56 protein-coding genes and 1 pseudogene (2 of these 57 only partly in view) are annotated in these 55543 nt (G+C 72.4%); 27 read left to right on the top strand and 30 right to left on the bottom strand.

Annotation, left to right across the window (positions count from 1 at the left end):
• From ABC270_RS03485 to ABC270_RS03470, 4 genes are all read left to right on the top strand, one after another.
• A protein-coding gene (locus ABC270_RS03485; protein ID WP_412879527.1) for a response regulator crosses the window boundary here: on the top strand, positions 1-216 show its end. It extends 417 nt beyond the left edge of the window; 216 of the gene's 633 nt are visible here — the last part of the coding sequence; its start codon lies off the left edge, out of view; it ends in the stop codon at positions 214-216.
• The gene (locus ABC270_RS03480; protein ID WP_412879526.1) at positions 209-1405 is read left to right on the top strand and encodes a sensor histidine kinase; all 1197 of its coding nucleotides are present in this window, start codon (positions 209-211) and stop codon (positions 1403-1405) included. Before ABC270_RS03485 ends, ABC270_RS03480 begins: the two co-directional genes overlap by 8 nt.
• An 81-nt stretch (positions 1406-1486) precedes the next feature.
• Entirely contained in the window at positions 1487-3535 is a 2049-nt protein-coding gene (locus ABC270_RS03475; protein WP_412879525.1) for a bifunctional lysylphosphatidylglycerol flippase/synthetase MprF, read from the top strand.
• Positions 3532-4818: an alpha/beta hydrolase gene (locus ABC270_RS03470; protein WP_412879524.1), complete on the top strand. Its 1287-nt coding sequence runs from the start codon at positions 3532-3534 to the stop codon at positions 4816-4818. Before ABC270_RS03475 ends, ABC270_RS03470 begins: the two co-directional genes overlap by 4 nt.
• A 191-nt stretch (positions 4819-5009) precedes the next feature.
• Here ABC270_RS03470 and ABC270_RS03465 read toward each other — a convergent pair whose 3' ends face one another.
• The 5 genes from ABC270_RS03465 to ABC270_RS03445 form a co-directional block, all read right to left on the bottom strand.
• Positions 5010-5585: a GNAT family N-acetyltransferase gene (locus ABC270_RS03465; RefSeq protein ID WP_412879523.1), complete on the bottom strand. Its 576-nt coding sequence runs from the start codon at positions 5583-5585 to the stop codon at positions 5010-5012.
• Positions 5586-5681: 96 nt separating this feature from the next.
• Positions 5682-7289 carry a dihydrolipoamide acetyltransferase family protein gene (locus ABC270_RS03460; protein ID WP_412879522.1) on the bottom strand — a complete coding sequence of 536 codons (1608 nt, stop codon included), beginning with the start codon at positions 7287-7289 and terminating at the stop codon, positions 5682-5684.
• Between the two features lie 38 nt (positions 7290-7327).
• Positions 7328-8287 carry an alpha-ketoacid dehydrogenase subunit beta gene (locus ABC270_RS03455; protein WP_412882027.1) on the bottom strand — a complete coding sequence of 320 codons (960 nt, stop codon included), beginning with the start codon at positions 8285-8287 and terminating at the stop codon, positions 7328-7330.
• Positions 8288-8376: 89 nt separating this feature from the next.
• Positions 8377-9510, bottom strand: coding sequence for a thiamine pyrophosphate-dependent dehydrogenase E1 component subunit alpha (locus ABC270_RS03450; RefSeq protein ID WP_412879521.1), 1134 nt, complete (start codon positions 9508-9510; stop codon positions 8377-8379).
• Positions 9511-9533: 23 nt separating this feature from the next.
• Complete coding sequence (locus tag ABC270_RS03445; RefSeq protein ID WP_412879520.1) at positions 9534-10613, bottom strand: histidinol-phosphate transaminase; 1080 nt, start codon at positions 10611-10613, stop codon at positions 9534-9536.
• A gap of 79 nt (positions 10614-10692) precedes the next feature.
• Here ABC270_RS03445 and ABC270_RS03440 point away from each other — a divergent pair, with 79 nt between their 5' ends.
• The 3 genes from ABC270_RS03440 to purB all read left to right on the top strand — a co-directional run bounded on the left by ABC270_RS03440 (position 10693) and on the right by purB (position 13105).
• Positions 10693-11091: a phage holin family protein gene (locus ABC270_RS03440; protein WP_412879519.1), complete on the top strand. Its 399-nt coding sequence runs from the start codon at positions 10693-10695 to the stop codon at positions 11089-11091.
• A gap of 119 nt (positions 11092-11210) precedes the next feature.
• Entirely contained in the window at positions 11211-11723 is a 513-nt protein-coding gene (locus ABC270_RS03435; protein WP_412879518.1) for a low molecular weight protein-tyrosine-phosphatase, read from the top strand.
• Entirely contained in the window at positions 11720-13105 is a 1386-nt protein-coding gene (gene purB / locus ABC270_RS03430) for an adenylosuccinate lyase (RefSeq protein WP_412879517.1), read from the top strand. Before ABC270_RS03435 ends, purB begins: the two co-directional genes overlap by 4 nt.
• A gap of 122 nt (positions 13106-13227) precedes the next feature.
• On the opposite strand, the gene ABC270_RS03425 is transcribed toward purB, so the two are convergent.
• Positions 13228-14142 (bottom strand): LysR family transcriptional regulator, encoded by a 915-nt coding sequence (locus ABC270_RS03425; RefSeq protein ID WP_412879516.1) that lies wholly within the window; start codon positions 14140-14142, stop codon positions 13228-13230.
• A gap of 71 nt (positions 14143-14213) precedes the next feature.
• On the opposite strand from ABC270_RS03425, the gene ABC270_RS03420 reads away from it, so the two are divergent.
• Positions 14214-15227: an EamA family transporter gene (locus ABC270_RS03420; protein WP_412879515.1), complete on the top strand. Its 1014-nt coding sequence runs from the start codon at positions 14214-14216 to the stop codon at positions 15225-15227.
• Here ABC270_RS03420 and ABC270_RS03415 read toward each other — a convergent pair.
• Positions 15196-16185, bottom strand: a complete 990-nt coding sequence (locus ABC270_RS03415; protein ID WP_412879514.1) for an epimerase — start codon at positions 16183-16185, stop codon at positions 15196-15198. The genes ABC270_RS03420 and ABC270_RS03415 overlap by 32 nt on opposite strands.
• Positions 16185-16844, bottom strand: coding sequence for a DUF4166 domain-containing protein (locus ABC270_RS03410; protein ID WP_412879513.1), 660 nt, complete (start codon positions 16842-16844; stop codon positions 16185-16187). The genes ABC270_RS03415 and ABC270_RS03410 overlap by 1 nt, the downstream gene beginning before the upstream one ends.
• Positions 16845-16890: 46 nt before the next feature.
• On the opposite strand from ABC270_RS03410, the gene ABC270_RS03405 reads away from it, so the two are divergent.
• Positions 16891-17805 (top strand): cation diffusion facilitator family transporter, encoded by a 915-nt coding sequence (locus tag ABC270_RS03405; protein ID WP_412879512.1) that lies wholly within the window; start codon positions 16891-16893, stop codon positions 17803-17805.
• A 307-nt stretch (positions 17806-18112) separates the two neighbouring features.
• Here the strand turns inward: ABC270_RS03405 and ABC270_RS03400 are convergent, their stop codons facing one another.
• Positions 18113-18721, bottom strand: a complete 609-nt coding sequence (locus tag ABC270_RS03400) for a hypothetical protein (protein WP_412879511.1) — start codon at positions 18719-18721, stop codon at positions 18113-18115.
• A gap of 209 nt (positions 18722-18930) precedes the next feature.
• A complete protein-coding gene (locus ABC270_RS03395; RefSeq protein WP_412879510.1) occupies positions 18931-20193 on the bottom strand; it encodes an MFS transporter in 1263 nt (420 codons plus the stop codon).
• Between the two features lie 48 nt (positions 20194-20241).
• On the opposite strand from ABC270_RS03395, the gene ABC270_RS03390 reads away from it, so the two are divergent.
• Positions 20242-21153, top strand: a complete 912-nt coding sequence (locus ABC270_RS03390; RefSeq protein ID WP_412879509.1) for a LysR family transcriptional regulator — start codon at positions 20242-20244, stop codon at positions 21151-21153.
• 55 nt (positions 21154-21208) lie between these two features.
• Here the strand turns inward: ABC270_RS03390 and ABC270_RS03385 are convergent, their stop codons facing one another.
• From ABC270_RS03385 to ABC270_RS03355, 7 genes are all read right to left on the bottom strand, one after another.
• Positions 21209-21997, bottom strand: coding sequence for a hypothetical protein (locus ABC270_RS03385; protein ID WP_412879508.1), 789 nt, complete (start codon positions 21995-21997; stop codon positions 21209-21211).
• A complete protein-coding gene (locus ABC270_RS03380) occupies positions 21987-22526 on the bottom strand; it encodes an RNA polymerase sigma factor (protein WP_412879507.1) in 540 nt (179 codons plus the stop codon). The genes ABC270_RS03385 and ABC270_RS03380 overlap by 11 nt, the downstream gene beginning before the upstream one ends.
• 219 nt (positions 22527-22745) lie before the next feature.
• A complete protein-coding gene (locus tag ABC270_RS03375) occupies positions 22746-24128 on the bottom strand; it encodes a DHA2 family efflux MFS transporter permease subunit (protein WP_459562657.1) in 1383 nt (460 codons plus the stop codon).
• An 82-nt stretch (positions 24129-24210) separates the two neighbouring features.
• The gene (locus ABC270_RS03370) at positions 24211-24474 is read right to left on the bottom strand and encodes a hypothetical protein (protein WP_412879506.1); all 264 of its coding nucleotides are present in this window, start codon (positions 24472-24474) and stop codon (positions 24211-24213) included.
• Entirely contained in the window at positions 24471-25127 is a 657-nt protein-coding gene (locus ABC270_RS03365; RefSeq protein ID WP_412879505.1) for a hypothetical protein, read from the bottom strand. The genes ABC270_RS03370 and ABC270_RS03365 overlap by 4 nt, the downstream gene beginning before the upstream one ends.
• A gap of 115 nt (positions 25128-25242) precedes the next feature.
• The gene (locus ABC270_RS03360; protein WP_412879504.1) at positions 25243-27192 is read right to left on the bottom strand and encodes a lectin-like domain-containing protein; all 1950 of its coding nucleotides are present in this window, start codon (positions 27190-27192) and stop codon (positions 25243-25245) included.
• 114 nt (positions 27193-27306) lie between these two features.
• On the bottom strand, positions 27307-28956 hold the full coding sequence (locus ABC270_RS03355) for a glycoside hydrolase family 13 protein (RefSeq protein ID WP_412879503.1): 1650 nt from the start codon (positions 28954-28956) through the stop codon (positions 27307-27309).
• A 101-nt stretch (positions 28957-29057) separates the two neighbouring features.
• Between ABC270_RS03355 and ABC270_RS03350 the strand changes: the two genes are divergently transcribed.
• From ABC270_RS03350 to ABC270_RS03330, 5 genes are all read left to right on the top strand, one after another.
• On the top strand, positions 29058-29615 hold the full coding sequence (locus tag ABC270_RS03350; RefSeq protein ID WP_412879502.1) for an NADPH-dependent FMN reductase: 558 nt from the start codon (positions 29058-29060) through the stop codon (positions 29613-29615).
• A gap of 185 nt (positions 29616-29800) precedes the next feature.
• Complete coding sequence (locus ABC270_RS03345) at positions 29801-30313, top strand: MarR family winged helix-turn-helix transcriptional regulator (protein ID WP_412879501.1); 513 nt, start codon at positions 29801-29803, stop codon at positions 30311-30313.
• Positions 30314-30445: 132 nt separating this feature from the next.
• Positions 30446-30952 (top strand): Dps family protein, encoded by a 507-nt coding sequence (locus ABC270_RS03340; protein ID WP_022902634.1) that lies wholly within the window; start codon positions 30446-30448, stop codon positions 30950-30952.
• A gap of 7 nt (positions 30953-30959) precedes the next feature.
• On the top strand, positions 30960-31760 hold the full coding sequence (locus ABC270_RS03335; protein WP_412879500.1) for an SDR family NAD(P)-dependent oxidoreductase: 801 nt from the start codon (positions 30960-30962) through the stop codon (positions 31758-31760).
• A 9-nt stretch (positions 31761-31769) separates the two neighbouring features.
• Positions 31770-32963: an NAD(P)/FAD-dependent oxidoreductase gene (locus tag ABC270_RS03330; RefSeq protein WP_412879499.1), complete on the top strand. Its 1194-nt coding sequence runs from the start codon at positions 31770-31772 to the stop codon at positions 32961-32963.
• Positions 32964-33064: 101 nt separating this feature from the next.
• Here the strand turns inward: ABC270_RS03330 and ABC270_RS03325 are convergent, their stop codons facing one another.
• The 4 genes from ABC270_RS03325 to ABC270_RS03310 all read right to left on the bottom strand — a co-directional run bounded on the left by ABC270_RS03325 (position 33065) and on the right by ABC270_RS03310 (position 36697).
• The gene (locus tag ABC270_RS03325; RefSeq protein WP_412879498.1) at positions 33065-34198 is read right to left on the bottom strand and encodes an alpha/beta fold hydrolase; all 1134 of its coding nucleotides are present in this window, start codon (positions 34196-34198) and stop codon (positions 33065-33067) included.
• Positions 34199-34268: 70 nt separating this feature from the next.
• Positions 34269-35141 carry an SMP-30/gluconolactonase/LRE family protein gene (locus ABC270_RS03320; protein WP_412879497.1) on the bottom strand — a complete coding sequence of 291 codons (873 nt, stop codon included), beginning with the start codon at positions 35139-35141 and terminating at the stop codon, positions 34269-34271.
• Positions 35142-35269: 128 nt separating this feature from the next.
• Positions 35270-36103: a DUF1206 domain-containing protein gene (locus ABC270_RS03315; protein ID WP_412879496.1), complete on the bottom strand. Its 834-nt coding sequence runs from the start codon at positions 36101-36103 to the stop codon at positions 35270-35272.
• 114 nt (positions 36104-36217) lie between these two features.
• The gene (locus ABC270_RS03310; RefSeq protein WP_412879495.1) at positions 36218-36697 is read right to left on the bottom strand and encodes a MarR family winged helix-turn-helix transcriptional regulator; all 480 of its coding nucleotides are present in this window, start codon (positions 36695-36697) and stop codon (positions 36218-36220) included.
• A 64-nt stretch (positions 36698-36761) separates the two neighbouring features.
• Between ABC270_RS03310 and ABC270_RS03305 the strand changes: the two genes are divergently transcribed.
• The 4 genes from ABC270_RS03305 (at position 36762) to ABC270_RS03290 (ending at position 40619) form a co-directional block, all read left to right on the top strand.
• Positions 36762-37289 (top strand): phenolic acid decarboxylase, encoded by a 528-nt coding sequence (locus ABC270_RS03305; protein WP_412879494.1) that lies wholly within the window; start codon positions 36762-36764, stop codon positions 37287-37289.
• On the top strand, positions 37289-38050 hold the full coding sequence (locus tag ABC270_RS03300; protein ID WP_412879493.1) for an alpha/beta hydrolase: 762 nt from the start codon (positions 37289-37291) through the stop codon (positions 38048-38050). The genes ABC270_RS03305 and ABC270_RS03300 overlap by 1 nt, the downstream gene beginning before the upstream one ends.
• 93 nt (positions 38051-38143) lie before the next feature.
• The gene (locus ABC270_RS03295; protein WP_412879492.1) at positions 38144-40003 is read left to right on the top strand and encodes a glycoside hydrolase family 15 protein; all 1860 of its coding nucleotides are present in this window, start codon (positions 38144-38146) and stop codon (positions 40001-40003) included.
• Between the two features lie 13 nt (positions 40004-40016).
• Positions 40017-40619, top strand: coding sequence for a DnaJ family domain-containing protein (locus ABC270_RS03290; RefSeq protein ID WP_412879491.1), 603 nt, complete (start codon positions 40017-40019; stop codon positions 40617-40619).
• A 116-nt stretch (positions 40620-40735) separates the two neighbouring features.
• Here the strand turns inward: ABC270_RS03290 and ABC270_RS03285 are convergent, their stop codons facing one another.
• Entirely contained in the window at positions 40736-41416 is a 681-nt protein-coding gene (locus tag ABC270_RS03285; RefSeq protein WP_412879278.1) for a hypothetical protein, read from the bottom strand.
• Between the two features lie 199 nt (positions 41417-41615).
• On the opposite strand from ABC270_RS03285, the gene ABC270_RS03280 reads away from it, so the two are divergent.
• The 6 genes from ABC270_RS03280 to ABC270_RS03255 all read left to right on the top strand — a co-directional run bounded on the left by ABC270_RS03280 (position 41616) and on the right by ABC270_RS03255 (position 46777).
• The gene (locus ABC270_RS03280) at positions 41616-43997 is read left to right on the top strand and encodes a phosphoketolase family protein (protein ID WP_412879490.1); all 2382 of its coding nucleotides are present in this window, start codon (positions 41616-41618) and stop codon (positions 43995-43997) included.
• Positions 43998-44147: 150 nt separating this feature from the next.
• Positions 44148-44480 carry a hypothetical protein gene (locus ABC270_RS03275; RefSeq protein WP_412879489.1) on the top strand — a complete coding sequence of 111 codons (333 nt, stop codon included), beginning with the start codon at positions 44148-44150 and terminating at the stop codon, positions 44478-44480.
• Positions 44470-44685 carry a hypothetical protein gene (locus tag ABC270_RS03270; RefSeq protein WP_412879488.1) on the top strand — a complete coding sequence of 72 codons (216 nt, stop codon included), beginning with the start codon at positions 44470-44472 and terminating at the stop codon, positions 44683-44685. The genes ABC270_RS03275 and ABC270_RS03270 overlap by 11 nt, the downstream gene beginning before the upstream one ends.
• Before the next feature lie 42 nt (positions 44686-44727).
• Positions 44728-45411, top strand: coding sequence for a fumarylacetoacetate hydrolase family protein (locus ABC270_RS03265; protein WP_412879487.1), 684 nt, complete (start codon positions 44728-44730; stop codon positions 45409-45411).
• A 213-nt stretch (positions 45412-45624) separates the two neighbouring features.
• Positions 45625-46599: a sugar phosphate isomerase/epimerase family protein gene (locus ABC270_RS03260; protein WP_412879486.1), complete on the top strand. Its 975-nt coding sequence runs from the start codon at positions 45625-45627 to the stop codon at positions 46597-46599.
• Between the two features lie 10 nt (positions 46600-46609).
• Complete coding sequence (locus ABC270_RS03255; protein ID WP_412879485.1) at positions 46610-46777, top strand: hypothetical protein; 168 nt, start codon at positions 46610-46612, stop codon at positions 46775-46777.
• A gap of 245 nt (positions 46778-47022) precedes the next feature.
• Here the strand turns inward: ABC270_RS03255 and ABC270_RS03250 are convergent, their stop codons facing one another.
• The 3 genes from ABC270_RS03250 to ABC270_RS03240 form a co-directional block, all read right to left on the bottom strand.
• Positions 47023-47187 carry a hypothetical protein gene (locus ABC270_RS03250; RefSeq protein WP_412879484.1) on the bottom strand — a complete coding sequence of 55 codons (165 nt, stop codon included), beginning with the start codon at positions 47185-47187 and terminating at the stop codon, positions 47023-47025.
• A gap of 141 nt (positions 47188-47328) precedes the next feature.
• Entirely contained in the window at positions 47329-49827 is a 2499-nt protein-coding gene (locus ABC270_RS03245) for an ATP-dependent DNA ligase (RefSeq protein WP_412879483.1), read from the bottom strand.
• Between the two features lie 31 nt (positions 49828-49858).
• Positions 49859-50749, bottom strand: a complete 891-nt coding sequence (locus tag ABC270_RS03240; RefSeq protein ID WP_412879482.1) for an SDR family oxidoreductase — start codon at positions 50747-50749, stop codon at positions 49859-49861.
• Between ABC270_RS03240 and ku the strand changes: the two are divergent.
• A pseudogene (gene ku, locus ABC270_RS03235) lies at positions 50748-51620 on the top strand (non-homologous end joining protein Ku); the annotation flags it as partial. The gene ABC270_RS03240 and the pseudogene ku overlap by 2 nt on opposite strands.
• A gap of 57 nt (positions 51621-51677) precedes the next feature.
• On the opposite strand, the gene ABC270_RS03230 reads toward ku, so the two are convergent.
• Positions 51678-52034 carry a pentapeptide repeat-containing protein gene (locus ABC270_RS03230; protein ID WP_412882025.1) on the bottom strand — a complete coding sequence of 119 codons (357 nt, stop codon included), beginning with the start codon at positions 52032-52034 and terminating at the stop codon, positions 51678-51680.
• Complete coding sequence (locus ABC270_RS03225; RefSeq protein WP_412879481.1) at positions 51980-52465, bottom strand: DUF6328 family protein; 486 nt, start codon at positions 52463-52465, stop codon at positions 51980-51982. Before ABC270_RS03225 ends, ABC270_RS03230 begins: the two co-directional genes overlap by 55 nt.
• 95 nt (positions 52466-52560) lie before the next feature.
• Here ABC270_RS03225 and ABC270_RS03220 point away from each other — a divergent pair, with 95 nt between their 5' ends.
• A complete protein-coding gene (locus tag ABC270_RS03220) occupies positions 52561-53190 on the top strand; it encodes a putative antibiotic biosynthesis monooxygenase (protein ID WP_412879480.1) in 630 nt (209 codons plus the stop codon).
• Here ABC270_RS03220 and ABC270_RS03215 read toward each other — a convergent pair.
• The 3 genes in view from ABC270_RS03215 to uriT are tightly spaced (at most 31 nt apart) and all read right to left on the bottom strand, a layout consistent with a single transcriptional unit that may run on beyond the window.
• Positions 53187-54122: a Ppx/GppA family phosphatase gene (locus ABC270_RS03215; RefSeq protein ID WP_412879479.1), complete on the bottom strand. Its 936-nt coding sequence runs from the start codon at positions 54120-54122 to the stop codon at positions 53187-53189. The genes ABC270_RS03220 and ABC270_RS03215 overlap by 4 nt on opposite strands.
• Before the next feature lie 31 nt (positions 54123-54153).
• Positions 54154-55011, bottom strand: coding sequence for a ribokinase (locus ABC270_RS03210; RefSeq protein WP_412879478.1), 858 nt, complete (start codon positions 55009-55011; stop codon positions 54154-54156).
• Positions 55008-55543, bottom strand: partial view of a uridine transporter UriT gene (gene uriT / locus ABC270_RS03205; protein WP_412879477.1) — the end only. 892 nt of this gene lie beyond the right edge of the window; only the last 536 of its 1428 coding nucleotides appear in the window; its start codon lies beyond the right edge, outside the window; the stop codon is at positions 55008-55010. The genes ABC270_RS03210 and uriT overlap by 4 nt, the downstream gene beginning before the upstream one ends.

Genomic DNA, 55543 nt, shown 5'->3' with positions numbered 1-55543 from the left:
CGGACCCCGGTCACCGTCCCGCCGCTGACCGACCGCGAGCGCCAGGTCCTCCGATGCATCGCGGACGGCGCGAGCAACCCGGACATCGGCCGACGACTCGGGGTGAGCACCGGCACCGTCAAGGAGGACGTCCGCGCGCTCCTCGTCGCCTTCGGCGTCCCGACGCGGGTCCAGCTGGCGCTGCGCGCGGCCGAGGCGGGACTGCTCGATGGCTGAGCACCGGGACCGGTCGCGGCTCACGCAGCTCCTGCGGGCGACGGACGGGAGGCTCGACCGCCTCGTCGACGTCGGCCTGCGCTGGGTGCGCACCCACCGGCCGCCGTGGTGGCTGGTCGACGCCCTGTTCGTCGTGGCCGCCGTCGCGGACGCCGTGCTCGACATCTCCGGGGCGACCCGCGTGGAGACCGGGCTGTCGCTCCTCGCCGCGGCCGCCCTCCTCCTGCGCCGACGGCTGCCGGTCCTCGCGTTCGCGCTCACCATGCCGGGGCTGTTCGTCGGGTCGGCCGTGGTCGCCGCCAGCATCGCGCTGTTCACGCTCGGGGAGCGCACCGACCGGCGCTGGCTCATGCTCGTCGCCGCAGCCGTCCAGTTCGTCGGGTTCAGTGGCTTCGTCGGACCACCACAGAGCCTGGACGAGCTCGTCGTGTCCATCCTGTACGCCGTGATCTTCGCCCTCGGGCCCCTCGCGATCGGGCTGCTCGTCCGGACCCGCGCGCGGTTGACCGAGCAGCTCACCGAGGTCCGGCTCGCCCGCGAGGACGAACGACGGCAGGCGGCCGAGGTCGCGCTCTCCCGCGAACGGGCCCTGCTCGCTCGCGAGATGCACGACGTCGTCTCGCACCAGGTGACCCTCATCGCGGTGCAGGCCGGCGCGGTCCAGGTCGCCGGACGGGACGAGGCCGAGCGCGGCTTCGCCCGGACGATCCGGCAGCTGTGCGTCGTGACGCTGCAGGAGCTCCGCGAGATGGTGCAGGTGCTGCGCGCCTCGGGCGGGACCGCGCGGGAGATCGCCCCGCAGCCGGTGCTCGCCGACCTCCCGCGGCTCATCGCCGACAGCGGCCTCGAGACGACCGCGACCGTGGACCTGCCGGAGTCGCTCGGCCAGCCCGTGCAGCGCGCGGTGTACCGGTTCGTGCAGGAGGGGCTGACGAACGTCCGGAAGCACGCACCCGACGCCGCCGTGCGGGTGAGTGCCCGGATGCACGACGGCGTGGTCCTCGTCGACCTCGTGAACGGCCCCGCGCGTGCCGAACGGCTCGAACTGCCCGGCTCGGGGCTCGGCCTCATCGGACTCGGCGAACGCGCGTCGCTGCTCGGCGGGTCGCTCGAGGCCGGCCCGCAGCCCGGCGACGGGTACGCGCTGCACCTCCGCATCCCCGCCGACCACACACCGTCGGGCGGATGAGGTCCGGATGGCCGATCGGCCACCCGAGGATCACGCCCCGGAGCGATGTGCCGGCACCCCGCCCGCCGCTTCGATGAGAACGTGGCACTCCCTCCCGTCCTCTCCCGGCTCCGCTCGTTCCCGGTGACCGTCGTCGTCGCGGTCGTCGCGACGGCACTGATCGTCTCGGCGCGGATGATGCACTCCGAGCCGGACTTCCCGCACCACCCGCCGGTGGCGTGCCTCGCCCTCGTCGCCGTGGTCCTCGCGACACTCGTCGCGGAGCGTCGCCTGGGGTCCGTGCGGACCGTCGTCGTCGGGCTCGCTGCGCCGCTGCTCGCCGCGGGCGCCACGCTCGCCGTCGTGAGCCTCGGATCGGCGCTCGGCGAAGCGCACGCGGAGGCCGCCGTCGGACAGCCCCTCACCGCGCCGTCCACGGTCGCGGTGGCGCTGCTCGGCGCGGCGTCCGCCACGATGCCGACGCAGTCGCGGTGGCGCGTCCGCGCGGTCCTCTGGACCGTCGTGCTCACGCTCGTGCTGTTCGCTGGCCACGGGTCGGACCTGGCCCGTGCCCTGGCGACCCTCCTCGGGACCGCAGCCGGCGTGCTCGTCGCGCCCCGTGCCTCCCGGCCGGTGGAGCGCACCGGACGCGCGGTGCCGCCACCGCGGACGCTCGTCGTCGCGACCCTGAGCGCCTTCGGCGCCGGCACCCTGGTGACCCTCGTCGTCCCGCAGGCCGACGGCGTCCTGTCGCCGTTCGCGGACGCGATGAGCGACCGGTCGGTCGCCGCCGTGGGCGTCCTCCTGCTGATCGCGGCCTGGCTCGTCCAGCACGGCCGGCGGCTGGGCGTGACGATCGCCGTCGGCGTCCTCGTGACGCTGACCGCGGTGCTCGCCGATGCGTTCCTCATCGAGCCGATGCAGGAGGGCGGCGTGCAGTGGCAGGGGCTGGGCCTCGACGCCCTCGAGTGGCAGGTCACGCTCCTCGGCGCGTGGCTGGTGCCCGCCACGGTCGTCGTCGTGGTGCTGGGGCTGCACGGCCGCCTCGTCCGCGCACGCTTCCGCGCCGTCGACGGGTCGCAGGCCGCGCTCGTCGAGATGCTCCGCGACGGGGACGCCGGCAGCCTCGGGCACATGGGCACCTGGCACGGCAACGCCACCTGGGTGCACCCGGACGGCCTCGGCGCGGTCGCGTACCGCGTGCACGGCGACGTCGCGCTGACCGTCTCGGACCCGGTGTGCGCCGCCGCGGACCGGCCAGCCGTGCTCCGCGCCTTCGCAGACGCCTGCGAACGCAACGGCTGGGTCCCGGCGTTCACGAGCGTGCACGAGCCCGTGCGGGAGATCCTCTCCGCCGACGGCTGGACCTCCGTGCCGGTCGGTGTCGAGGCGGTGCTCGACGTCACCGCGTTCAGCCTGAGCGGGAAGAAGCGCCAGGACCTCCGGACGGCCTCGAACCGTGCCGACCGTGAGGGTGTCCGTGACGAGTGGACCACGTTCGGGGCGCTGTCGCCCGCACACCGCAGCGAGGTCGAGGCGATCTGCACGCGGTGGGCTGCGGACCGACGACTGCCGGAGATGGGCTTCACGCTCGGCGGACTCCGGGAGCTCGACGACCCGGACGTGCGGCTCATGCTCGCGATCGACGCCGAGGACCGCGTCGTCGGGGTCACCAGCTGGCTGCCCGTGCACGAACGCGGCGCCCTCACGGGGTGGACGCTCGACGTGATGCGCCGCGGCGAGGACGGCATGCCCGGCGTGATGGAGTTCCTCATCGCCCGCACCGCCCTCCGCGCGCGGGAGGCCGGGCTCACCACGATCAGCCTCTCCGGGACGCCGCTCGCCGTGCACCCCGGAGCCGGCGCGCTCGTGACCCGCGGGTCCGCGGTGCTCGCCCGCGTCCTCGAGCCGGTGTACGGCTTCCGGTCGCTCCAGCGCTTCAAGGAGAAGTTCGGCGCCCGGCACGATCCGCTCTGGCTCGTGGTCCCGACGCCGCTGCACGTGCCCCGGGTGGCCCGCGCGCTGGCCGCCGCGTACGTGCCGGGGCTCCGGCCGAAGCACCTGTGGGCACTCCGCCAGGCGCACCGGCGATCGCACACGCAGTCGCAGCAGCCGGCCGTCGTGCCGTCCGCTCCCGCCGGGCGCCCGTGACCGTCACCGAGTGGCTCCTCGCCACCCAGCTGCAGGCGCCGTCGAAGCTCGTCCCGATCGACCTCGCGTTCGTCGTCGTCGCCCTGCTCGTGCTGCTCCCCGCGGTGAGGGGGCGTGCGGCTGCGTGGCGCTCCCCCGCTGCCTGGCGCGGTGTCGGGCTGCGAGCGGGCACCGCGGCCGCCGCGGCCGTGGTCGTGCTCGTCGTCTGCTGGGTGACGAGCGACGTGCTGAACCTGTTCGGGGTGGCGCTCAGCCCGGTGACCCGCATGTGGTGCGCGCTCGCCGCCGCGGCCCTCGCGCTCGCGGTGACGGCCCTGGTGCAGGGCGGACGCTGGCGTCGGGCCACCGCGGTCGTCCTCGTGCCCGCCGCGCTCCTGGTACCGGCGCTCGGGGTGAACGTCGAGTTCGCCAAGTACCCGACGCTCGGCACCGTCGTGCAGAGCGACCCGTACCCGGCGTTCGACCCGCACGCGGCGCCGGCGGCCACGATGCCCGCCGTCGGCGAGGTCCGCACGGTCACGATCCCCGGACGCCGGTCGCACTTCGACGCCCGGCCCGCGATCGTCTACCTCCCGCCGGCCGCGCTCGTCCGCGACCCCCGGCCGCTGCCCGTCGTCCTCGCGTTCGCCGGGCAGCCGGGGGCACCGAGCGACATGTTCACCGCCGGGCAGATGGGCACCGTGCTCGACGCCTACGCCCGGGCACACCACGGCCGGGCACCGATCGTGCTGTCCGTCGACCAGCTCTCCGCTCCCGGTCGGAACACGATGTGCGTGGACTCACGGCTCGGCGACGTCGACACCTACGTCACCCGGGACGTCCCCGCGTGGGCGGAGGCGCACCTGCCCGTGACGCGGGACCGGGTGCGCTGGGGGCTCGTCGGGTTCTCGCAGGGGGCGACCTGTGCGGTGCAGTTCCTCACCGGGCACCCGTCGGACTTCGCGGCGGCGCTGGCGATCTCGAGCGAGCTCCAGCCGATCGACCAGTCGCCGCAGCACAGCGCGGACCAGGCGTTCGGCGGCTCCGTCGCACGGTGGAAGGCCGCCGCGCCGCGGGCGCTCATGGCCGAGCACGCGCCCTACCGCGGGCACGACCTGTGGCTCACGGCGGGGTCGAGCGACCGGGAGTTCACCGAGAACGCCCGACTGCTCGGTGCCGCGGCCGCCCGTGCCGGCATCCGGACGCGGTTCATGCCCGCACCGAAGAGCGGTCACGACTGGAACACCGTGCAGTGGTCGCTCCGCTCGCAGCTGCCGCAGCTCTGCGACGCACTGTCGGGCTGACCGGCAGCGCGCCGTCCGACTGACCGGCAGCGGGACCGGCAGCGGGAGCGGGACCGGCAGCGGGAGCGGGACCGGCAGTGGCGTCGAACCACGAACCCGACGACGAACCGACCGCCGCGCCTGGTTCGACGTCGGGTCCGTGGTTCGACGGCCGAGAGCGGCGCCACGGGGCGCTACCGGGCGCGCAGCGCTCAGGCGTGCGCGACGAGCCAGGCGTGCTGCTCGGCGGTGAGGGCCCGGTCGGACCACACCTGGCGTTCGACCCCGCGGGGCGCCGGCGCCGCGGTCGTGCCCTGCCACACCAGTGAGAGCCCCGACCGCCGGAGGACGACGGCCGACCCGGCGTTGTTCGTCAGCACCCGCCCGGTGACGGGGACGTCCGCCGCGGCGTCGTGCGCCGCTCGGACCGCGGCGGCAGCGACCTCGGTGGCGTAGCCGTTGCCCCAGGACTCGGGGACGAACCGGTAGCCGAGGTTCCACACGTGCCCGGCGGTCATGTCCACCCCGGCGACCCCGAGGAACGTGCCGTCCTGCACGGAGCGCACGACCCACGAGCCCAGGCCGTGTCGGATCCGCCCGCCGATCTTCGCCTGGACCAGCTCCACCGTCTGCGCGCGGGAGCGGTGCCGCCCGGCGGGCAGGTGCTGCCACGTGCGCGCGTCCGAGAAGAGCGCGTGCACGACGTCGACGTCGCCGGGTGTCAGCGGCGACAGGAGCAGTCGATCCGTTCGGATCTCCTGCGGGGGGACCAGGAGCTGGTGGACCATGGTCCGATCCTCACCCCGGCCACCGACATCCGCGTGAACACCACGCGACATCCGCGCGACTCGGCCTGTGTGGTGCGGCAACCCGCACGCGCCGCCTCAGTCGAGCAGGAGCGCCGGCTCCTCGAGCACCGAGGCGACGTCGTGCACGAAGCGGGATGCCACGTCGCCGTCGACGACCCGGTGGTCGAACGAGGCGCCGATGGTCGTCACCATGCGCGAGCGGACCTCGCCGTCGACGACCCACGGCTTCGGCTTGATCGTGCCCATCGCCACGATCGCGACCTCTCCCGGGTTGAGGATCGGCGTCCCGGTGTCCATGCCGAAGACACCGATGTTCGTGATGGACACCGTGCCGTTCGCCATCTGCGCCGGGGTCGTCTTGCCGTCACGCGCGGTGATCGTGAGCTGCTCGAGGGCCTGCGCGAGCTCGAGGAGCGACATGTCCTGCGCGTCCTTGATGTTCGGGACGATCAGCCCGCGCGGCGTCGCAGCGGCGATGCCGAGGTTGACGAAGTGGTGGACGATGATCTCGCTGTCGGTCCAGGTCGAGTTCACCGAGCGGTTGCGGCGGACCGCCCAGATGACGGCCTTCGCGACGATGAGCAGCGGCGAGACCTTGACACCCGCGAACGTCGGCGAGGCCTTGAGGCGCTTGACGAACTCCATCGTGTGCGTCGCGTCGACGTCCACGAACAGCGACACGTGCGGTGCGGTGAACGCCGAGGTGGTCATGGCGGTCGCGATGGCCTTGCGGACGCCCTTGACCGGGATCGTCTCGCTCCGGACCTCGCCCCACTCCGGCGTCTCGATGTTCCGGAAGACGCTGGCCTGCTTCGCGTGCCGGATGACGTCGTCACGGGTGATCTCCCCCGACAGCCCCGTCGCGACGATCTCGCTCAGCTCGACGCCGAGGTCACGGGCGAGCTTGCGGATCGGCGGCTTCGCGAGGACGTTGGTCGCGACGCTCTGCTTGCGTGGACGTGTGCCCTGGCTGGCGACCGCGTCGGCGGTCGAGTCCTCGCCGGGGTCCGCAGCGGCTTCCGCCCGAGCGGCGGCGTCCGCACTGGAGGCACGGCTCGCCTCGGCCGCGAGGGCTGCGGCCCGGCGGGCACCCGGCTTGCGACGCGACGGTGCGGAGGTCGCGGAGCCGTACCCGACGAGGACGGCACCGGAGGTCTCGTCGGTGCCGACGACGGCCGCGCCGTCGGCGACGGAGGTCGGTGCTGCGCCCTGCGCCGCCGCAGGGGCCGGCGCGACGGCAGCCTGCGCGGCGGGAGCGGCCACGGCCGGGGCCGCCGCGGGGGCGGGCGCTGCGGGAGCGACGACCGGGGTGGACGCGGCGGGAGCCGGCGCTGCCGGAGCGGGCGCCGCGGGGGCGGCCGACGAGGTGGGGGCGACCACCGGCGAGGCCGGGGCGGCCTCGGCGACGGGAGCCGAGCCTCCAGGCTGGCCGGCGGCGAGCGTGTCGGAGTCGACCCGGATGATCGGGCGGCCGACCTCGACCGTGTCGCCCTCGGCGACGAGCAGACCGGTGACGGTGCCGGAGAACGGCGACGGGAGCTCCACGAGCGACTTCGCCGTCTCGATCTCCACGAGGACCTGGTCGACGGCGATCTCGTCCCCGATGGCGACGCGCCACTGGACGATCTCGGCCTCGGTGAGGCCTTCGCCCACGTCGGGCAGGGGGAATTCGGCGGCGGCCACTACGGCTCCTTCGGCGTCGTTCGGGGTCGGACGGGTGGTCAGTACGCGAGGGCGCGGTCGACGGCCTCGAGGACGCGGTCGGCGTCCGGGAGGTGCAGGTGCTCGAGCTTCGACACCGGGAACGGCACGTCGAAGCCGGACACCCGGAGCGGCGGCGCCTGCAGCGTGTAGAACGCCCGCTCGGCGACCGTGGCGGCGATCTCGCTGCCGACGCTCACGAAACCGGAGGCCTCCTGTGCGATGACGAGGCGGCCGGTCTTCGCGACCGAGGCGAGCAGCGGTTCCCAGTCGATCGGGGAGATCGACCGGAGGTCCACGACCTCGCAGCTGGTGCCCTCGGACTCGGCGATCTCAGCGGCCTGCATGAGCGTCGCGACCATCGCGCCGTGGCCGACGAGGGTGACCTCGGTGCCGGTGCGCGCGACGCGGGTGGTGTGCATCGGCACGTGCCCGTCGACGAGGTCGACCTGGCCCTTCGGCCAGTAGCGGGACTTCGGCTCGAGGAAGACGACCGGGTCCTTCGAGGCGATCGCTTCCTGGATCATCCAGTAGGCGTCGTTCGGGGTGCTCGGGCTCACCACGCGGAGCCCCGCGGTGTGCGCGAAGTACGTCTCCGGGGACTCCTGGTGGTGCTCCACGGCGCCGATGTGACCGCCGTAGGGGATGCGGATGACGACCGGGAGCGACATGTGGTCCGGCAGCCGGTTCTGCATCTTCGCGAGCTGCGAGGTGATCTGGTCGAAGCCGGGCCACACGAAGCCGTCGAACTGGATCTCGACGACCGGCCGGTACCCGCGCAGGGCGAGCCCGATCGCGGTGCCGATGATGCCGGACTCGGCGAGCGGGGTGTCCCGCACGCGCTCGGGGCCGAACCGGTGCTGCAGGCCCTCGGTGATGCGGAAGACGCCGCCGAGCTGGCCGATGTCCTCGCCCATGAGCAGGACCTTCTCGTCGGCCTGCATCGCGGCGGCGAGTCCGGCGTTGAGCGCCTTGGCCATCGTCAGCGTGGGGGTGGGGTCGCTCGGGACCTCCCCGGCGCCGGGGTGGGCGCGGAGGGTGTAGTCGAAGAGCTGCTCGGTGGTGCTCATCAGTGGGCGCTCCCCTCGAAGCCGGCTTCGTACTGCTCGAGCCATGCCTTCTGCTCGGCGACGAGCGGGTGCGGCTCGCGGTAGACGTGGTCGAACATGGTGCCGAGGGGCGGCGGCGTCAGCTCGACGGTGCGGCGGCGGACGTCGGCGGCGAGGTCCTCGCCCTCGGCGTCGAACGCCGCGAACTGCTCGTCGGTCGCGCCCTTCGAGCGGAGGTACGCCTCGGAGCGGGCGATCGGGTCGCGGCGGACCCACTCCTCGAGCTCGCCGTCGGCGCGGTACCGGCTCGGGTCGTCCGAGCTGGTGTGGGCGCCGATGCGGTAGGTGTCGGCCTCGATGAAGGCGGGGCCCTGGCCGCTCCGCGCGTGCTCGGACGCGACGACCGAGGCCGTGTAGGAGGCGAGGACGTCGTTGCCGTCGATGAGGACGCTCGGGATGCCGAAGCCGCGCGGGCGGTCGACGAGCGGGGTCGGCGACTGCACCGTGACCGGGACCGAGATCGCCCAGTGGTTGTTCTGCAGGAAGAACACGACGGGCGCCTTGGTCGACGAGGCGAAGACGAACGCCTCGTTCACGTCGCCCTGGCTGGTCGCGCCGTCGCCGAAGTACACGATGGAGCATGCGTCGACGTCGGGGTCACCCGTCCCGACGACGCCGTCGAGCTTCTGTCCGAGCGCGTAGCCCGTCGCGTGCAGCGTCTGGGAGCCGATCACGAGCGTCGAGATGTGCGTGTTGCCGCGCTCGTCCGGGTCCCAGCCGCCGTGCGTCTGGCCGCGGTACATCGCGATGATCTCCATCGGCTCGACGCCACGCTCGGTGGTGACGGCGTGCTCGCGGTACGACGGGAAGACGTGGTCCTGGGCGCGGAGCGCGAAGACGGAGCCGGTCTGCGCGGCTTCCTGCCCGTGGCTCGGCACCCACAGGCCGAGCTGCCCGGTGCGCTGGAGGTTGTGACCGGCGTGGTCGAACCGACGCGTGAGCACCATGCGGCGGTGCATCGCCAGCAGGGTCTCGTCCGGGATCGCCCGCGCTGCGGCGGCGAACTCGGCGTTCTCGTCGGTCTCCACGAACCGGCCCTCTGGGTCGAGGAGCCGGACGGTGGTCGTCGCGGGAGCCGCGGCGCGGAATGACATGCGGGCCAGCGTAGCGGCAGCGCTCAACGCGCCGATGTGAGGTCCCCCACAAGTGACCGGGCCGTTTCGAGGAGCGTTTCCACAGCCTCGTGCTCGCCGATCGAGATGCGGATCCCCTCGGGCGGGAAGGCCCGGACGATGATGCCGGCGGCCTCGAACGCCTCGGCCGCGGCGGCGGTCCCGGGACCCGTCGGCAGCCACACGAAGTTGCCCTGCGCGTCCGGCACCGGCCAGCCCTGCTCCCGCAGCGCGGCGACGATGCGGTCACGGCTGGCAGCGAGTTCGGCGACGCGCTCGAGCAGCTCGTCCTCGCGTTCGAGGCTCGCGAGCGCCGCGGCCTGTCCCTGCGCCGTCACCGACAGCGGGATCGCACACGCGCGGACGGCGTCGAGGACGTACTGCGGACCGATCGCGTACCCGACCCGGAGGCCGGCGAGCCCGTACGCCTTGGAGAACGTGCGCAGGACGACGAGGTTCGGGAACCGGCCGATGAGCGCACCGCCACGCACCGCCCCCGCGTCGGTGACGAACTCGGCGTACGCCTCGTCGAGGACCACCAGCACGGTCGGGGGCACCGACGCCATGAAGCGCTCGAACTCGTCCGCCGTGACGATCGGCCCCGTGGGGTTGTTCGGCGTGCAGACGATCACCATGCGCGTGCGATCGGTGACCGCGGCGGCCATCGCGTCGAGGTCGTGCCCGCCGTCGGGGCGGTTCGGGACCTGCACGCTGGTCGCCCCCGCGACGGTGACGACACCGGGGTAGGCCTCGAACGACCGCCACGCGTACACGACCTCGTCGCCCGGACCGCTCGTGGCCTTCGCGAGCTCGTGCAGGATCGCAACGCTGCCCGGGGCGACGTGGACCTCGTCCGCGCTGACGTCGAAGCGGCGGGCGAGCTCGGCGCGGACCGCGAGGGCGGTTGCGTCCGGGTACCGGTTGAACGCGGTCTGCGCCTGCACGGCCTGCACCACACCGGGGAGCGGCGGGAAGGGGTTCTCGTTGCTGGAGAGCTTGAAGGCGTCCGCCGCGGCCTGGCGACCCTGCTTGTACGCGGGCAGCACGGCGATGTCGGGACGGATGTGGACGCGCTCGTCGCTCATACCGGAACGATACCGGCCGTCAGCGGACCGGCAGGCTGCTCGCGGCACCTGCCCGGGCGGGCACGGGCATCATGGGCGCATGCGATTCCTCGTCCGCCTCGTCGTCAACGCCCTCGCGCTCTGGCTCACCACGCTCCTGGTGAGCGGCGTCTCCGTGACCGCGTTCGGGGACGGCGGCACGACCGCGACCGTCCTCACCTACCTGCTCGTCGCCTTCGTGTTCGGCCTCGTGAACGCCGTGATAGGCACGATCATCCGGGTGGTCGCGTTCCCGCTCTACATCCTGACCCTCGGGCTCATCGCGCTCATCGTGAACGCGGTGCTGCTGCTCATCGTCGCGGGCATCTCGACGGCGATCGGCTTCGGCCTGCAGGTGCAGTCGTTCGGCTGGGGCATCGTCGGCGCCTTCGTGCTGGCCGTGTTCGCCTGGCTGATCGGCCTCTTCGTGCGCCCCGTCCTCGACCGCGGCCGCGCGTGAGCGCGGCGCTCCCACACGCCACCACGCGCCCGACCGGGGCCTCCCCGTCGACCGGCACCGTGCCTCCCGGCCGGGCCCCGGGTCTCGCCGAGGCCACCTCGCTGCGCCATGATGTCCCCATGACCACGGACGCCGACGCCCCGTTCCGCGTCTCCTTCGTCTGCAGCGGCAACATCTGTCGCTCCCCGATGGCCGGCATCGTCTTCGCCCAGCTCGCCGCCGACGCCGGGCTGAGCGACCGCTTCGTCGTCGAGTCAGCCGGCACCGGGGACTGGCACGTCGGCGAGCCGGCCGACGAGCGCACGATCGCGGCACTCGCCGCGCGCGGATACGATGGCAGCAGGCATCGCGCCCGTCAGTTCGACCCGGACCGGTTCCCGGACCTCGACCTGGTGGTCGCACTCGACCGCTCCCACGAACGCGTCCTGCGCTCGTGGGCACCGACCATGGACGACGCCGCGAAGGTGACGCTCCTCCTGCGGTACGACGACGCCTGGCCCCAGCAGACCGACGTACCGGACCCGTACTACGCGGACCGGCACGAGTTCGACCGAGTGCTCTCGACCGTCGAGCGGGCCTGCCGGGCGCTCTTCCGACAACTCGAGCCGGCAGTCCGTCAGGGAGCCCCATGACCCCCCTTCCCCCGCAGCCGATCAGCCCGCTCGACGGGCGGTACTACCCGATCGTGCACACGGTGGGCGAGCACCTGTCCGAGGCCGGCCTCAACCGCGCACGCATCGTCGTCGAGGTCGAGTGGCTGGTCTTCCTGACCGACCACGCGATGTTCACCACGTCGCCGCTGAGCGTCGACGACAAGGTGGCGCTCCGTCGCGTCGCGGAGTCGTTCGGACAGGAGCAGATCGCGGAGCTCGGCGAGATCGAGGCGACGACCCGGCACGACGTCAAGGCGGTCGAGTACTTCGTCCGCCGTCGGCTCTCGGAGCTCGGGCTCGACGCGATCGCCGAACTGACGCACTTCGCTTGCACGAGCGAGGACGTCAACAACCTGTCGTACGCCCTCACCGTGCGCGACACCGTCGACCAGGTCTGGCTGCCCGCGTTCAAGGCCGTCATCGCTGCCCTCCGGCAGATGGCCGAGGACCTCAAGGCCGTCCCGATGCTCTCGCACACGCACGGCCAGCCGGCGACCCCGACCACGCTCGGCAAGGAGCTCGCGGTCGTCGTGTACCGCCTCGAGCGCGTCCTCGCCCAGGTCGAGGCCACCGAGTACCTCGGCAAGTTCAGCGGCGCGACCGGCACGTTCTCGGCGCACCTCGCCGCGGACCCCGAGGCCGACTGGCCGACGCTGTCGCGCGAGTTCGTCGAGGGCCTCGGCCTCACCTGGAACCCCCTGACGACGCAGATCGAGTCGCACGACTGGCAGGCGGAGCTCTACGACCGCGTGCGCCACGCGAACCGCATCCTGCACAACCTCGCGACCGACGTGTGGACCTACATCTCGATGGGGTACTTCACGCAGATCCCGGTCGCCGGTGCCACGGGCTCGTCGACGATGCCGCACAAGATCAACCCGATCCGGTTCGAGAACGCCGAGGCGAACCTCGAGATCTCGTCCGCGCTGTTCTCGACGCTCTCCGAGACGTTGGTCACGAGCCGGCTGCAGCGCGACCTGACGGACTCGACGACGCAGCGGAACATCGGCGTCGCGTTCGGGCACTCGCTGCTCGCGCTCGACAACCTCCGACGCGGGCTGTCCGAGATCGCCGTGAACGAGTCGCGGCTCGCGGAGGACCTCGACGGCAACTGGGAGGTGCTCGGCGAGGCGATCCAGACGGTGATCCGCGCGGAGGTCACGGCCGGGCAGTCGAACATCGAGGACCCGTACGCGATGCTCAAGGAACTGACCCGCGGAAAGCGCATCGGCCAGGCCGACCTCGTCGCGTTCGTGAACGGGCTCGACATCTCGGACGGCGCGAAGGCCCGGCTGACGAACCTCACGCCCGCGACCTACACGGGGTTGGCGGACGAACTGGTGGACCACCTGGAGGTCTGACGCGCCTCGTCCGACGGCCGTCCCCGCGACCGCGGGGACGGCCGTCGACGTTCAGGCGCAGATCCAGGCGCTGGCGCGTCGGCCTGGAGGAGCGGGTCGGCCCCGCCGCGTCCGTCACCACCTCACGTGGTGACGTCACGCGCCTCGGCGACCAGCGCCTCCAGGACGGTGCGCACCCCGGGGCGGACCATGCGTTCCGGACGGACCAGCGCGTCGATGCGCCGCCCGGCGCGCACGTCGGCGAGCTCCGCCAGGTGGAACCGTCCGGTCGCCCGCGTGCCGGACGTGTACCGCGGCACCAGGGCGATCCCGTGGCCGGCGGCCACGAGGTTCTCGATCACCGGCAGGTGGATCGTCCGGAACGCGACGCTCGGCGGGGTGTCCGTCGCGGCGGCGAGCGCGGTGAGGACGCGATCGATCGGGTAGTCCTCCGGGACCCCGATCCAGGTCTCCCCCACGACGTCGTCGATCCCGACCCGTCGGCGTCCGGCGAGCGGGTGGCTCGACGGGAAGGCGACGTCGAGCGGCTCCCGGAGGAGCGGGACGGTCTCGAGGCCCGACCGCCCCGCCGGCGGTGCCCCGTCCGGGCGGTGCCCGACGACGACGTCGTGGTCGGCGGCGAGCGGACCGAACTCGTCCTCGCTGACGTCGACGTCGACGAGCACCAGCTCGATGCCGCGGTGCTCGCGCATCCGGGTGAGGAGGCCGGGCAGCAGCAGCTCCGCCGCGGACGGGAAGATCGCGAGGTCGACCCGGCCGACCGCGCCGCCGACGTGCTCCCGCCAGGCCGCGTCGACCTCGGCGACCGCGGTGGCGATGCCGGCGGCGAGTCCGGCGAGCACCCGGCCGTCCTCGGTGAGGCGGACACCGCGGCCGCTGCGTTCCACCAGCGGTGTCCCGACCTGTCGCTGCAGGGTGCGCAGCTGTTGCGAGACGGCGCTCGGGGTGCGGTGGGTGGCTTCGGCGACGGCCGTCACGCTGCCCCGCTCGGCGAGCTCCCGGAGGACGGCGAGGAGCTGGACGTCGAAGTCGACCATGCAGGGACACTACATCCTCGTTGTCACATCGTTCGCTGGTGCTACAGCGTGGGAGCGGCCAGGGTGGGAAGGTGCTCGCTCGTGATCGTCTCCTCGCCGTCGTCGTCGCCGTGGCCTGGGGGCTGAACTTCCCCGCGACCGCCCTCGCGCTCGATCACTTCCCGCCGTTCCTGCTCGCGGCGCTCCGGTTCACGTTGCTCGCGGTGCCGACGGTGCTGTTCGTGCCGCAGCCCCGCATCCCGTTCGGGCGACTCCTGCTCGTCGGGCTCGGGCTCGGGGTGCTGCAGTTCGCGTTCCTCTACCTGAGCATGGCGTCCGGGATGCCGTCGGGGCTCGCGTCGCTCGTGCTGCAGGCCTCGGCGCCGTTCACCGTCGTGCTGGCGGGGGTGTTCCTCCGCGAGCGGCTCAGCGGGCGGCAGGTGATCGGGGTGACGGTCGCCGTGTGCGCCCTCGCTGCGATCGCCGTCCACCGGGCGCAGGCGGCGGCGCTGCTGCCCGTGGTGCTCGCGCTCTGCGGGGCGCTCGGGTGGGCGATCGGCAACGTCGCGACCCGGCGCGCGGGAGCGTCGAACCCGCTGCACCTCACCCTGTGGTGGTCGATCGTGCCGCCCGTGCCGATGGCCGTGCTGTCGTTGACCGTCGAGGGCCCGTCGCGCATCGGACGGGCGCTCGGCACCGTCTTCACGCCCGCGGCACTGCCGGCCGACCTCGGGCTGCTCTACATCGTGCTCGTGGCGACCCTCGTCGGGTACCGGATCTGGTCGCGGCTCCTCGCGACCTACCCGTCGAGCACGGTCGCGCCGTTCTCGATGCTCGTGCCTGTGGTCGGGGTGCTCGCGTCGTGGGTGGCGTTCGGCGAGGTGCCGGACGCGGTCGAGGTCGTGGCGGGCGCGGTCGTCGTCGGGGCGGTCCTGTGGTCGTCACGGCCGGCGCGGGCCGGGTCGCCGGGTGTCCCCGCGGTGCCGGCGCGGGCCGGGTCGCCGGGTGTCCCCGCGGTGCCGGCGCGGGCCGGGTCGCCGGGTGTCCCCGCGGTGCCGGAGCCGGCAGCCACGCTCATGCCCGGTGCTGCCGACGCTCCGCGATGATCCCCGCGAGGGCGCCCCGCAGCTCCGGGTACCGGAACTCGTAGCCCGCCTCGAGCAGTCGGGTCGGCACCACCCACCGGCTCTTCAGCACGAGCTCGGTCTCGGTGCGGATCGCGAAGGACCCGAGTTCGAGCATCCACCGCGTCGTCGGGAGCCCGACGCGGCGACCGACGGCGTCCCGGATCGTCGCCATCACCGTGCGGTTGTCCGACGGGTTCGGGCTCGACACGTTGACGGGTCCCTCGATGTCCTCGTGGTCGCGGACGAACCGGATCGAGCCGAGGACGTCGTCGATGTGCACCCACGAGAACTTCTGCCGTCCGCGGGTCGGGCGGTGCTCGTGGTACGTCCCCGCGCGCAGCCGTGCCGGCGTGGGGAACCAGGCACCGTCGTACTGCGGACCGCCGAGCCCCGCCTGCGCCAGCCGGAGCAGCGGCACGAGGGCGCTCCCGTCGCCGAACACGATCGCCATCCGGAGCGCGACACGGCGGGTCCGGGGCAGGTCCGCGCCGAAGAACGCCTGCTCCCACGCCTTCGCGATGCCGACGGAGAACCCCTCGCCGAGCTCCCCCGTCAGTTCGTCCTGTGGACGGTCGTCGGCGTGCCGGTAGATCGTCGCGGTCGACGCGTTCACCCACAGCGGCGGCGGGTGCTCGCTCGTGCGGATCGCCTCGGCGATTTCGAGCGTCGTCTCCACTCGCGAGCGCAGGATCTCCCGACGGTTCCGCCGCCCGTACCGACAGTCGACGCTCTTGCCCGCCATGTTGACGACCATCGCCGCGCCGTCGACGAGCTCGCGGACCCGGAGGGTGTTGCCCCAGACGGCGTCCCCGGTCCGACCGACCGTGACGACCTCGTACCCCTCGTCCGCGAAGGCGCGACGGAGGTACTGCCCCACGAAGCCGCTCGCCCCCGCGACGACCACCCGGGGCATCGACCCCGGTCCTGGTGCTGGCATCAGCGTTCTCCTTCCGGCACGACGGAGTAGCGGAACGCCCCCTCGTACCGGTACAGCGTGCCGACGATCGGTGCTCGGAGCACCAGGGACACGCGCTGCAGGTCCGCATCGTCATCGAATCGTTCGACGAGCGTCACACGCGGTGCGACGGCGGCCGGGAGGTTCCACTCGCGTCCCAGCGCCCGGAACGTGACGTGCGTGGAGACCAGGCGCAGGGCGCCCGCGTCGGGCCCGTCCACGTCGACCTCGGCCCGGAGTCGTGCGCTGACGCGCCCGCGACGCCCGAGGTGGTCGACGAGGCCGTCGGGGCCGGCGGTGATCGCGTCCACCATCGTGCGGTCGCCGGTGCGGAAGTGGAACGTCCGGTGGGCCCGGACGGCGACGTGGCCTCCTGCCCCTCGTCCGCGTCCGACCCGCACCGGCCGGTTCTCCACGGTGAACGGCACGTCGTGCTCCCACACGGGGAACATCACCGCGTCACGGGCGAACCAGGCGAGCACCGGCCAGGACCACCGCCGTGGCGTGCCGACGATGTGGAACACCCCCGTTCCCCGGCCGAGATACCCGGGCGGAACGGGGCCGAAGTAGGTCCGGAGTCGCGGGTGCAGCCCGGCGAGGACGTCGGCGGGCGTGCTCAGCTCGTACGGCGACCGGACCACGTCCCGATCCTGGCACGCCGTCGGTCGCGACTCCTACGATGTCGGCATGGGACACGACCACGGTCATGCGCACGGACACGCCTCGGAGCGTGCGCTGCTCGTCGCGTTCTGCATCTCGGCGGGCATCCTCCTCGCCGAGGTCGTCGGCGCCGTGGTCACGGGGTCCTTGGCGCTGCTCGTCGACGCGGGGCACATGGTGGTCGACACGGGCGGGATCGGCATCGGGCTCGTGGCCACGCGGCTCGCCCGCCGGAGCCCGACGGCGCAACGCACCTGGGGGTACCAGCGTGCCGAGGTGCTCGGCGCGACGGCACAGGCGGCGATCCTGCTCGCCGTGGGCGTCTTCGTGATCATCTCGGCGATCCAACGGTTGTTCGTCCCGGCGGAGATCCACTCCGGTCCGCTCCTGGTGTTCGGCGTGGTCGGGCTCGTCGGCAACCTCGTGGCGTACACGGTCCTGCTGCGGGCCTCGGGCGAGGGCTTCACCTCACGTGCCGCACGGCTCGAGGTCCTCAACGACACGCTCGGCTCGGTCGCGGTGATCCTCGCGGCGGTCGTGCTCATGGTCACCGGTTGGGAGCGCGCCGACTCGGTGGCGGCGATCCTCATCGGGCTGCTCATCCTGCCGCGGGCGCTCCGGCTGCTCCGCGAGACCGCGAACGTGCTGCTGGAGTCGACTCCCCCGGGGCTCGACCTCGACGCCGTCCGGGGGCACATCCTCGAACTCGACCACGTCATCGCGGTCCACGACCTGCACGCCACCCTGGTCGCGACGGGCGTGCCGAACCTCACCGCGCACGTCGTGGTGGACGACCACTGCTTCTCGACCGCCCACGCGCCGCGCATCCTCGACGAGCTGCAGCAGTGCGTGGCGCAGCACTTCGACGTCCCCGTGGAGCACTCGACGTTCCAGCTCGAGCCCGCGTCCCACCGCCGCCACGAGCACGAGGTCCACGCCTGACCTTCCCGCGGGGCGGTGGGCGGCCACGAAACGCGCGCGGATCGACATCCCGCGCGTCGATCACGGCGTACTTCGTCGCATCCGTCCCGGGCACGTCGATGCGAGAGCACCGGGCGACGATGCACGTGTCGGACGTCGGGTGCATCGTCGGAGCGCGCGCGTTTCGACATCCCGCGCGTCGATCACGGCGTGCTTCGTCGCGTCCGTCCCGGGCACGTCGATGTGAGAGCACCGGGCGACGATGCATGTGTCGAACGACGGGTGCATCGTCGGAACGCGCGCGTTTCGTGCGCTCAGTCGGGGCGGGTCAGCAGCCGTCGGTGCGCGTCGGGTAGGCGGTGATGACGCGGTCCGTCGTGACCGAGACGATGACCTTGACGAACGGCTCGCGCTCCGGGCGCGACCCGTCGTCGAACGACACCGGCGCGGCGAAGCAGACCTTGCCGTCGCCGGCGTCCTGCGGGTAGCCCGACCGCGGTGTCGTCAACGCCGTCCGGACCGCCGTGAGCATGGCGTCGTCCCAGTCGCGCGAGCCCCGTCCACCCAGGACGTCGGTCCAGTCCTGGTCGTGGCGGACCCGGATGTGCTCGTACCCCTGCCCGGAGTTGCCGCACTGGAGCACGACCCGGCCGAGGGCGGCGGTGTCGTACTGCGCCACGAGCTGTCGGCTGTCCGCCTCGCACCGGTCGAGGACGTCCGCGCCGGGCAGGTCCGGACCGTCGCGCGTGATGACCACGACGCCGTCGCTCGGACCCGTCGTCCCCGAGGCCGACGGACCGCCGGACGAGGGGGCGCCGTCCAGGACCGGTTCGTCGACGCCGCGCTCCGAGGTGAGCGCGAGCCCGCCTGCGAGGAGACCGGCGGCGACCACGGCGGCGACTGCGGTGACGACCGACCGGCGACGCTCCTGGGACATGCGGACAGTATGCCGGACCGGCACCGCGCCTCCCGGCCGGGGCGCCAGCCCGCGGAACGTGCACGCGACGCCAGCCGCCCGCCGGACCGTCGACGGCCCGCCGAACGAACCACGCTCCCGACATGGAACCGGACCGCATCCGCGGTTCGATGTCGGGAACGTGGTTCGACGATCGCGACGGCCGGCCGGCCGGCGGACCGGCCGCCCGGCTAGGAGCGGGCCGCCAGCCGCTGTCCGGCGACCACGGCGAGCACGGCCACGAGCACCACGTACCCGACGAGCACGACGAGCGTGGGGAGCACGAGCAGTGCCGCGCCGACCGCGACCACCGGGACGGTGAGCCCCGCGTAGGCGATGAGGAACGTCGCAGCGAGCACACCGCCACGCGCCTCCGGTCCGACGAGGGCGCCCGCGCTGGCGATCGAGGCGCGGAAGAGCAGCCCCACGCCGGCTCCGGCGACGACCCCACCGCCGATGAACCCCGCGACCTGCAGGAGGACGGCGGCCACGGCCAACACCGCGAGCCCGCCGACGAGGAGCACGACCCCGAGCCGGATCTGCGCTCGTTGCGAGAGTCGGGCGAACACGAGCTGGCTCAGCGCGCTCGCGGCGAACACCCCGAACGTGGTCGCTCCCGCCGCGAGCCGGTCGGTCACGTGGAACGTCGTCGCGAGGAACGTCGGCGCCACCGAGGTGAAGAGGCCCTGCACCGCGAGTGCCGCGAACGCTCCCGTGCCGGCGGCCCAGAAGGCCGCCGCCTTCCCCTCGGGCGCCTGCAGGCGCTGCGGGCGGTACGACACCGGCCCCGCTGGGCGGTCGACGGTCTCGGGCGCGGCGAGCACCACGACGAACGCGATCGTCAGCGCGACGACGAACACGACGTAGGGGACCATGAGGGGCTGCCCGACGAACTCGGCCAGCGCACCACCGACGAGGGCGCCGAGGGACAGCCCGCCGAGGTTGACCGCACCCGCAGCCACGCTCGCGCCCTTCGACGATGCCTCGGAGCCGGTCGCCCGGACCCGCAGTTCGCCGAGGTGCGCGGTCGCCGTCGCGGTCAGGGTCCCGACGCCCAGGCCGGTCACGAGCCGTGCGACGACCAACCCACCGACGTCGTTCCAGACCAGGAAGAGCACGGCGGCGAGGAGTTCGAGTGCGATCGACACGAGGATGAGCGGCTTCCGTCCGTGCACGTCGCTGAGGTGTCCGGCGAGCCAGAGGGCGCCGACGACGCCGACGCCGTACGCCGCGAAGACCACGGTCGTCGTGATCGTCGGGAAGCCGTCGCGCGCCTGGTAGATGACGTACAGGGGCGCCGGGACGGTCGCGAACGCCATCACCGAGAGGAACGCGAACGCGACGGCCCAGAAGCCGGCGCCGTGCCGCCGGCGTGTGTGGGCCCGACGACCACGTGGAGCGGGTGCGACCTCGGTCGACCGACTCGGTCCGGAGGTGTGCTCGATGACTGACATGGTCCGATCCTCTGCCGCAGCGCGCATCGAGTCCAACGGATGCTCTTGATGATCACCATCGATCTGGTCGATGATGACGTCGTGGAGACCCGCCTGCTCGAACAGTTCGTCGCCGTCGCCGACGAGGGCGGTGTCACCCGTGCGGCCGAACGCCTCTGGGCAGCGCAGTCGACGGTGTCCGCCGGGCTGGCGTCACTCGAACGGACGCTCGGCGTCCGGCTGTTCGAGCGCACCGGCCGGGCACTCGTCCTCACGACCGCAGGCGAGGACCTGCTGCCCCACGCCCATGCCGTCCTGGAGTCCCTCGACCGGATGCGCGACCTCGCGACGGTGGACGACAAGGACCTCCGCGGGCGCGTGCGGCTCGGGATCTTCACGAGCATGGACATCGTGGACCTCACCGGGGTGGTGCGACGGTTCCGACAGCGGCACCCGCTCGTGGCCGTCGAGTTGATGACGTCGCCCTCGGGGACGACCGGGCTCGTGCAGGACCTCGTGGCGGGGCGTGTCGACCTCGCCTACTCCGGCTTGCCGAACCCGCCCGGCGGCATCGTCGTCGAGCCGCTGCGGGAGCTGCCGTTCCGGGTGTTCACGGCGCCCGACCACCGCCTCGCGGGGCGCGCGTCCGTGTCACTGGCGGAGCTCGCGGACGAACCGTTCGTGGACACGGCGCACGGCTTCGGGAACCGCGTGATCCTCGACCAGGCGTTCGAGCGGCGGGGCATCCGGCGCCGGATCGTCGCGGAGATGAACGACATGCCGGCGGTCGTCCGGTTCGCCGCAGCCGGCCTCGGGGTGGGCGTGGTACCGGACTCGGGGGTGCGGCACGAGGGCGCGGTGCTCGAGCTCGAGGACGAGGTGCCGCCGCTGCGGATCGGGCTCGCCATGCGGGCGGAGCCCGAGCCGAACCGCGCGACGCAGACGCTGGCCCGCGACATCGTCGCGGCCCGCGTCGGGTAGTCCCCGACCGACGGACTGGAGGCACGGTGCGGGGCCGCCCCGCGCCTCCAGGCCGTCAGTCCCCCCAGATCTCCCCGACGATCGCGGGCAGGAGCCCGTTCGTCGGGAAGTCGGTCTGCATGATGTCGATCGTCAGGTTGCCGCGCGTGAAGTACGTCCCCCGGACGTCGTCACCGCTGTCGGTGCCCGGAGTCCAGCTGCAGACCCGCCCGCCCAACCGGTCTTCGCACGTCGGGTTCGACCCGGCCACCAAGTCCGCGATCCCGGCATCGGCGTCCACTGCAACCGGGCGGACCACGACGGAGATGTTGGCGACGACGCCCTCGTTCTGCCAGGCGCACGACAACGCCTCGCCGGGATCGCGGAGCCCCTGGATGCGGTCGTTGCCGTCCGGTTCCCGTTGGCCGCCGTCGGCCGTCCAGATCGTCGACGTGTGCCGCGCGGCCCCGAAGAAGCGGGCGTAGTCGGCGTCGGGGACCAGGAGGTAACAGTCGCCCGGGATCCGGACCCCTGCTCCGCTGGCCGTCGGGGTGGCCGTCGGGGTCTGCACCGGGCGGGGCGCCGGGGTCATCGTGATCGGCGCGGACGTGGGGGTGGTGGCGGACGGCGCCGGCGCGGGCTCCTGCGTCGTCGCGGGAGCGGCGACCGGGTGGTCCTGCTGGGACAGCGACACCGCGACCGCGCCGGACGCGGTCCCGAGTGCCAGCAGCCCGACGACCCCGATCGCGATGCCCGGACGGATGCGGCGACGCCGGGAACGCGGGGTGGCGCGCTCGAGGACGTTCTGCTTCATCGCCACGAGCATCCGCTGGAGGTCGTCTCCCTCGGGGGGTTCAGTGTTCATCGTGCATCACCGCCTTCCTCAGTCGTGCGCGGGACCGTGAGACCCGCTGGGTGACCGCGCCGACGCTGAGGCCGAGCAGCCGTGCCGCCTCGGCGTAGCTGTGTCCCTCCAGGAGGCACAGTTCGCAGATCCGTCGGTCGGTCTCGGGCAGGGCCGCGATCTCGTCACGGACCCAGCGCAGACGCTCGGCTGCCTCCGCACGGTCGTCGGGGGCCGGGAGTTCCTCGGGCAGTTCGACCGCACGGCGTCGCGCCTGCTTCCGACCGACGTTCAGCGCGTGGTTCCGACAGACGACGAGCAACCACGGCAGCACGGTGTCGGCCGGGAGCTCGAGCGTCTCGGCGCGCTGCCAGAGTGTCAGGAAGGTGTCCTGCACGGCCTCCTCGACGTCGGGGCGGCTCGCCACGACGGCCCAGGCGTACCGGGTGAGCGTGGCCGCGTACCGGTCGAAGGCGCGTGCGAGCGCCTGCTGGTCGCCGTGCCCGATGGCCCGGACGAGTTGCTCGTCCGTCTCGGTACCCGTCCTCACGTCCACATCCCACCCCCTTCGACCAGGAGTGTCGGCAGGACCCGCGATCATGACAGGACCGTGGCCGATCCGTGATCCCGGGCGTGTCGCGCGATGGCGAGGAGCGCGTGCGGCTCGGTCGTCGAGCAGCGGTGGGCTCCGGGTGCGGCTCAGTCGTCGAGCAGCGGTGGGCTCCGGGTGCGGCTCAGTCGTCGAGCAGCGGTGGGCTCCGGGTGCGGCTCAGTCGTCGAGGAGGGGTGCGATCCCGGCCACCGAGCGGTCGGCGGCGGCGGAGGTGGACAGGAACGCGACCGCGACGATCGCGCAGCCGATGCCGACCACGATCCACCACATGGCGTGCGTGGCCACCGCGAAGGACGGCCCGACGCTCGCCACCGCGCTCGCTCCCGTGACCGTGCCGGCGAGGGCGACCCCGAGCGAGACCCCGGTCTGCCGACTCGTCGACGCCACGGCGGCAGCCGACCCGGACTGTGCACGCGGCATGCCCGAGACGGCCGTGTTCGTGATCGGCGCGTTCACCATGCCGAAACCGAAGCCGAACAGCACGAAGGCGACGAGCAGCACGGGCATCGGTGTCGCGGGTCCGATGGTCGTGAGCACGGCACCGGCCCCGGCGATCCCGAGCCCGGCGAGCAGGAGCGGTACCCGGACGCCGACGGAGCCGACGACCCGGCCGGACACCGGCGACACCAGCATCGTGGCCACGGCGGCGGGGAGGGTCCAGAGTCCCGCCTCGAAGGGGCTCATGCTCCGGACCTCCTGCAGGTACAGCGCGCTGAGGAACAGGAACGCGCCGTTCGCCCCGAATGCCACGATCGCCGTCACGACCGCCGACGAGAACGGGATGCTCCGGAAGAACCGCACGTCCACGAGCGGTTCCGGTCGGCGTCGTTCGACCGTCACGAGGACGACCAGTGCGGCAGCCGCGACGACGAAGAGCCCGAGCGCCGCCGGCGAGGTCCAGCCGAGCCTCGGCCCCTCGATGAGCCCGCCCACCAGCGAGGCGAGCAGCACGATGACGAGCACCTGGCCGACCGGGTCGAGCCTCCGCGGCTTCGGGGAGCGGGACTCCGGGACGAACAGCAGGGTCAGGACGATCGCGGCGATCCCGACCGGCACGTTGATCCAGAAGATCGCCCGCCAGCCGACCGAGTCGGTCAGCGCACCGCCGACGAGCGGTCCGAGCCCCATCGACACCCCGACCACCGCTCCCCAGACACCGACCGCCCGGGCCCGCTCGCGCGCGTCGTCGAACGTCGCGGTGATGATCGACATCGCGACGGGGTTCATCATCGATCCCCCGACGGCCTGCACCATGCGGAAGACCACGAGCCAACCGACGCCCGGCGCGAGCGAGCAGAGGAGCGAGCCGACCGTGAAGAGCGCGAGCCCGACCTGGAACGTCGTCCGGCGTCCGATCCGGTCGGCGGTGGAACCCGACAGCAGGAGCAGGCTCGCGAGCACGAGGGTGTAGGCGTCGATGGTCCACTGCAGGCCGGAGATCGTGCTGCCGAGTTCACGGCCGATGGAGGGCAGCGCGACGTTCACGACGGTCGCGTCGAGCGACACGATGAACAGGCTCGTGCAGCAGATCGCGAGGATCAGGCGCGGGTGCCGGTACCGCCCGGGGAGGTCGGGAGCGCCCTGGAACGGACGGAGCCTGCTGGTCGCGCGGGGAGCCCGCTCAGTGGAAGTCGTTGCCGTCCCCCTCGCCCGGGGTCTTGTGACCACCGAGCATGTCGTTGTCGTCCTGGTCGCTCGTGGACGCGAGCTGGAGCATGGCCAGCACGACGACCACCACGATGAACGCGACCCCGAGGAAGATCACCGCGAGGTGCGGTTCGCGGGTCGAGATCAGGACGACCAGGCCGACGAAGACGGCGACGATCGCCGAGATCCCGAGGAGCTCGGCCGGGCGCAGGCGGTCGCGACGGCTGGGGGTGCTCATGCGTGTGGTGCTCCGTTCGGGGCGGCGGCAGGAGCAGCCGTGCCCCACTTGTGCGAGAGTCCGGCGATCACGTGGAAGACCGCCGTGACGGCGAGGTAGGCACCCAACAGCCCGACGAGGATGATCGGTGCGTCGAGGGTGCCCTGCGCGTCGTCGATGCCGCCGAGCTGCTTGGAGTAGTCGGGCGGGGTGACGAGGAAGGCGATCGCGAGCAGCAGGGTCAGGCCGCCCACGGTCGACCAGTCGCGCGCGAACGGGGAGCGACCGCGCGCGCGGAGCCCCTGCGTCAGTTCGAGCGCACCGGTGAGGACCGCGAACGCCACGACGATCGTGATGAACGCGGGGAGTCCGCCGCCGCTCAGTGCCAGGGCCGCGAGTCCGGCGACGCCCGCGACGACGGCCTGGGCGAGGGACGACCGCCGGGAACGGCGGTCGTCGTCGAGCCGTCGGGACCCGACGGCGAGCACGACCGCCTCGACCACCGCGTACGCCCCGAAGAGCACCAGCCCGTAGCCGGCGGCGTGGTTCGAGGAGAAGGTGATCACGAGCGCGACGATCGCCGCGGGCACGGCTCGGAGGACGGGGATCGGCCAGTACCGAGCGCGACGGGTGGCGTCGTCCACGGTGGTGGCGTCGTCCACGGAGTCGGACACAGGACCTCTTTCGGGCGTGCGGATCGTACGGTCGATCCTACCGCCGCCTCGGTGGGCACCCGACCGGGGCGGAGCGTCCGCGCTGAGGATGCTCGCACCCCGGCCGTGTCGTGGGTCAGCGCTGGTCGGCCTCGGCCGGTGCGCTCTCCGCGACGACGTCCACCGCTCGACGGCGACGTCGCGCGATGCCCCAGCAGGCGGCGCCCGCGGACAGCACGACCGCGGCGAGCGCCCCGGCGACCCCGAGGTCGGCGGCTCCGGTGTAGGCCAGCACCCCCGCCCCGGCAGCCGGCCGTCCGTCGGACCCGCCACCGGTCGCGCCGTCGGGGCGTCGGTCGTCGGGCTGTCCCCGGTCGACGCCAGGGGAGCTCGTCGGACCGGACGAATTGGACGGTCGCGGCGTCGTGGTCGGTCCGGGGTCGGCCGGGTCGACGACGCCGATGGTGACCTCCTCCGACTCGTCACCGCCGTCCGGATCGGTCGGCGAGGTCGCCGTCGCCACGTTCACCACGTCCGATCCGTCGCCCGTGTAGTCCGGATCCAGCACCGCGCGGACACGGAAGTCCACGGACTCGCCGGCCGCGAGCGACTCCCCGGAGCGGCAGGTCACCCGCTGCCCCTCCGCCGTGCAGTCGTCCGGCGAGCCCACGAAGCGCATCGCTGCTGGCAGCTCGTCGACCGCTCCGACGTCTGCGGCGTCCGCGGGCCCGCGGTTGCGCGCGGTCACCGTGTACTCGACCTCGTCCCCGGGAGCGACGTCCGTCGAGGGCTCGACGCGCTTGTCGGTCTCGACGTGCGCCACGGCAGCCGCCTCGACGACCGTCGTCGCCCGGGAACGGTTGTCGGACTCGTCCACGTCCGACACCGACGGCGCGGCCGCGATGGTGGCGGTGCTCTCGGCCTCGCCGACCGCGGTGCCGTCGACCGTGCCCGCGATCGTGACCGTCGCCGAGCCGCCCCGTGGCAGGTCGAGATCGGTCCGCACGTCGCCGGAGCCCGACGGGTCCCCGCACGCGGAGTCGTCCGCCGCGGCGCACCGCCACGTGACGTCGCGGAGGGCGTCGGGGACGTCGACCGTGAACGGGCTCGGCGCGCTGTCGTTCACCCCCACGTTCCGTGCGGTGGCCGTGTACTCGACGGTCTCGCCGGCCGCGAGGGTCGGCGGCAGGTCCTGCTCGACGGCGAGGTCGGCGGGCTTCCGGACCGAGAACTCCTCGATCTCGTGGACGTTGACGTGGCTGCCGGTCGCGGCGGAGAAGCCGAGTCGCAGGGTCGGGGGCAACGGCGCCTGTCCGTCTCCGTGCAGCGGGACGTCGGAGAGGACGGGCCGCATCTCGTCGCCCTCCTGCAGGCGCACGCTCATCGTCAGCTCGCCCGCGTCACCCGGCAGCAGCGTGATCCGGACGCGCCTCGGGTCGTCACCGGGGGCGAGGACGCCGGTCGGCGCGGGCGCTCCGGCGATGTACCGGTACCCCTCGACCCCGTCGCCGGAGCCGCGGATGACCACGTGCTGCGGGCTCGCTCCGGGTCCCGAACCGTTGATGCGGGCCGAGAAGTTGCCGTAGTGGTCGAGCGCGACGGCCGCGAACCCGCCGGGGACGCCGGGGAGGTCGCACTGCCGGCTGCCACCCTCGGTCGACTCCTTGCGGCAGGTGTAGCCGAGTCCGGCGCCGAACGAGCCGACGCCCTGGGGAGCGGCTCCGTCCGCGAGGAAGAGCAGCAGGCCGTCCGCGCCGGGATCGTCCTTCGCGGTGTGCATCGTGTACGTGAACTCGATCTCGAGCCCCGTGTCGGACGGGAACGTGTCGTTGGTCGACCAGGCGCCGGCCTGCTTGCGGACGTCCTCGGTGAGGCGCAGGCGGCCGCCGGTGACCGTCGCGTCGCCGTGCAGCGCACCGCCGGCGGGCGACGTGAACCGATGGTCGTACGGGAACGTGAGCTCCGCAGCGGTCGAGGAGGTCGACACGAGTGCGGGGGCGGCGAGCACGGCGAGGGCGGTGCCCACGCTCGCCACGCCGGCCAGCCGTCGGAGGGTCCGAGATCTGGTGGTGCTGGGTTCTGTCATGACCCGATCGTCGTGAGCAGGACACAGTCGACGTGGGCTGCGAACCTCATCGGTGGACGGGCGGGATCGCACCGGCAGCTGTGCAGGAACGGCCCGGCTGCCCACGACCGACGCTCAGCGGGGCGGTGCCACCCAGACCGTCGTCTCGCCGGGGAGGTCCCGGTCAGCCAGCGGCCCGGACGCCAGCAGGACCCGCCCCGCGGGCAACGGCACCGGCTCCGTCCCGAAGTTCATGACGCACCGCCAGCCGTCGTGGCGGTCGAACGTGACGACCTCCGACGCCGCCTCGTCCACCCAGGTCAGCTCCTCGCCGCGCTGCAACCGGGCGCGCTCCGCGAGCGCTGCGCGGTACAGGCTCAGCGTCGACCCGGGGTCACCGTCCTCGGCCTCCACCGAACTCGCCCCGAAGTCCTCCGGCTGCGGCAGGTGCGGCGCCACGGCACCGAACCCGAACGACGGCCCCGACGTGGTCCACGGGATCGGGACCCGGCAGCCGTCGCGACCCTTCACGGTGTGCCCGGTCCGGGTCCACTTCGGGTCCTGCAGTTCGTCGTGCGGGATCGCCGGCGCCTCGTGCAGGCCGAGCTCCTCGCCCTGGTAGACGTAGGTCGAGCCGGGCAGCGCGAGCAGCAGCATCGTCGCGGCCCGGGCCCGCCGGAGTCCGCGCTCGCGGTCGAGCGCCGGCGTCGTGCCGTCGGTCATGAGCCACGCGTCGGTGTCGGTCCCGTCGGGCAGGCCGTACCGGGTGGCGTGCCGGACGACGTCGTGGTTCGAGAGGACCCACGTCGAGGACGCACCCGACTCCTCGGCGGCCGCGATGTTCCGCGACACGATCGCACGGAAGACGTCGGCGTCGAACGGGGCCTCGAGCAGGTCGAAGTTGAACGCCTGCCCGAGCTCCGTGGGCCGGGCGTAGAGCACGCGACGCGGCGCCGGTGCCCACGCCTCGGCGACGGCAGCGCGGGGCGGGTCGTACTCGTCGAGCACGCGGCGCCACCCCTCGAAGATCTCGTGCACCTCGTCGCGGTCGTAGAGCGGGTCGGAGCCGTCGAGCGGCAGGGCGTGCTCGTTCGACGATCGGTACGGCGTCGAGAGGTCCTTCGCGAGACCGTGCGCGACGTCGACACGGAAGCCGTCGACCCCGCGGTCGGCCCAGAACCGCAGCGTCTCCTCGAAGTCCCGGCGCACCTCGGGGTTCGACCAGTCGAGGTCCGGCTGCTCCGGCGCGAAGAGGTGCAGGTACCACTGCCCGTCCGGCACCCGGGTCCACGCGCTGCCGCCGAAGTTCGACACCCAGTCGCTCGGCGGCAGCTCACCGGACTCCCCGGCGCCGTCGCGGAAGACGTACCGGGCACGCTCGGGGGAACCGGGTGCCGCGGCGAGCGCGGCGCGGAACCACGCGTGCTGGTCGGAGGTGTGGTTCGGCACGATGTCGACGATGACGCGGAGGTCGTGCTCGTGCGCTGCACGCAGGAACGCGTCGAAGTCCTCGAGCGTCCCGAGCCGCGGGTCGACCGCCCGGTAGTCGGCCACGTCGTACCCGCCGTCGGCGAGCGGTGACGGGAAGAACGGCGAGAGCCACACCGCGTCCACGCCGAGGGACGCCAGGTAGGGCACGCGCGAGGTGATCCCCGCGACGTCGCCGAGGCCGTCGCCGTCCGCGTCCGCGAAGCTCCGCGGGTACACCTGGTACACGACCGCGTCGCGCCACCAGTCGGCATCGGGGGTGCGGGGCGTGCTGGCGGGCGTCCTCGGGGTGCTCACGCGGCCGACGATACCGATGGTCGCTGCGCACGGGAATAGCGGCCCCGGCGACCTGATTGGTTGTACGTGACACCTTTCCGTCAACGAACAAGGGAACGCTGATGACGAACGTCCTGGTCCTGGTCGGCAGCCTCCGCGCCGGCTCCATCAACCGCAAGCTCGCCGAGGCCGCGGAGCAGCACGCTCCGGAGGGCGTCGAACTCACCACGTACGACGCGATCACCGACCTGCCCTTCTACAACGAGGACATCGACGGCGACACCCCGCCCGCGTCCGCCGTCGCGTTCCGCGAGGCCCTCGCCGCCGCGGACGGCGTGCTCCTCGTCACGCCCGAGTACAACGGCACGATCCCGGCCGTGCTGAAGAACGCGCTCGACTGGGCGTCGCGTCCGTTCGGTGCCTCACCGATCTCCGGCAAGCCGCTCGCCGTCATCGGTTCGGCGTTCGGCCAGTACGGCGGCGTCTGGGCGCACGACGACGCCCGCAAGGTCGCCGGGATCGCCGGCGCGAAGGTGCTCGAGGACGTCAAGGTCGCCATCCCGCAGTCGGTCGTCCGCTTCGCCGAGACCCACCCGCGCGAGGACGACGAGGTCGTCTCGCTCGTCCAGGGCGCGCTGCGCGCGCTCGACGACGCCGCGTCGGAGCCGGTCGCCGCGTAACGGCGACCTGGTCGCCGCGGCGCAACGACGGTCGGCCGACGCGACCATCTGCAGCCCGGAGGCGCGGTGCCAGCCCGCACCGCGCCTCCAGTCCGTCGCCTGCACAGCATGCGTACGCATCAGCCTGTCCCCCAACCGCAGACTCGCTAGACGACCTAGTAAGGAGACGGGTTACTCTGTCCCGCATGTCCACGCAGGAGATCACCGAGGCGTCCGGGTACTGGTTCCCGGACGACGACGCGACGCAGCGGGGCGTCGCCGTCCTCAACGCCCTGCGTCGCTACCGTTCCGCCGAGACCGCAATGCGTCGCCGGACACGCGACTCGATGGGCATGGGCGAGACCGACCTCCTCGCGGTCCGCTTCCTGCTGCAGGCCCAGCGTGCCGGGCGGCAGGTCAGCCCGAAGGACCTCGCGGCGTACCTCAAGATCTCCTCCGCCTCGACGACGATCCTCATCGACCGGTTGGTCAAGTCGAACCACGTCCGTCGGGAGCCGCACCCCACCGACCGCCGCGCTCTCGTCATCGTGCCGACCACCGAGACCGACGACGAGGTCCGTGCCACGCTCGGCGTGATGCACCGCCGCATGATGGCGATCGCCGAGGGTCTGCCTGCGGACGATGCCCGGGTCGTCGCCCGGTTCCTCGAGGACATGCGCAGCGCGGTCGACCACGTCGACCCCGTGCCCGCGCACTGAGCCGGCCCCACTCGCCCGGCTCGACCTGCCCGCCCGGTCGGCGCCGAGAGCGCGCCGGGGGACGGACGGCCAGGGAGCACGGAGGCGACCCCGCGTAGACCGGAGTGGTCACCGACGTGGAAGGAGCCGATCATGCACGCATCGGACAAGCTCGCCAAGAACCTCCAGGCGGTCCTCGTGGACCTCATCGACCTGCACCTCCAGGGCAAGCAGGCCCACTGGAACATCCTGGGCACGAATTTCCGTGACCTCCACCTGCAGCTCGACGAGATCGTCGACGCAGCGCGCGAGTTCGCGGACGACACCGCGGAGCGCATGCGCGCCCTGTACGCCGTGCCGGACGGCCGTTCGGCCACCGTCGCCGCGTCGAGCCACCTCGACGCCTTCCCGGACGGCGAGATCACGACGCACGACGCCATCGACGAGATCACGCTGCGCCTCTACCAGGCAACCGGCACGATGCGCGACGTGCACGACGAGGTCGACGAGGAGGACCCGACCACCGCCGACCTGCTGCACGGCTTCATCGAGCGCCTCGAGCAGCTGGCCTGGATGGTCTCCGCGGAGAACCGCTCCCCCAGCACGCCGCTGGCCTCGGCCACGACCCCGGCGGTCGCGAGCGCTTCCGACCACGAGTAAGCAGCACATGGACCTCGGGATCCAGGGCAAGACCGCGCTCGTCTTCGGCGGGGACTCGGGGATCGGCTGGAACACGGCGCGGATCCTGCTCGCCGAGGGCGCGAGGGTCGTCATCACCGACCTCGACCAGAGCCGCCTGGACACCAGCGCCGACCAGCTCGAGGCGCCGCACGGCACGCTGTTCGCCTTCGCCGCCGACGTGACGAAGGCGGACAGCCTCGCCGCGCTGCACGACCGGGTGCGTGCGGCCGTCGGTGAGATCGACATCCTCGTGCAGTCCTCGGGCGTCACCGGCGCGCAGGGGCTGTTCCACGAGATCGACGAGCAGGGCTGGCTCGAGACGATCGACGTCGACCTCATGGGGCCGGTGCGGATCACGCGCGAGTTCATCTCCGACCTCCGGAACGGCGGCTGGGGTCGCATCGTCTACCTGGTGTCCGAGGACGCCTCGCAGCCGTACGACGACGAGCTGCCGTACTGCGCCGCGAAGGCCGGGGTCCTCTCGTTCGCGAAGGGCCTCTCGCGCAGCTACGCGTCCGAGGGCCTCCTCGTGAACTGCGTCAGCCCGGCGTTCATCCACACGCCGATGACCGACGCGATGATGGACAAGCGGTCGAAGCAGCTCGGGACGTCCTTCGACGAGGCCGTCTCGTCGTTCCTCGACGAGGAACGCCCGTACATGGAACTCGGACGCCGCGGGGAACCGGAGGAGGTCGCGAACGTCGTCGCGTTCCTCTGCTCCGACCTCGCGAGCTTCGTCAACGGCGCGAACTACCGGGTCGACTCCGGCTCGGTCGCCACGATCTAGGAGCACCACATGACCGACTTCCGGTACCTCATCGTCGGCGGCGGGATGGTCGCGGACTCCGCTGCGCGCGGCATCCGTGAACTCGACGCCGACGGGTCCATCGGGATCATCAGCGAGGACGTCGACCGGCCGTACGCCCGGCCGGCACTCTCGAAGAAGCTGTGGACCGACCCCGACTTCAGCTGGGACGAGAAGGTCGACCTCCACACCGAGGAGACCGGCGCGACCTTCGTGCTCGGCACCCGCGTCACGGCGATCGACCGCGACGCGAAGACCGTCGCGACCGACCAGGGCGACACCCACGGGTACGAGCGCCTGCTCATCGCGACCGGCGGCAAGCCCCGCGGGCTCGACGGCCTCGAGCCCTCCGACCGTGTGCTCGACTACCGGAGCGCCGCCGACTACCGGAAGCTCCGGGAGTTCGCGGACGCCGGCGCGCACGTGGTCGTCGTCGGCGGCGGCTACATCGGCACCGAGATCACGGCGGGCATCTCGCAGAACGGGGCGAAGGTCACGTTCGTGGACCCGGACGAGGTCGTGGGCGGCCGGATGTTCCCGGCCGACCTCGCGCAGGCGTTCCAGCAGCGCTTCGTCGACGCCGGGGTGGACCTGCGCCTGGGTCGACGCGTCGAGTCGGGCACGCAGACCGCCGACGGCGTCGTGCTCACGCTCGACGACGGGTCGACCGTCGAGGCGGAGGCGGTCGTCGTCGGGCTCGGCATCGAGCCCGTCACGCAACTCGCCTCCGACGCGGGCCTCACGGTCCGCGACGGCATCGTGGTGTCCTCGACGCTCCGGACCGACGACGAGTCGATCTTCGCCGCGGGTGACGTGGCCGAGTACCCGGACCGGATCCTCGGCACCCGCCGCGTGGAGCACGTCGACAACGCGCAGCAGCAGGGCCGGCAGGCCGGGCGGAACCTCGCGGACGCCGACGAGACCTACGACCACACGCCGATGTTCTACTCGGACGTGTTCGACATGGGCTACGAGGCCGTGGGGCAGGTCACCTCGTCACTCCACACCGTCGAGGACTGGCGCGAGCCGACCGTGACCGGCGTCGTCTACTACCTCGACGACGACCAGGTCGTGAAGGGTGTCCTCCTCTGGAACGTCTGGGACAAGACCGACGAGGCCCGGAAGGTGCTCGCCGACGCCCACTCGCTCACGCCGGACTTGCTCATCGGACGCATCCAGCCCTGACGGGCTGCACCACGGACGGACGGGAGGCGCGGTACCAGCTGGTACCGCGCCTCCCGTCCGTCCGTGGATCGTGCCGGTCCGTCTGTGGGGCAGGCCCTACGTCAGCGCGCGTCGCGCGCCTCGGGGGCGACCTGGTCGACCACCTCGCGACGGTCCGCCGGGTCCACCGGGACGCCGTCCCCGTCCGCCATCGCGACCGCGTGCGCGGACTTCGCGGCCTCGAGCGCCTCGTCGTCGTTCCGCGCCATGCCGAACAGCTCGATGAAGCGCGACTTGACGAGCAGCCAGGCGTCTCCGGGGCTCAGGCGAGCGAGGTCCGAGGACGTCGAGTCGTCGCGCACCCGCTGCAGCGACGAGACCCCGCGGTCCTGCATCCGGCGGCCCACGTGGTCGACCGCGAGCTGCGCGACCGCGTCCGCCTGTGCGTGCATGACCGAGTGCGCGCCGTCGACGACCTCGCGGAGCACCGCGTACGGGAACACGCGAGCGAGGCGCCGCACCCAGTCGCGCGGCACGAGGGCGTCGTGCTCACCGCGGACGATGAGCGTGCGCGCCTGCACCTCGGCGGCGCGCTCCTCGATCGGGAACGCGATCATCCGCGGCAGCACCTTCGAGAACCAGTGCCATCCGCAGAGCACGTACGCGGTGACCCCGTGCCACCGCACCGCGGCGGGTTCGTGCACCGTCGACCGCAGGAACCGGAACGCCGACTGCCGGACGGTCCGGGCGCGGGAGTCCACCACGGGGCTGATGAGCACGAGGTCCGAGATGTCGGGCCGTCGGGCCGCCACCTCCGTCACTACCTGGGTGCCCATCGAGTGGCCGACGAGCACCGGGTCCTCGAGGCCGAGCTCGTCGATGACCCGTTCGACCGCGTCCGCGTAGCGTTCGATCGAGACCTGTCCGCGGAAGTGCGGCACGCCCGCGAAGCCGGGCAGGTCGAGGGCGTGCACCGGACCGTTCTCGTTGAGGTGCGGCGCGAGTCGCTCGTAGTACGTCGCCGCGATGCCGAGCCCGGCGACGAGCACGAACGCGCGGTCGCCCGGCTGGCCGATGGAGCTGACGCGGACGTAGGTACCGTCGAGGGCGACGCGGTCGACCTCGACGGTGACGTCGGCGTCGTCGGCCTGCGCGAGACGGCTGGCCGGGTCGGGGCGGCCGGTCGACGCGGGACGGTTCGTCGGCGCGGGCCGGCTCGTCGGGTCGGGGCGGTGTGCACTGCGGTCGTCGTCCACGGCGTCTCCTCGGGTCGAACGGTCGCCCAGGATACCCGCGGCGATAGCCCGCTCGGCGGACCCCACCCCGTCAGCCGCTGAACGTGTACGCGGGGAAGCCGTGCACGCGGGTCGGCACCCCGAACACGGCGCCCGAGTGCGGGTGCCGCTCGAGGTCGTCCTCCGCGAGGTTCTCCCGCGCCGTCCCGACGTACAGCGTCGACAGGTCGTCGCCGCCGAACGCCACCGAGGTCACGTTCGGTGCAGGGATCTCGACCGTCTCGAGGTGCGTCCCGTCCGGCCCCCACCGCTCGACCCGGCCCGCGCCGTAGACCGCCGTCCAGAGGCAGTCCTCGTCGTCGCGCACGAGACCGTCGTGTGCCGCACCGCTGATGAACGGCACCAGCTCGCCGAGTTCCCCGCCCGGTCCGTAGGACGCGCGGTAGATCGTCGACGTGCTCGTGTCCGTCACGAACATCGCGGAGCCGTCCGCCGTCCACTCGAAGCCGTTCGCCACGCCGAACCCGCCGCGCAGCGTCCGGACGCCGCCGTCGGGCTCGATCGCGTACAGGGCACCGGCCGGGTCGTCACCGCCGAGGTCCATGCTGCCGACGACGAAGCGGCCGAACGGGTCGCACTTGCCCTCGTTGAACCGCATGGCCGACGTCGCGTGCTGCACGCGCGCGAGCTCGCGGTCGACGGCGCCGTCCGCGTCGGTCAGCACCACGGTGTCGCCCAGCGCGGCCACGAACCCGCCCCTCGACCGGGGCTGGAAGCTCGCGAGCGGCGGCGGCAGCGGGACCACGCTCCGGACCGTGCCGTCGGCGGCCGCCGTCGTGAGCGTGCCGAGGGTGATGTCCGTCCAGCGGAGCACCCGCTCCTCCGGGCTCCAGACGATGCTCTCGGCGAGCACGGCCTGGTCGTCGCAGAAGACGGTGACGGGTCCGGTCGTCGCGGTGTCCATGGGTCCTGCGTACCGGCGGACGCCTCCGCGCTCGTCCAACATGTCCGGCGGAGCGTGGACACGCCCGCTGCCGGACGCGCGACCCAGGGCCGGACGGCGCGAGCGGTGTCAGAGCCGGGCGAGCGGTGTCAGAGCCGGGCGTACCGGGCGCGGAAGAAGCTGTAGACGCCGAACGCCACGAACCCGATGCCGATCGCGACGAGCACGACCGCCCCACCGGGCATGCCGTGCAGGGCGTCGAAGGCGCCGTCGAGTCCCGTCGCCTGGTCCGGGTCGCTCCGGAACGCCGCCACGGCGACGAGCACGCCGACGGCGACCACCGCGACGCCCTTGAGGACGTACCCGACGACCCCGAGCACCGTCACCGTGTGTTCGACGGGCTGTCGCGGGCGGACCAGCTGCTTCCAGAACGAGCGTCGGACGCCCTCGACGACGAGGGCGATCCCGATGCCGATCGCCACCAGCGCGACGAGGAGCAGGAGGAACACCCCACCCGGTGTCGCGAGTGCCTTGGCCGCGGCGCTCCGCGACGAACCGCTCGAGCTCGTCCCGGCGCCGATCGCGTACTGCATCGCCGACACCGAGATGGCCCCGTACACGATCGCCTTGCCGGCGTTCTTCGCCCGGGCGCCCCAGGCGCGTGCGCTGTCGCTGCGTCCGCCGACGACGGCCTCGACCACGAGCCGCAGCGTGAGCGCCGCCGTCCCGATCGCGACCACCCAGAGCAGGAACACCCCGCCGGGGACGCCCTCGATCTGCTGCAGCGCACCGGACTGGTCGGTCTCGCGGCCGCCGGCGGCGCTCCCGATCCCGAGCAGCACCACGAGGTAGCCGATCAGCAGGTGGACGACGCCGCTGCCGATGAAGCCGCCACGGGCCAGCAGTTCGAACCACCGGCTGTCCGCCACCCGCCGGGCCTGCCGCCCGGCGTCCTTGACCGCTCGTTCCGCCGTTCCGCTCATCGACCCAGCGTGCCCGTCCGCGGCGGCCGTGTCCGGGCGATGCGGTCGCCGGACCGGCCCGCCGGCGGCCGTGAGGCGCGCGGCGGCGCCCGCCACGTGCCTCCCGGCCGTCCGTCAGTCGTCCTCGTCCGCTCGACCCTCCAGGCGTTGCCGGAGGCGCGCCAGGACGGCCCCGGCTTCCGCGAGCACGCGACGGTCTCCGTCGGCCAGGCCCTCCATCGCCGCGACCAGGACGCGCTCCGCCGAAGCGTCGTACACGGCGAGCCGCTGCCGGGCGAGCCCGGTCAGCCCGACCTCGGTGCTCCGGCCGTCACCGCGCGCGAGCCGTCGCTCCACCAGCCCGTCGCGCTCCATCGCCGCGACGAGGTTGCTGACCGTCGACCGCGCGAGGCCGAGCGCCCGGCCGAGCGTGGTCGGACTCGACCACCCGTCGGCGTCGAGCCGTCGCAGCACCTCGATCTGAGCGTCCGGGATGTCGGGCAGGTCGACGGAGCGACGGGCAGTGTTGAGGAGCGCCCGCCGGAACGGGCCGACCTCCGCGCTCAGCCGGCGCGCGGCCGCGGGCAGCTCGGGGTCGTTCGGACGGGTGGACACCCTCTCAGCGTACTCACCGGGAATGCGTCTAAAACAAACGCATTACTGGAGCAAACTGGAACGCATGCAGATCACCACGAGCGTCGAACACCCCGTGCCCGAGCAGGACCTCTCCGGCATCGTCGGACACCGGTTCATCTACACGTACGCGAACGGCTGGCAGTACGAGATGTACGTCAAGAACGCCACGACCATCGACTACCGCATCCACTCCGGCATGGTCGGGGGCCGCTGGGTCAAGGACCAGCAGGTCGACCTCGTGGTACTGACCGCCGGTGTCTACAAGGTCTCGTGGAACGAGCCCACCGGCACGAGCGTCGTCGTCACGGTCGTCCCCGACGAGCGCGTCCTGCACGGCACGATCTTCTTCCCGCACTGGGTCGAGGAGGACGGCAGCAAGACCGTGCTCTTCCAGAACGACCACCTCGACCGGATGCGCGAGTTCCGCGACCAGGGCCCCACCTACCCGATCTACGTCGTGCCGGAGTTCGCGCACATCACGCTGTTCGAGCACGTCGGCGAGGACGACGAGACGGTCGTCGACACCGCCCCGGCCGACCTCCCCGCCGGCTTCGCGGACCGGCGGAACTGATGCAGTCGATCCTCCTCGAGCACCGCGGCCGCGAACTCCGCGGCTGGCAGCTCGGCGACGTCGAGCGCGGACGTCCGGCGGCCCTCCTCGTGCACGGCTTCGGCAGCACGGACACCGGCGGGCAGCAGCTCTTCGTCCAGACCGCTCGGCGGCTGGTCGAGCACGGTGCGGCGGTCCGGTCGTACAGTCGGCTCGGCCACGGGACGAGCGACGGCGACTTCGCGGGCATCACGATCACGGACGAGGTCGAGCAGGTCACCACGATGATCCGGACCCTCGCCGCGGACGCCGACGCCCCCGTGCACGTCGTCGCACACAGCCTCGGAGCCGTCGAGTCGGCCCTCGCCGCGGCCCGCGTACCGGACCTCGTCGCCACGCTCACGCTGTGGTCACCAGCGGGCGTCGTCGTCGACGACATCGCGCGGAAGGACGAGATCCAGGGGCAGCCGCTCGCCCCGGCACGGGAGCAGGGGTACTTCGACTTCGGCGGGATGGCGCTCGGGACGGCGTTCATCGACGAGGTGAGGTCCGGGCTCGACGTGTACGACGGCATCGACCGCTACACCGGTTCGGCGGAGGTGCTCCACGGGACCGCGGACCAGATCGTCCCGCTGTCGTACGGCGAACGGTACGGCGAGGTCCTCCCCGGAGCGGTCTTCACCCCGGTCGTGGGCGCTGACCACGGATGGTCGTCCGTGCCGTTCCGACAGCTCCTCCTCGATCGTCTGGTGGCGTCGACGGGGCTGACGAACGTCGACTGACGGCTCCTGTACAGCTCGGCGGCGCCGTGCGGCCGTCCACGACGGGGTACGTCCCGCTGATGGTCGGCCGCACCCGCGGGGCAGGCTGGGACCATGAGCGAGCGGACCCTGGACACCCCCGACGCGACGGAGAACGAGGAACGCACGGACGGCTACGTCCCCCTGCGGTCCTACGGCGCGGTCGGGGACGGCCGCACGGTCGCCCTCGTCGCACTCGACGGTCGGATCGACTGGCTCCCGATCCCCTCGATGGACTCACCGCCGGTCTTCGCGAGCATCCTCGACCCCGAACACGGCGGCCACGTCGCCCTGCGGCCGACCGGCGACGCCGAGGTGACGCGCGAGTACCTGCCCGGCACGAACGTCCTCGTGACCACCTGGACCACGTCGACCGGGCAGGTCACGGTGACGGACGCGATGGTGACGGGCGTCGCAGGTCGGCTGCCGTGGGCCGAGGTCGCCCGGTGCGTGCAGGGCGTCCGCGGCTCGGTCGAGCTCGAGTGGGCCGTGGTCCCAGGCACCCTGCTGGACACCGCCGAGCCGAAGCGCCTCGACACGGCCAACGGCGCCGTCATCGGCATCGACGGCGTCACCATCGCGATCGTGGAGCAGGGCTTCGAGCCGGTGCACGACGACGGACCGCGCTTCTCCGGCCGGTTCACCGCGACCGAGGGGTCGAAGCACATCCTCACGATCGTCGGCACGTACGACGAACCGATCTTCATGCCGAAGCCCGAGGCCGCGCTCGCCGCGATGGACCGCACGATCGAGAACTGGGCGAAGTGGTCCGAGGCCTTCCACTACGACGGCCCGTGGGCGGACGCGGTCCAGCGGAGCGCCCTCGCCCTGAAGTTGCTCATCTACTCCCCCACCGGCGCGATCGCGGCGGCGCCGACCACGAGCCTCCCGGAGGACCGCGACGGTGGGAAGAACTGGGACTACCGGTTCGCGTGGGTCCGCGACCTGTCGTACACGGTCCACGCGCTGACCCGCTTCGGGCTGCGTGAGGAGACGCACGCGGCCGTGTCGTGGGTGATGCGGACGATCGCCGACCACGACGAGGAGATGCCGATCTTCTACGAGCTCGACGGTTCGGCGAGTGACGGCGTCGAGGAACGCGACGTTCCCGGGTGGCAGGGCATCGGGCCGGTGACGATCGGCAACCGGGCGAGCGGCCAGCTCCAGCTCGGCGTGTGGGGCGACGTGTTCGAGATCCTGCGCCAGTACGTGCGCGCCGGGAACGTGATCGACCGCAAGACCGCCGGGGTGCTGCAGGACCTCGCCGACGACGCCTGCCACCGGTGGGAGGAAGCCGACTCGGGCATGTGGGAGCTGCAGGACACGCAGCACTACGTCTCGAGCAAGATCGGGTGCTGGCAAGCCCTCGACGCCGCGGCCGAGCTGCACGACGCCGGCATGATCGACGGGCCGCGCGACAAGTGGGTCGAGAACCGCGAGCTCATCGAGCAGTGGGTCGCGGAGCACGGGTGGGACGAGGAACGCGGTCACTACGTGATGTACCCGGGGTCGGACAAGCTCGACACCTCGATCCTGCTGCACGCGATGAGCGCGTTCGACCGCGGTCCGCGCATGGCGTCCACGATCCGCGCGATCGAGGAGCAGCTGCAGCGCGGCCCCCTCGTCTACCGGTACTCGGGCATGGAACGGGAGGAGTCGCCGTTCGTCGCGTGCTCGTTCTGGCTCGCCGCCGCGATGGCGTGCACCGGGCGCGTGGACGACGCAGCCGAGCTGATGGACGCGATGGTCGCACAGGCGAACGACGTCGGCCTCTACAGCGAGATGATCAGCGAGGACGGCTCCTTCATGGGGAACCTGCCGCAGGGACTCTCGCACCTCGCGCTGATCCAGGCTGCGCTGACCATCGAGGAGGTCCGGGCCGAGACCGCCGACACCGACGCGGACGACACTGGCGGGTCCGACCGGAGCGCGTGATCATGGAGGGGTCATGAACGACGTCGACGCACGCATGGACCGACTCCGGCGCGCCGCTCGCTACCGGTACGAGCGGCTCGTGGAGAGCGAGATCGAGCGCGGATCCCTCGACCCGGACGAGGTCCGCGAGGAACGCCGGCTGCTGCGGGCGAAGGACGTCGGGCAGCACGCCAGGGCACTCATCGAGGAGGCCGAGCGCCGAGGGGTCTTCGAGGACAACCCGTACCACGGCAAGCCGCTCCCCTCCAACGACGGCCGGCACGACCCGGACTGGTGGATCCGGTCGAAGATCGAGCGCGAACAGATCACCGGGATCGCGCCGCCCGCGTTCGCGCTCAAGAAGGAGGACGCCGAGCTCGACGGCCAGCTCGACGCACTCTCGACCGAGGCCGACGTCCGCGACGTCCTCGAGGACTTCAACGCGCGGGTGAAGGAGGCCCGCCGGCAGCTGCTCGGCGGGCCGCCGGTGGTGACGCCGCTCCGCGACGTCGAGGCGGAGCTCCGTGCGTGGCACGACCGCCGGGAGGCACGACGCGCGGCGGACGCGACGGCTGCAGCCGCGCAGGCGGCCGCCTCCGACAGCCGGCCACCACGGTGGTGGCGCCGACGTCGCTGAGGCGATTCGTGCCTCCGTACTGACCCAGCGTGCGGATCCACCGTGCCGATCCACCGTGCACACGGAAGCGCCGCTCCCGGGGTCCCGGGAGCGGCGCTTCGGTGTGGTGCTGGGTGTTACTTGATCTTGGCGGTGATGGTCGCGGTGCCCACGAGCAGGCCACGCTTGACCGCGTCGGTGCCGAACGTCTTGTTCAGCAGCCCGGCAGCGTCCTCCGAGATGTGCACCGTGGTGCCGGTCAGGACCGCGTTGTCGCCCTCGAGCTGCAGCGGCTTGAGGGTGCCGCCCCACAGCTCGAACAGGTACGCGTTCGCCGCAGCGACCTTGCCGTTGACCAGCACGTCACCGTAGAGCTTGGACGAACCCGGGTTCACCACGAAGTTCTCCAGCGTCACCGTCGTGTCACCGGCCTTGAGCGTCAGGCCCGAGTCGTCGTGGTTGAGCAGCCCCTGCACGTACGGACGGTACGAGCCGTCCGGGTTCCAGTACGTCACCGAACCGGCCGTGATCGGGAACGACACCGACCCGTCCTCGAGCTTGGCGTTGCCCGACACACCCGGGGTGAGCTTCAGCGCGGTGAGGGCGTCGGTGAAGCCCGAGTCGAGCTTCACGGCCGTGGTGCCACCCAGCACCTCCGGCACCGACGCGACCGGCGCGGGGATCTTCGACGAGCTGGACGACACGGTGTGCACCGACGGGGTCGACGCGTTCGCGGCGCCGACACCGAACGCGGCGCCACCGAGGACGAGCGCGCCGGTCGTGGCGAGGGTGATCGAGGTCTTCAGGCTCTTGCGCATGGTGTTCGTTCCTTTGCTTGATCGAGTGCTCCGGCCGGTGGCCTTGCCCCTCTCGCTGTGTGAGAGGCGTGTACCGGCCGAGCGTGACCGGGGAGCTTCTTGGGCGTTTCGCCCTGGTGACATGCATTCGGTACCCCCTCCCGAACGGTTTGGACGGTTTGCTGGAAAATCTCCACCCGCCCCTCCGTAGCGTGGGTGCATGTCCCCTGCACCCATCGCGACCACCGACCGCATCCGGGCGATCGACGCCTGGTGGCGCGCCGCGAACTACCTCACCGCCGGGCAGATCCACCTGCTCGACAACCCGCTCCTCACCCGGCCGATCGAGCCGGACGACATCAAGCCGCGCCTGCTCGGACACTGGGGGACCTCGCCGGCGCTCAACCTCGTCTACGCGCACTGCAACGCGCTCATCGCCGAGACGGACCGCCAGCTGCTGTACGTCTGCGGGCCGGGGCACGGCGGGCCGGCCATGAACGCGAACGCGTGGCTCGACGGCACGTGGGGCGAGCTCTACCCGGAGATCACACCGGACACCGACGGGCTGCAGCGGTTCTTCCGGCAGTTCTCGTTCCCCGGTGGCATCCCGTCGCACGCCGCACCCGAGACCCCCGGGTCGATCAACGAGGGCGGCGAGCTCGGCTACTCACTCGCCCACGCGTACGGAGCTGCGCTCGACAACCCGGACCTGGTCGTCGCGTGCGTGGTCGGCGACGGCGAGGCCGAGACCGGTCCGCTCGCGGCGTCCTGGCAGGCGCACACCTTCCTCGACCCGGTGTCCGACGGCGCGGTCCTGCCGATCCTCAACCTCAACGGGTGGAAGATCGCCAACCCGACGGTCCTCGCGCGCATCCCGGACGAAGACCTCACCGCGACGTTCCGCGGACACGGGTACGAGCCCATCGTGGTGGACTCCGCCCGGGTGGACCACGACCCGTTCGCCGTGCACGCCCTGCTCGACGCCGCGCTCCGTCGGGCACTCGCCCGCATCGACGACATCCAGGCCGCCGCCCGCGCGCAGGCCGAACGGGCAGCAGCCGGCCAGCTCGCCGGCGCAGCCGACCTCCGTCCGCGCTGGCCGATGATCGTCCTCCGCACGCCGAAGGGCTGGACGGGGCCGAACGAGGGGTCCTTCCACTCGCACCAGATCCCCCTGCCCGACGTGCGGACGAACGACGAGGACCGCGCCCGGCTCGAAGAGTGGATGCGCTCCTACCGTCCGGAGGAACTCTTCGACGAGCAGGGCCAGCCGATCGGGATCCTCGGCTCCATCCGCCCCGAGGGCGACCTGCGGATGAGCGCGACGCCGTTCGCGAACGGTGGGCGCATCCGGACCGCACTCGACCTCCCCGCGATCGCCGAGCACGGCGTCCCCACCGGCGAGCCCGCCTCGGCCACGGGCACCCTCGGACCGTGGCTCGCGGCCCTGGTCGAACGCAACGGGACGGACTTCCGGCTGTTCGGACCGGACGAGACGATCTCGAACAAGCTCGACGCGGTGTTCGACGTCACGAACCGGGTCTGGCGGGCGGACCGCGCCCCCGGCGACGAGCACCTCTCCGCCCGCGGCCGCGTCATCGAGGTGTTGTCCGAGCACGTCCTCGAAGGCATGCTCGAGGGGTACGTCCTGACCGGTCGGCACGGCATCCTCAACACCTACGAGGCCTTCGCCCACATCATCGACTCCATGGTCGGGCAGTACGCGAAGTGGCTCGAGTCCTCGGAGGACCTCGACTGGCGCCTGCCGGTGTCGAACCTGACGATCCTGCTCTCGTCGCACGTCTGGCGGCAGGACCACAACGGGTTCTCGCACCAGGACCCCGGGTTCCTCGACGTCGTCGCGTCGAAGCAGCAGGACCTCGTGCGGATCAAGCTCCCCGCCGACGCCAACACCCTGCTGGCCGTCACCGCCCACGCGCTCGAGACCACGAACCGCATCGAGGTCATCGTCGCCGGGAAGCACCCGGAGCCCGTGTTCCTCTCGCTCGAGGACGCCGTCGCGCACGCCGAGGCGGGCCTCGGCGTCTGGGACTGGGCCGGCACGGAGTCCACGGTCGGTCGAGTGGACGTCGTGCTCGTGGGCGCCGGTGACGTCCCCACGGTCGAGACGCTCGCTGCCGCCGCGATCATCCGCGAGCACGCACCCGGTGTCGGCGTGCGGGTCGTCAACGTCGTCGACCTGCTGTCCATCGGCGACCCGCGGAAGCACGAACACCCGGTGTCCGACGAGCGCTACGACGAGGTGTTCCTGCCCGGGACACCCGCCGTCTTCGCGTTCCACGGGTACCCGGCACTCGTGCACCAGCTCACCTACCGTCGCCACGGGCACGACGACCTCCACGTGCACGGCTTCCAGGAGCATGGCACCACGACCACACCCTTCGACATGCTCATGCGGAACGACATGGACCGCTTCGCGTTGGCGCACGACGCGCTGACCAGGGTCGACGCAGCGGCACACGCCGAGCTGCTCGACCGTCTCACCGCGGCCCGGGACGCGGCGCGGGAGTACGCGTACACGCGGGGCGAGGACCATCCGTCGGTCGCCGGGTGGGAGTTCGCGGGGTGGCCGCAGGACTGAGCCGCGGCTCCGCAGGTCCGCAGGTCTGCGCCGTCCGGCGCGGCTTCCGCTGCGGACGCGTCTCCTGCACCGCCCTGGAGGCGCGGATCGCCGTCCACAGGATCGGTCACGCCCGGCGCGTGGCCGGTCCTGTTCCGTCAGGCTCGCCACATGGACGTGGGGTGGACGAGCGCAGCGGTGGCGGTGATCGGCGCCGTGGTCGCGGTGGCGAGCCTCGTGGTGACGATCGTCGAGGGGGTGCGAGCGAGGCGACACACGAAGTTCTCGGCACACCACGATCACTGGTGGCAGCGTTGGTCGTGGATCGCCGAGCGCGCGCTCTCGGACGTGGAACGCGACCACGACGCCGCGGCGCTGATGGCTCGAGCGGTCCTGAGCCGCTCGTGGTCGACACCGGACGACGACTGGATGGAACGAGCCCTGGACATGCACGAGTACCGGGCAGCACAGAGACGACGCAAGGAGGCACGAAGTGATCAGTGACATGGAAGACGAGCGCTTCTTCGAGATCTTCGCGCGCGTGGAGCGCAGCACGCGCAAGTTGCTGCAGGACCCGCACTACGGGCCCATCATCCGAGCGGACGGATCCCTCGCAGAACTCGAGCAGATGCGCATCGAGTGCCGCGAGCGCGAGGAACGCGCCCGCGCCCGGAAGCTCCGCGCCGAAGCATCCTTCGCCGAGGGCTGAGCCGATCGACGTCCATCGCAGAGCCCGTGCCAGGCTGGACGGGTGAGTCACTTCGTCGTCCCGGTACCGTCGCAGCCGTCCGTCCCGACGAGCACGGGTGGCCGCTTCCCCGTCCGACGGATCTTCTGCGTCGGACGCAACTACGCCGCGCACGCCCGCGAGATGGGCCACGACCCCGACCGCGAGCCGCCGTTCTTCTTCACGAAGCCCGCGGACGCCGTGGTGGTCGACGGCGCCGACACGCCCTACCCACCCCTGACCGGACAGCTCGAGCACGAGGTCGAGTTGGTCGTCGCGATCGGAGCGACGGCCGTGGATGTGCGCCCGGCCGAGGCGCTCGACGTGGTCTGGGGGTACGGCGTCGGACTCGACCTCACCCGCCGGGACCTCCAGGCCGAGGCGAAACAGCTCGGCCGCCCGTGGGACGCCGCGAAGGGGTTCGACGCCTCGGCTCCGGTCGGCGTCCTCGTCCCCGCCGCCGGGGTCGACCCGACGACCGGAGCCGTGGAGCTGACCGTGAACGGCGTCGTCCGGCAGACCGGAGACCTCGGCGACCAGATCTGGTCGGTCGCCGAGACGATCGCCGAACTGTCCCGCTCGGTCCGCCTCGTCCCGGGCGACCTGCTCATGACCGGCACACCGGAAGGGGTCGGCCCGCTCGTCCGGGGTGACCTCGTGGAGGGGCACATCGCTGGGGTCGGCTCGGTGCGGACCCGGCTGGTCTGAACGCCTCGCGCCTCGCTGCCCGCGTCGACGATCCTTGCGTCTCCCCGCGCGTCGACACCCCTCGCGCGTTCCGGCCACGTGACGACGGACTGGGAGCGCTCGCAGGTCGGCAGCGTAGACCTCAGGTGACGTCAGGGGTCAGCGACGTCGCAACATCACGGACGTGACCGGGTGCCGGGGAGCAGTCGCCCGTCCGGAACCGGAGGTGCCGCCGTGCTCGAACACGACCTGCTCGCCACGTCATCGACCTGGGCGGGCGACGAACCGATCGGCGAGCGGGTGCGCGCCGTCGGTGACGCCGGGTTCGCGGGGCTCTCCCTCACCGTCGGTGACCTGCACGAGGTCCGCGCGACGATCGGCTTCGCGGAGCTCCGGCGCATCCTCGACGGCTCGGGGATCGTCTGGGTGCAGCTCGGCCCGCTCGACCGCTGGTGGTCGAGCGACGACCGGTCCGCCGACGAGGACGCCGACCGTGGTGTGGTCTTCGAGGCGACCGCGGCACTCCGCGCGTGGCAGGTCGTCGTCGGAGCGGACACGACCCTGACCGTCCGTCCCACGGCGATGACCGACGACTGGGTGGCGCTCGCGGCGCGGACGGAGCAGCTCGGTGCGCAGCTCGTGCTCGAACCGGAGCCGTGGTCGAACCTGCCGACGGTCGAACGGGCCGCTCGGTTCGTGACGGCCGCCGGGCACCCGAACGGCGGCCTGCTCCTCGACGCGATGCACACCCTCAGGAGCGGCTCGACCCTGGCGTCGGTGCACGAGGGCGTCGCTCCCGCCGTGCTCGCAGCCGTCGAGCTGAGCGACGGACTCCTCCACACCCCGGCCGGCATGACCCTCGCCGAGGAGTCCCGCGCCGCACGGCACCTGCCCGGCTCCGGAGCGTGGGACCTGCCCGGGTTCGTCCGGACCGTGCGCGACCTCGGCTTCGACGAGCCGTGGGGCGTCGAGGTCCGGACCGCCGCGCACCGTGCGATGCCGACGGCCGACGCCCTCCGCACCGCGGCCGCCGCCACCCGTGCCGTGCTCGACGCGGCCGATGCGATCGGCGCTCCCGCTGCACCCGCGATGCCGTCGACCCCGGCGCCGACCTCCGCCGTCGACCTCGATTCGTCCCGGGCCCCGCGCGCACCGATGCCCACCGTGCCGCTCCCCCACCGTGCAGCCGACACAGGGTCGCCCGCGTAGGTTCGCGGACATGACCGACCACGACGACGAACTCCTCCGCCGATCCCAGGACGCGATCGACGACGCGAAGGCCGCTGCAGCCGATGTGACCGAACCCGACGAGGACGACCTCGTCGAGCAGGACGTCCCGGTCGCGGACGACGCTGCACCGGCCGACGGCCCGGCCCCCGCGCCCTGAGCGGCGTCCCGCGGGAGCAATCTCGAGATCAGGTGTGACGAACCGGGTCGCTGTCCCGTCTCAGTGGTGAGCCTGTCAGTTGCTCACCGCGGCTGGCGTCAGCGCGCCGTGGCCGGTCATCCCTGAACACCGGTCACGGCGCTTCGACGGCGGCCCGTGCGTTCCCTGATCCGGCGCACGGGTCGCCTTCCCCCGCTCCGCTTCGACGGCCGCAGTGCGTCAGCCGCTTGGACGGCCGCTGTGCGTCAGCCGTCGACCTCGTCGCCGAGGAAGTCAGCGTAGGTGACCTCGTCCGCGACAGCCACGTCCGCCGGTCTCACCGTGTCCACCGGGCTGGTTCGTGTCCGGCTGCCCGCTGCCGATCCGCGTTCCTCCGGCGTGAACGGCGGCAGGTACTTGCTCGCGCTCATGGTCACGCCCTTCCGTCCCGGCGAACGTAACAGTCGCGGGACGCTCGGTTGCGCACGGTCGCACGAACGTCCCCCGGAGTTGCGACGAACGGGGGACGGAAGTTCGCCCGGGGCGGACCCCATGCGCGTGCATGTGCGCGATCAGGACTCGCGCACGACGTCGTCGGGGCCCTTGTCCGGGCGCCATCCGCGCCACGAGGGTTGCCGGAGCCGGCCGTCGCCGGTCCACTCCGCGAACTCCACTTCGCCGACCCGGACCGGGCGGACCCAGTGCGCGTCCCTGGCGTCCGGACGAGGGACGTCCACGAACGGCGAGGTGTTCCGCGCGAGCGGCTCGAGCGCCGCCGCGATCTCGTCGAGGTCGCGGTCGCGGAACCCGGTCCCGACCTTGCCGACGTACTCGAGCCCGTCCGGGCCCCGCACGCCGAGCAGCAACGAGCCGATACCGCCCTCCCGCCGCCCCGCACCGGGCCGCCACCCGCCGACCACGACTTCCTGCGTGGCGTGGTGCTTGACCTTGAGCCACGCCTCCGAGCGCCGCCCCTCGGCGTACTTCGAGCTCCGCTTCTTCGCGACGACACCTTCGAGCCCTCGGCGCCGGGACTCGGCGAGCGCCGCTGCGAAGTCCCCTTCGACGGCGTCGGGGACCTCGATCGCTCCACCGGGCTCGACGACGGTCGCGAGGGCTTCCCGCCGGGCGGTGTAGCCGTGGCGGGTGAGCTCGTGGCCGTCGGCCTCGAGGACGTCGAACAGCAGCAGCCGCACGGGCGTCGATGAGCGGGCCGCCTCGACATCACGCGTCCTCGAGAGGCCCATCCGGTTCTGCAGGAGCTGGAACGAGGGCCGTCCGCGGTCGTCGAGCGCCACGATCTCCCCGTCGAAGACGCCGTCGACCCCGGCCCGCTCGGCGAGTTCCTGCAGCTCGGGGTACTGCGCCGTGAGGTCGTTGCCGTTCCGGCTCCGGAGCGTGACCCTGCCCGCACGGACGGTCGCGAGGGCCCGGATGCCGTCCCACTTCATCTCGAACGCCCAGTCCGCGGGGTCGAGCCGCGGCTCGCCCTCCGCGAGGGTCGCCTGCATGGTGCGGCGTTCCTCCGGGCGCGCGGTCGCGGGACCGGTCGCCCGCCCCGTCGACCGGGGAGGACGGCTCGACCCGGCGCCGTGCGCCCCGGCCGTCGCTCGGCCCGGTTCGCGATCCGGCTGGTCCTTCGTGCGGTGGATGAGCCAGTTCTTCTCGTCGCCGTCGCGGCCGCGCCCACGGCCACGGGTGTGCAGGAGCGCCAACCGTCGCGCACCGCCGGTCCGGCCGTGCAGCGTGACGATCACCTCTTCGCCGTCGCGCCACTTCTCGAGCTCGTAGGTGCCGTCGTCCCAGATCGTGACGGTCCCGCCGCCGTACTCCGCTTTCGGGATGGTCCCTTCGAAGGAGCCGTACTCGAGCGGGTGGTCCTCCGTCTGCACGGCGAGGTGGTTCTTCCCCGGGTCGGTCGGTTCGCCCTTCGGCAGCGCCCAGCTGACGAGCACGCCGTCGTGCTCGAGGCGGAAGTCGTAGTGGTCCCTGGTGGCGTGGTGCTCCTGGATCACGAACGTCGGGGTGCCGTCGTCGCGGACGGTCGGTGCGCCGGCGGGCACCGGTTCGGGCGTCCTGGCGGCATCGCGCTTGGCGCGGTACGCCGTCAGGCGGTCCTCGCTCGCCTGGTTCGCGTCGGCGGTCCGGTCGCTGTCCCAGTGTCCGGCGTCGGGTCGTCCGACGGCCAGCGAAGCCGAGGCGACCGGGTGCAGGAGGTCGCCACGGGCCTCCAGGCGGTCGAGCACGTCGTCCAGCGTGAGCTGTGCGAGCCCACGCTGGGTGAGCTCGTCCCAGGTGCGCGGGGCGGCGACCGTCGGCCGCTCGCGGCCGCGGAGCGAGTACGGGGCGATCGTCGTCTTGTTGCCGTTGTTCTGCGACCAGTCGACGAACACCTTGCCGGTGCGCTCGGCTCGGCTCATCGACGACAGGACGAGGTCGGGGAGGTCCTGCTCGAGGGCCCGCGCGAGCTCGTGCGCGACGTCCGAGACCTGGCTCGTCGTGGCCCGGCCGTCCAGCGCCGCGTAGAGGTGGATGCCCTTCGACCCGGACGTCACCGGATACGGCTCGAGCCCCATGCCCTGCAGGACCTCGCGCGCCGCGACGGCGACCTCGACGCACTCCGGCAGGCCGACGCCCTCGCCGGGGTCGAGGTCGAGGACGAGCCGGTCGGGGTTCTGGTGTCCGCCCCGCGGGCCGAAGCGCCACTGGGGCACGTGCAGCTCGAGCGCGGCCTGCTGTGCCATCCAGACGAGTGTCGCCACGTCGTCGACGATCGGGTACTCGGTGTCGTGCTCCTTGTGGGCGATCGTGTGGTGTCGCACCCAGTCGGGGGCGGAGTCGGGGAGGTTCTTCTCGAAGAAGACCTTCCCGTCCACGCCGTTCGCCCACCGCTTCCGGGTCACGGGGCGGTCCTTCACGTGCGGGATCATCCACGGCGCGACCCGCTCGTAGTACTCGATGACCCGGCCCTTGGTCGTGCCGGTCTCCGGGTAGAGCACCTTGTCGGTGTTGCTCAGGCTGATCGGCCGCCCGCCGACGAGGACGGTGCGGCGCTTCGCGACCGGGCTCACCGCGACGCTCCGGCCGTTCCCGTCGCCCGGCTCACAGCGCGACCCCGGTGGCTCCCGACACGGTCAGGGTGGAGCCCGACGTGTACGACGACTCCGGACCGGCGAGGTAGACGTAGGCGCTTCCGAGCTCGACGGGCTGCGCCGGCCGGCCGAACGGCGTGCCCTCGCCGTAGTGGGCGATCTCGTCGCCGGGGTAGCTGATCGGCTGCAGCGGCGTCCACACCGGCCCGGGGACGACCGTGTTCGCGCGGATGCCCTTCGGTGCGAGCTGGCGGGCGAGGCCGTTCGTGTAGGTGATGATCGCGGACTTCGTCGCCGCGTAGTCGATCATCCGCGCCTGCGGTTCGTACGCGGACACCGAGCTCGTCGTGACGATGGCGCTCCCCGGGGCCAGGTGCGGCACCGCGGCCCGGACGAGCCAGAACAGCGAGTAGAGGTTCACCTTGAGCGTCCGGTCGAACGACTCGGTCGTCTGCTCCGTGACGTCCTCGTGCACCTGCTGGGAGCCCGCGACGGTGACGAGGGCGTCGAGGCCTCCGAGCGTGCTCACGGCGTCTCGGACGAGTTCGGCACAGAAGCGCTCGTCGGTGAGGTCGCCCGGCAGGACGACCGCCTTGCGGCCGAGGTCCCCGATGACGTCGCGGACGTCCTCGAGGTCGCTGCGTTCCTCCGGCAGGGCGGTGAGGGCGACGTCCGCACCCTCCTTCGCCATCGCGATCGCCGCGGCACGTCCGATGCCCGAGTCGGCGCCCGTGACCAGGACGCGGTACCCCGGCATCCGACCCGTGCCCTGGTAGCTGCGTTCGCCGTGGTCGGGTGCCGGGTCCATCGCGCTCGCGAGTCCGGAGCCTTCCTGCGTCTGTGCGGGGAACGGCGGGCGGGGGTGCTGGGTCCGCGGATCCTGCTTGTCGAGCTGGCTCATGGGCCCATCGTGCTCGTCCTGGCCCGGGACCGGCACAGCAGCCGCAGGCCTGTGGACGACCCCTCCCTCCGGACGCTCCGGTGCAGGGACGGGCATCATGTCCCCCATGAGGTCGATCTGGAAGGGCTCCATCGCGTTCGGGCTGGTCAACGTGCCGATCAAGGTGTACGCGGCCACCGAGACCCACGACGTCTCCCTGCACCAGGTCCACGACGAGGACAAGGGCCGCATCCGGTACAAGCGGGTGTGCGAGTTCGGCCACGAGGTCGAGTACGCCGACATCCAGCGCGCCTACGACGACGGCGAGAAGACCGTCGTGCTCACCGCCGACGACTTCAAGCAGCTCCCCGAGGAGCAGTCGCACGAGATCGAGGTCCTCGAGTTCGTCCCGGTCGAGCAGGTCGACCCGATGATGTTCGAGAAGTCGTACTACCTCGAGCCCGACTCCCGGTCCCCGAAGGCGTACGTGCTGCTCCGCGAGACGCTGACCAAGACCGATCGGCTGGCGATCGTGCAGTTCACCCTCCGGCAGAAGACCCGGCTCGGCGTCCTGCGGGTCAACGACGACGTCATCCTGCTGCAGGGTCTGCTCTGGGGCGACGAGGTCCGGGCCCCGGACTTCAAGAGCCTCGACACCTCCGTGAAGGTGAGCGCGAACGAGCTGAAGATGTCGTCCTCGCTCGTCGACAGCATGTCCACGGACTTCGACCCGGACCGGTACACGGACGCCTACCAGGAGGAGCTGCAGCAGCTCATCGACGCGAAGCTCGCCTCCGGCGACGACGTCGACACCGCCGAGACGTTCGGCGAACGGGACGAGGACGGCGACGAGGGCGAGGGCGGCGACGTCATCGACCTGATGGCCGCCCTGCGGGCGTCGGTCGACAAGAAGCGGACGGGAGGCTCGGGGTCGCGTTCCCGGAGCGGGTCACGTTCCACGAAGGACGACTCCACGGCAGGCGGCACGTCCGCCGGGGAGGCGCCGGCCCGGCGGACGACGCGCACCGCGAAGGCGAGCACGTCGAAGACGCGCACCGCGAAGGCGAGCACGTCGAAGGCGAGCACCGCGAAGGCGGGCACGTCGAAGGCGAGCACCGCGGATTCGGCTGCGCAGGAGACCACCCCGAAGCGGGCGACCGCGAAGAAGACGAGCACCGCGAAGGCGTCGACCTCCGGGACGGCGGCGAAGAAGGCACCCGCGAAGAAGGCACCGGCGAAGAAGCGCGCCAGCTAGCCCTCGGTGTCCTTCGCGGTGCGTCGCAGCACCGTCGGCAGCACGGTCCACAGCGTCCCGGTCCCGATGAACACGGCGACCCCGGCGATGATCCCCCCACGGCCGCCGAGCACCACGTCGAACACGAACCACACCGTCCCGGCGAACAGGAGCGCCGCGGCGAAGAGCGTCACGAGCAGCAGGACGTTGCCGGCGCGTACGAGGTCGTGCTTCTGCCGCTGCTTGAACACGAGCCGGTGGGTGGCCACGACGGCGAGTGCCACCACCGTGACGACGACGGCGAGCACGACGAGCGTGAGGTAGATCGTCTCCTGGCGGGCGCTCAGCGACGAGAACCGCTGCTGGAACGGCAGCGTCAGCAGGAACCCGGCGAGGATCTGCGTCCCCGTCTGCACGATCCGCAGCTCCTGCTGGATGTCGCTCCAGTTGCGGTCCCACCGCTCGGTCGGGGTCTCGTTCCGGCCCCGCTGCAACTCGCTCATCCCGTGACCGTACTGCCCGCGGCGATGCCCCGATCGCGCCGCCTGCCGCCCGGTCACGTCACGAGCCGGAAACACGCTTCGGGGACACTGGGAGCATGACTCCACAAGAGCCTGGGAGCCTGACCTCGTCATCCGTGAGTGCAGGCCCGCCCGTCACCGTGTCCATCACCCGCCTCGTCGACCCCGACCGCATCCCGGAGGCCACCCGCTGGGTGCAGTCCGGTGTCAACCTGGCGAACCGCTACCCGGGCTTCCTCGGCTCGGGGTGGGTCCGCTCGCACGCCACGAGCCGCGAGTGGCACGTGCTCTACCGGTTCGCCGACCACGAACAGCTCGCCACGTGGGAGAACTCCGACGACCGGCTGCGGTGGCTCGACCTCGGCCGCGACCTCGTGGTGGAGTCCCGGGTCGAGAAGCGCACGGGCATCGAGGGCTGGTTCGACGCCCCGCAGGACACCCCGGCCTCGAGCGCTCCCCCGCGGTGGAAGCAGGCCGTGAGCATCTGGCTCGGGTTCTTCCCGGTGAACCTCGCCTTCACGTACCTCGTCGGCTGGCTCGTCCCGGCGTTCGGACACCTCGCCGTGCTGCCGCGCGTGCTCGTCACGACGCTCGTGCTGACGCCGATCATGACGTTCTGGGTGCTGCCGTTCGTGACGGGGTTGATCCGCCCCTGGCTGCTCGCCCCGCCCCGGGAGGCCCGGGGTCGGGCCAGCGCGGACGGCTAGCCCAGTACGGACAGCTGATCGAGCCGCTCGAGGATGACGCCCTCGCGGAGTGCCCACGGGCAGATCTCGAGCGCCGGCAGGTCGAAGATGTCGAGGCAGGCCTCGGCGACGAGCGCACCGGGAACGACCTGGTGCGCCCGGCTCGGCGAGACCCCGGGAAGCGTCGCGAGCTGGTCGACCGTCATGCCGAGCAGCGCGGGGAGCTGCCGCCGGAGCTCGGCACCGTCGAGGGCGCGGGGCACGAGCGGTCCGGCGGCGGACGGTGCAGCACCGCAGATCCGCGCGATCGACCGGAACGTCTTCGAGGTCGCGACGGCCCGGTCCGGCCGTCCGGCGCGCAGCAGCAGCCCTGCGTCCCGCGCGATCTCGACCCGGATCTCGTGCCGGAGTCGACGGACGTCCTCGTCCGTGGGGGTGCCCGCGGCGAAGAACGACCGCGCGAGCCGGGCCGCGCCGATCGGCATCGACCACGCCACGTCCGGTGCCTCGTCGGCTCCCCCGGCGATCTCGAGTGATCCACCGCCGATGTCGAACACGGCGAGGCGGCCGGCGGACCACCCGAACCAGCGCCGGACGGCGAGGAACGTCAAGCGTGCCTCGTCGTCACCGGACAGCACCGCGAGCTCCACGCCCGTCTGCTCCTGCACGTGCACGAGCACGGCGTCCGAGTTGACCGCGTCGCGCACGGCGGAGGTCGCGAACGCCAGCATGTCCTCGCAGCCTCGCTCCTCGGCGACGCGCACGGCGTCGGCGACGAAGGCGGTCAGTGCGTCGATGCCGTCCTGCGTGACGGCGCCGGACGCGTCGAGGTGTTCCGCGAGGCGCAGCGGCTGCTTGAAGGACGACGCCGGCAACGGGGCGGCCCCGCCGTGGGCGTCCACCACGAGCAGGTGGCCGGTGTTGGACCCGATGTCGAGGACTCCGACGCGCATGGCACCACGCTAGTGGGCCGGGAGGACCGGCCTACGCCCGCAGGAACGCCTCCAGCTCCGCGGTGGTCGGGTAGGACGCCTGTGCGCCCGGCTTCGTCGCGGCGTAGGCCCCGACCCCGACGGCGAAGCGTGCGGCGTCGACGAGCGCGTCGCCCGCCGCGAGCCGGAGCGCCACGGCCCCCATGAACGCGTCCCCGCACCCCGTCGTGTCGACGGGCTCCACACGGACGGCGTCCACCGCCTCCGGCTCCGCGCCGCCGTCGTGCACGGTGCAGCCCGCACCACCCCGGGTGACGATCGAGCGTGCGACCCCGTGGTCGCCGAGCTCGGCCGCCTCGTGCTCGTTCACGAGGAGGACGTCGGTCAGGTCGAGCAGCTCGTCCGGCACGGCACCGAACGGTGACAGGTTCGTGAGGACCGTGACACCGGCCTCGTGCGCGGCACGGGCGGCGGCGAGGACGACGTCGATCGAGACCTCGAGGCACAGGCCGAGCACCCCGGCGTCGGCGAAGACGTCCGGCGGGACGTCCTCCGGCGTCAGCGTGCCGTTCGCACCGGCGGAGATCACGATCGTGTTCTCGCCCGCGGCGTCGACCGTGATGACGGCGGTGCCGGTGGCGACGCCCTCGCGGACGGCGACGAGCGTCGTGTCGACCCCGGCCGCCGCGACGGAGTCGCGGAGCAGCGACCCGTTCCCGTCGTCGCCGACCGCACCGATCATGCGCACCGTGCCCCCGAGCCTCCCGGCTGCCACCGCCTGGTTGGCGGACTTGCCGCCGGGCAGGATCGCGAGGTCCGACCCCTGCAGGGTCTCACCGGGCTTCGGGAAGCGCTCCGTGCGGACCACGAGGTCCGCGTTGAGGCTGCCCACGACGACGATGCCGGTCATGCGGCGGCTCCTGTCTCGGCCGAGGCCGGGCGCGGGATGAGGAAGGACGTGGCGAGGGCCGCGCAGGTGATCACGGCCCCGAGCAGCATCCCACCCGAGTACCCGGCGGTACCCGCGGACCCGCCGGTGCCGAGCGCGATCTGCAGGGCCGGGAGGACGGCGAAGCTGATGCCGGCACCGAGGTTGAACGCCCCGGCGTTGAGGCCGGGCAGGAAGCCGGGGTTCGACTCCGGCGAGAGCACGATGCCGAGCCCGTTGAGGATGATGTTCGCGATGCCCGCGTAGGTGATGCCGATGAGCACGGTCGCGGCGATGAGCACCGGCAGGGAGTGCACGCCGACGAACGCCATCACGAACGTCGCGACGATGCTCCCGACGAGTCCGACGCGCAGCACCGCGCGGTAGCCGAGGGTGGGCGCGAGCCGCCCGGCGAACGGCCCGACGACCCAGCCGACCAGCGCGTACGGCGTGAGGAACGCGAGCGAGGCGAGGTCGGCCTCCATCCCGAAGCCCACCTCGGTGTTCTGCGCGA

It is taken from the genome of Curtobacterium phoenicis (assembly GCF_047238015.1).
Taxonomy (GTDB): Bacteria; Actinomycetota; Actinomycetes; order Actinomycetales; family Microbacteriaceae; genus Curtobacterium.
Note: the sequence above shows the minus strand (reverse complement) of the source record. Positions and strands in the feature narration are given on the sequence as shown.

Excerpts from the sequence above, each read along its gene's own strand:
- ABC270_RS03480 (WP_412879526.1), top strand. The coding sequence starts at position 209 with ATGGCTGAGCACCGGGACCGGTCGCGGCTCACGCAGCTCCTGCGGGCG.
- ABC270_RS03465 (WP_412879523.1), bottom strand. The coding sequence starts at position 5,585 with ATGGTCCACCAGCTCCTGGTCCCCCCGCAGGAGATCCGAACGGATCGA.
- ABC270_RS03455 (WP_412882027.1), bottom strand. The coding sequence starts at position 8,287 with ATGGCCAAGGCGCTCAACGCCGGACTCGCCGCCGCGATGCAGGCCGAC.
- ABC270_RS03450 (WP_412879521.1), bottom strand. The coding sequence starts at position 9,510 with ATGTCATTCCGCGCCGCGGCTCCCGCGACGACCACCGTCCGGCTCCTC.
- ABC270_RS03445 (WP_412879520.1), bottom strand. The coding sequence starts at position 10,613 with ATGAGCGACGAGCGCGTCCACATCCGTCCCGACATCGCCGTGCTGCCC.
- ABC270_RS03440 (WP_412879519.1), top strand. The coding sequence starts at position 10,693 with ATGCGATTCCTCGTCCGCCTCGTCGTCAACGCCCTCGCGCTCTGGCTC.
- ABC270_RS03435 (WP_412879518.1), top strand. The coding sequence starts at position 11,211 with ATGACCACGGACGCCGACGCCCCGTTCCGCGTCTCCTTCGTCTGCAGC.
- purB (WP_412879517.1), top strand. The coding sequence starts at position 11,720 with ATGACCCCCCTTCCCCCGCAGCCGATCAGCCCGCTCGACGGGCGGTAC.
- ABC270_RS03425 (WP_412879516.1), bottom strand. The coding sequence starts at position 14,142 with ATGGTCGACTTCGACGTCCAGCTCCTCGCCGTCCTCCGGGAGCTCGCC.
- ABC270_RS03415 (WP_412879514.1), bottom strand. The coding sequence starts at position 16,185 with ATGCCAGCACCAGGACCGGGGTCGATGCCCCGGGTGGTCGTCGCGGGG.
- ABC270_RS03405 (WP_412879512.1), top strand. The coding sequence starts at position 16,891 with ATGGGACACGACCACGGTCATGCGCACGGACACGCCTCGGAGCGTGCG.
- ABC270_RS03400 (WP_412879511.1), bottom strand. The coding sequence starts at position 18,721 with ATGTCCCAGGAGCGTCGCCGGTCGGTCGTCACCGCAGTCGCCGCCGTG.
- ABC270_RS03395 (WP_412879510.1), bottom strand. The coding sequence starts at position 20,193 with ATGTCAGTCATCGAGCACACCTCCGGACCGAGTCGGTCGACCGAGGTC.
- ABC270_RS03390 (WP_412879509.1), top strand. The coding sequence starts at position 20,242 with ATGATCACCATCGATCTGGTCGATGATGACGTCGTGGAGACCCGCCTG.
- ABC270_RS03385 (WP_412879508.1), bottom strand. The coding sequence starts at position 21,997 with ATGAACACTGAACCCCCCGAGGGAGACGACCTCCAGCGGATGCTCGTG.
- ABC270_RS03370 (WP_412879506.1), bottom strand. The coding sequence starts at position 24,474 with ATGAGCACCCCCAGCCGTCGCGACCGCCTGCGCCCGGCCGAGCTCCTC.
- ABC270_RS03360 (WP_412879504.1), bottom strand. The coding sequence starts at position 27,192 with ATGACAGAACCCAGCACCACCAGATCTCGGACCCTCCGACGGCTGGCC.
- ABC270_RS03350 (WP_412879502.1), top strand. The coding sequence starts at position 29,058 with ATGACGAACGTCCTGGTCCTGGTCGGCAGCCTCCGCGCCGGCTCCATC.
- ABC270_RS03345 (WP_412879501.1), top strand. The coding sequence starts at position 29,801 with ATGTCCACGCAGGAGATCACCGAGGCGTCCGGGTACTGGTTCCCGGAC.
- ABC270_RS03340 (WP_022902634.1), top strand. The coding sequence starts at position 30,446 with ATGCACGCATCGGACAAGCTCGCCAAGAACCTCCAGGCGGTCCTCGTG.
- ABC270_RS03335 (WP_412879500.1), top strand. The coding sequence starts at position 30,960 with ATGGACCTCGGGATCCAGGGCAAGACCGCGCTCGTCTTCGGCGGGGAC.
- ABC270_RS03330 (WP_412879499.1), top strand. The coding sequence starts at position 31,770 with ATGACCGACTTCCGGTACCTCATCGTCGGCGGCGGGATGGTCGCGGAC.
- ABC270_RS03320 (WP_412879497.1), bottom strand. The coding sequence starts at position 35,141 with ATGGACACCGCGACGACCGGACCCGTCACCGTCTTCTGCGACGACCAG.
- ABC270_RS03315 (WP_412879496.1), bottom strand. The coding sequence starts at position 36,103 with ATGAGCGGAACGGCGGAACGAGCGGTCAAGGACGCCGGGCGGCAGGCC.
- ABC270_RS03305 (WP_412879494.1), top strand. The coding sequence starts at position 36,762 with ATGCAGATCACCACGAGCGTCGAACACCCCGTGCCCGAGCAGGACCTC.
- ABC270_RS03300 (WP_412879493.1), top strand. The coding sequence starts at position 37,289 with ATGCAGTCGATCCTCCTCGAGCACCGCGGCCGCGAACTCCGCGGCTGG.
- ABC270_RS03295 (WP_412879492.1), top strand. The coding sequence starts at position 38,144 with ATGAGCGAGCGGACCCTGGACACCCCCGACGCGACGGAGAACGAGGAA.
- ABC270_RS03290 (WP_412879491.1), top strand. The coding sequence starts at position 40,017 with ATGAACGACGTCGACGCACGCATGGACCGACTCCGGCGCGCCGCTCGC.
- ABC270_RS03285 (WP_412879278.1), bottom strand. The coding sequence starts at position 41,416 with ATGCGCAAGAGCCTGAAGACCTCGATCACCCTCGCCACGACCGGCGCG.
- ABC270_RS03280 (WP_412879490.1), top strand. The coding sequence starts at position 41,616 with ATGTCCCCTGCACCCATCGCGACCACCGACCGCATCCGGGCGATCGAC.
- ABC270_RS03275 (WP_412879489.1), top strand. The coding sequence starts at position 44,148 with ATGGACGTGGGGTGGACGAGCGCAGCGGTGGCGGTGATCGGCGCCGTG.
- ABC270_RS03255 (WP_412879485.1), top strand. The coding sequence starts at position 46,610 with ATGACCGACCACGACGACGAACTCCTCCGCCGATCCCAGGACGCGATC.
- ABC270_RS03250 (WP_412879484.1), bottom strand. The coding sequence starts at position 47,187 with ATGAGCGCGAGCAAGTACCTGCCGCCGTTCACGCCGGAGGAACGCGGA.
- ABC270_RS03240 (WP_412879482.1), bottom strand. The coding sequence starts at position 50,749 with ATGAGCCAGCTCGACAAGCAGGATCCGCGGACCCAGCACCCCCGCCCG.
- ABC270_RS03225 (WP_412879481.1), bottom strand. The coding sequence starts at position 52,465 with ATGAGCGAGTTGCAGCGGGGCCGGAACGAGACCCCGACCGAGCGGTGG.
- ABC270_RS03220 (WP_412879480.1), top strand. The coding sequence starts at position 52,561 with ATGACTCCACAAGAGCCTGGGAGCCTGACCTCGTCATCCGTGAGTGCA.
- ABC270_RS03215 (WP_412879479.1), bottom strand. The coding sequence starts at position 54,122 with ATGCGCGTCGGAGTCCTCGACATCGGGTCCAACACCGGCCACCTGCTC.
- ABC270_RS03210 (WP_412879478.1), bottom strand. The coding sequence starts at position 55,011 with ATGACCGGCATCGTCGTCGTGGGCAGCCTCAACGCGGACCTCGTGGTC.